Annotated in this window: 51 protein-coding genes and 3 tRNA genes (2 of these 54 only partly in view); 35 read left to right on the top strand and 19 right to left on the bottom strand. The window is 61.1% G+C overall.

Annotated features, from left to right (window positions below; translation table 11 throughout):
• Window positions 1-305, bottom strand: partial view of a Holliday junction resolvase RuvX gene (ruvX, locus tag ASTEX_RS15820; RefSeq protein WP_013480642.1) — the 5' portion only. The gene continues 199 nt to the left of window position 1, outside the view; only the first 305 of its 504 coding nucleotides appear in the window; its start codon is at window positions 303-305; its stop codon lies off the left edge, out of view.
• 202 nt (window positions 306-507) lie between these two features.
• Here ruvX and ASTEX_RS15815 point away from each other — a divergent pair, with 202 nt between their 5' ends.
• The 6 genes from ASTEX_RS15815 to ASTEX_RS15790 all read left to right on the top strand — a co-directional run bounded on the left by ASTEX_RS15815 (window position 508) and on the right by ASTEX_RS15790 (window position 4,253).
• Window positions 508-864, top strand: coding sequence for a UrcA family protein (locus tag ASTEX_RS15815; RefSeq protein ID WP_013480641.1), 357 nt, complete (start codon window positions 508-510; stop codon window positions 862-864).
• A gap of 234 nt (window positions 865-1,098) precedes the next feature.
• Window positions 1,099-1,461 (top strand): UrcA family protein, encoded by a 363-nt coding sequence (locus tag ASTEX_RS15810; protein ID WP_013480640.1) that lies wholly within the window; start codon window positions 1,099-1,101, stop codon window positions 1,459-1,461.
• A 37-nt stretch (window positions 1,462-1,498) separates the two neighbouring features.
• Entirely contained in the window at window positions 1,499-1,861 is a 363-nt protein-coding gene (locus ASTEX_RS15805) for a UrcA family protein (RefSeq protein WP_013480639.1), read from the top strand.
• Window positions 1,862-1,994: 133 nt separating this feature from the next.
• Entirely contained in the window at window positions 1,995-2,282 is a 288-nt protein-coding gene (gene gatC / locus ASTEX_RS15800) for an Asp-tRNA(Asn)/Glu-tRNA(Gln) amidotransferase subunit GatC (RefSeq protein WP_013480637.1), read from the top strand.
• 17 nt (window positions 2,283-2,299) lie between these two features.
• The gene (gene gatA / locus ASTEX_RS15795; RefSeq protein ID WP_013480636.1) at window positions 2,300-3,784 is read left to right on the top strand and encodes an Asp-tRNA(Asn)/Glu-tRNA(Gln) amidotransferase subunit GatA; all 1,485 of its coding nucleotides are present in this window, start codon (window positions 2,300-2,302) and stop codon (window positions 3,782-3,784) included.
• A gap of 139 nt (window positions 3,785-3,923) precedes the next feature.
• Window positions 3,924-4,253, top strand: a complete 330-nt coding sequence (locus ASTEX_RS15790) for a hypothetical protein (RefSeq protein ID WP_245532555.1) — start codon at window positions 3,924-3,926, stop codon at window positions 4,251-4,253.
• Between the two features lie 110 nt (window positions 4,254-4,363).
• Here the strand turns inward: ASTEX_RS15790 and ASTEX_RS15785 are convergent, their stop codons facing one another.
• Together ASTEX_RS15785 and ASTEX_RS20375 are read right to left on the bottom strand one after the other, a co-directional pair.
• Window positions 4,364-7,414: a TonB-dependent receptor gene (locus tag ASTEX_RS15785; protein ID WP_013480634.1), complete on the bottom strand. Its 3,051-nt coding sequence runs from the start codon at window positions 7,412-7,414 to the stop codon at window positions 4,364-4,366.
• Window positions 7,415-7,469: 55 nt separating this feature from the next.
• A complete protein-coding gene (locus ASTEX_RS20375; RefSeq protein WP_144004752.1) occupies window positions 7,470-7,766 on the bottom strand; it encodes a hypothetical protein in 297 nt (98 codons plus the stop codon).
• Between ASTEX_RS20375 and ASTEX_RS15780 the strand changes: the two genes are divergently transcribed.
• From ASTEX_RS15780 to ASTEX_RS15770, 3 genes are all read left to right on the top strand, one after another.
• Complete coding sequence (locus ASTEX_RS15780) at window positions 7,765-9,753, top strand: OPT family oligopeptide transporter (RefSeq protein WP_013480633.1); 1,989 nt, start codon at window positions 7,765-7,767, stop codon at window positions 9,751-9,753. The two genes, ASTEX_RS20375 and ASTEX_RS15780, sit on opposite strands and share 2 nt — an antisense overlap.
• Before the next feature lie 45 nt (window positions 9,754-9,798).
• Window positions 9,799-10,386 (top strand): TetR/AcrR family transcriptional regulator, encoded by a 588-nt coding sequence (locus ASTEX_RS15775; protein WP_013480632.1) that lies wholly within the window; start codon window positions 9,799-9,801, stop codon window positions 10,384-10,386.
• A 309-nt stretch (window positions 10,387-10,695) separates the two neighbouring features.
• Complete coding sequence (locus ASTEX_RS15770) at window positions 10,696-11,115, top strand: RidA family protein (protein ID WP_013480631.1); 420 nt, start codon at window positions 10,696-10,698, stop codon at window positions 11,113-11,115.
• 67 nt (window positions 11,116-11,182) lie between these two features.
• Here ASTEX_RS15770 and ASTEX_RS15765 read toward each other — a convergent pair whose 3' ends face one another.
• Window positions 11,183-13,411, bottom strand: coding sequence for a TonB-dependent receptor (locus ASTEX_RS15765; RefSeq protein WP_013480630.1), 2,229 nt, complete (start codon window positions 13,409-13,411; stop codon window positions 11,183-11,185).
• 268 nt (window positions 13,412-13,679) lie between these two features.
• On the opposite strand from ASTEX_RS15765, the gene ASTEX_RS19700 reads away from it, so the two are divergent.
• The 5 genes from ASTEX_RS19700 to gatB all read left to right on the top strand — a co-directional run bounded on the left by ASTEX_RS19700 (window position 13,680) and on the right by gatB (window position 19,343).
• Window positions 13,680-14,120, top strand: a complete 441-nt coding sequence (locus ASTEX_RS19700; protein ID WP_013480629.1) for a glycine zipper 2TM domain-containing protein — start codon at window positions 13,680-13,682, stop codon at window positions 14,118-14,120.
• A 203-nt stretch (window positions 14,121-14,323) separates the two neighbouring features.
• Window positions 14,324-14,776, top strand: a complete 453-nt coding sequence (locus tag ASTEX_RS19695; RefSeq protein ID WP_013480628.1) for a glycine zipper 2TM domain-containing protein — start codon at window positions 14,324-14,326, stop codon at window positions 14,774-14,776.
• Between the two features lie 401 nt (window positions 14,777-15,177).
• Window positions 15,178-15,843, top strand: coding sequence for a response regulator (locus ASTEX_RS15750; protein WP_041659405.1), 666 nt, complete (start codon window positions 15,178-15,180; stop codon window positions 15,841-15,843).
• Window positions 15,844-15,892: 49 nt separating this feature from the next.
• Complete coding sequence (locus ASTEX_RS15745) at window positions 15,893-17,848, top strand: sensor histidine kinase (protein WP_013480626.1); 1,956 nt, start codon at window positions 15,893-15,895, stop codon at window positions 17,846-17,848.
• A 25-nt stretch (window positions 17,849-17,873) separates the two neighbouring features.
• A complete protein-coding gene (gene gatB, locus ASTEX_RS15740) occupies window positions 17,874-19,343 on the top strand; it encodes an Asp-tRNA(Asn)/Glu-tRNA(Gln) amidotransferase subunit GatB (RefSeq protein ID WP_013480625.1) in 1,470 nt (489 codons plus the stop codon).
• A gap of 97 nt (window positions 19,344-19,440) precedes the next feature.
• On the opposite strand, the gene ASTEX_RS15735 is transcribed toward gatB, so the two are convergent.
• Window positions 19,441-19,908 carry a prolipoprotein diacylglyceryl transferase gene (locus tag ASTEX_RS15735; protein WP_013480624.1) on the bottom strand — a complete coding sequence of 156 codons (468 nt, stop codon included), beginning with the start codon at window positions 19,906-19,908 and terminating at the stop codon, window positions 19,441-19,443.
• 352 nt (window positions 19,909-20,260) lie between these two features.
• Here ASTEX_RS15735 and ASTEX_RS15730 point away from each other — a divergent pair, with 352 nt between their 5' ends.
• Together ASTEX_RS15730 and ASTEX_RS15725 are read left to right on the top strand one after the other, a co-directional pair.
• Window positions 20,261-21,190 carry an ABC transporter ATP-binding protein gene (locus tag ASTEX_RS15730; protein WP_013480623.1) on the top strand — a complete coding sequence of 310 codons (930 nt, stop codon included), beginning with the start codon at window positions 20,261-20,263 and terminating at the stop codon, window positions 21,188-21,190.
• Window positions 21,187-22,575 (top strand): ABC transporter permease, encoded by a 1,389-nt coding sequence (locus ASTEX_RS15725; protein WP_013480622.1) that lies wholly within the window; start codon window positions 21,187-21,189, stop codon window positions 22,573-22,575. The genes ASTEX_RS15730 and ASTEX_RS15725 overlap by 4 nt, the downstream gene beginning before the upstream one ends.
• A gap of 62 nt (window positions 22,576-22,637) precedes the next feature.
• Here the strand turns inward: ASTEX_RS15725 and ASTEX_RS19480 are convergent, their stop codons facing one another.
• Window positions 22,638-23,087 carry a hypothetical protein gene (locus ASTEX_RS19480; protein WP_013480621.1) on the bottom strand — a complete coding sequence of 150 codons (450 nt, stop codon included), beginning with the start codon at window positions 23,085-23,087 and terminating at the stop codon, window positions 22,638-22,640.
• Between the two features lie 173 nt (window positions 23,088-23,260).
• Window positions 23,261-24,331, bottom strand: a complete 1,071-nt coding sequence (locus tag ASTEX_RS19475; protein WP_013480620.1) for an RcnB family protein — start codon at window positions 24,329-24,331, stop codon at window positions 23,261-23,263.
• 440 nt (window positions 24,332-24,771) lie between these two features.
• Between ASTEX_RS19475 and ASTEX_RS15710 the strand changes: the two genes are divergently transcribed.
• Entirely contained in the window at window positions 24,772-25,044 is a 273-nt protein-coding gene (locus tag ASTEX_RS15710; protein ID WP_013480619.1) for a hypothetical protein, read from the top strand.
• Here the strand turns inward: ASTEX_RS15710 and ASTEX_RS15705 are convergent.
• Complete coding sequence (locus ASTEX_RS15705; protein WP_013480618.1) at window positions 25,041-25,754, bottom strand: polysaccharide biosynthesis/export family protein; 714 nt, start codon at window positions 25,752-25,754, stop codon at window positions 25,041-25,043. The genes ASTEX_RS15710 and ASTEX_RS15705 overlap by 4 nt on opposite strands.
• 168 nt (window positions 25,755-25,922) lie before the next feature.
• Here ASTEX_RS15705 and ASTEX_RS15700 point away from each other — a divergent pair, with 168 nt between their 5' ends.
• The 3 genes from ASTEX_RS15700 (at window position 25,923) to ASTEX_RS15690 (ending at window position 29,576) form a co-directional block, all read left to right on the top strand.
• A complete protein-coding gene (locus ASTEX_RS15700) occupies window positions 25,923-27,431 on the top strand; it encodes a GumC family protein (protein ID WP_013480617.1) in 1,509 nt (502 codons plus the stop codon).
• Window positions 27,432-27,558: 127 nt separating this feature from the next.
• Complete coding sequence (locus ASTEX_RS15695; RefSeq protein WP_013480616.1) at window positions 27,559-28,275, top strand: P-loop NTPase family protein; 717 nt, start codon at window positions 27,559-27,561, stop codon at window positions 28,273-28,275.
• Complete coding sequence (locus ASTEX_RS15690; protein WP_013480615.1) at window positions 28,275-29,576, top strand: O-antigen ligase family protein; 1,302 nt, start codon at window positions 28,275-28,277, stop codon at window positions 29,574-29,576. Before ASTEX_RS15695 ends, ASTEX_RS15690 begins: the two co-directional genes overlap by 1 nt.
• Before the next feature lie 209 nt (window positions 29,577-29,785).
• On the opposite strand, the gene ASTEX_RS15685 is transcribed toward ASTEX_RS15690, so the two are convergent.
• Genes ASTEX_RS15685 through ASTEX_RS15670 form a run of 4 tightly spaced genes read right to left on the bottom strand, consistent with a single transcriptional unit; the run spans window position 29,786 to window position 34,474 of the window.
• Window positions 29,786-30,553: a polysaccharide deacetylase family protein gene (locus tag ASTEX_RS15685; protein ID WP_013480614.1), complete on the bottom strand. Its 768-nt coding sequence runs from the start codon at window positions 30,551-30,553 to the stop codon at window positions 29,786-29,788.
• Window positions 30,553-31,470 carry a glycosyltransferase family 2 protein gene (locus tag ASTEX_RS15680; RefSeq protein WP_013480613.1) on the bottom strand — a complete coding sequence of 306 codons (918 nt, stop codon included), beginning with the start codon at window positions 31,468-31,470 and terminating at the stop codon, window positions 30,553-30,555. The genes ASTEX_RS15685 and ASTEX_RS15680 overlap by 1 nt, the downstream gene beginning before the upstream one ends.
• Window positions 31,467-32,930, bottom strand: coding sequence for a lipopolysaccharide biosynthesis protein (locus ASTEX_RS15675; RefSeq protein ID WP_013480612.1), 1,464 nt, complete (start codon window positions 32,928-32,930; stop codon window positions 31,467-31,469). The genes ASTEX_RS15680 and ASTEX_RS15675 overlap by 4 nt, the downstream gene beginning before the upstream one ends.
• A gap of 5 nt (window positions 32,931-32,935) precedes the next feature.
• A complete protein-coding gene (locus tag ASTEX_RS15670; RefSeq protein WP_144004789.1) occupies window positions 32,936-34,474 on the bottom strand; it encodes an exopolysaccharide biosynthesis polyprenyl glycosylphosphotransferase in 1,539 nt (512 codons plus the stop codon).
• A 248-nt stretch (window positions 34,475-34,722) separates the two neighbouring features.
• On the opposite strand from ASTEX_RS15670, the gene ASTEX_RS15665 reads away from it, so the two are divergent.
• From ASTEX_RS15665 to ASTEX_RS15655, 3 genes are all read left to right on the top strand, one after another.
• A tRNA-Ser gene (locus ASTEX_RS15665) sits at window positions 34,723-34,814 on the top strand.
• A 555-nt stretch (window positions 34,815-35,369) separates the two neighbouring features.
• A complete protein-coding gene (locus tag ASTEX_RS15660) occupies window positions 35,370-36,362 on the top strand; it encodes an LLM class flavin-dependent oxidoreductase (protein WP_013480610.1) in 993 nt (330 codons plus the stop codon).
• Window positions 36,363-36,532: 170 nt separating this feature from the next.
• On the top strand, window positions 36,533-36,886 hold the full coding sequence (locus ASTEX_RS15655) for a VOC family protein (protein WP_013480609.1): 354 nt from the start codon (window positions 36,533-36,535) through the stop codon (window positions 36,884-36,886).
• Between the two features lie 142 nt (window positions 36,887-37,028).
• Here ASTEX_RS15655 and ASTEX_RS15650 read toward each other — a convergent pair whose 3' ends face one another.
• The 4 genes from ASTEX_RS15650 to ASTEX_RS15635 all read right to left on the bottom strand — a co-directional run bounded on the left by ASTEX_RS15650 (window position 37,029) and on the right by ASTEX_RS15635 (window position 40,942).
• On the bottom strand, window positions 37,029-37,217 hold the full coding sequence (locus ASTEX_RS15650) for a Thivi_2564 family membrane protein (protein ID WP_013480608.1): 189 nt from the start codon (window positions 37,215-37,217) through the stop codon (window positions 37,029-37,031).
• 186 nt (window positions 37,218-37,403) lie between these two features.
• The gene (locus ASTEX_RS15645; protein WP_013480607.1) at window positions 37,404-39,527 is read right to left on the bottom strand and encodes an EAL domain-containing protein; all 2,124 of its coding nucleotides are present in this window, start codon (window positions 39,525-39,527) and stop codon (window positions 37,404-37,406) included.
• A 197-nt stretch (window positions 39,528-39,724) separates the two neighbouring features.
• Window positions 39,725-40,351, bottom strand: coding sequence for a histidine phosphatase family protein (locus ASTEX_RS15640; protein ID WP_013480606.1), 627 nt, complete (start codon window positions 40,349-40,351; stop codon window positions 39,725-39,727).
• 159 nt (window positions 40,352-40,510) lie between these two features.
• Entirely contained in the window at window positions 40,511-40,942 is a 432-nt protein-coding gene (locus ASTEX_RS15635) for an HIT family protein (RefSeq protein WP_013480605.1), read from the bottom strand.
• A gap of 82 nt (window positions 40,943-41,024) precedes the next feature.
• Here ASTEX_RS15635 and crcB point away from each other — a divergent pair, with 82 nt between their 5' ends.
• From crcB to ASTEX_RS15615, 4 genes are all read left to right on the top strand, one after another.
• A complete protein-coding gene (gene crcB, locus ASTEX_RS15630) occupies window positions 41,025-41,405 on the top strand; it encodes a fluoride efflux transporter CrcB (RefSeq protein ID WP_013480604.1) in 381 nt (126 codons plus the stop codon).
• The gene (locus ASTEX_RS15625) at window positions 41,402-42,409 is read left to right on the top strand and encodes an RluA family pseudouridine synthase (RefSeq protein WP_013480603.1); all 1,008 of its coding nucleotides are present in this window, start codon (window positions 41,402-41,404) and stop codon (window positions 42,407-42,409) included. The genes crcB and ASTEX_RS15625 overlap by 4 nt, the downstream gene beginning before the upstream one ends.
• Window position 42,410: 1 nt before the next feature.
• Entirely contained in the window at window positions 42,411-43,079 is a 669-nt protein-coding gene (locus ASTEX_RS15620; protein ID WP_013480602.1) for an HAD-IA family hydrolase, read from the top strand.
• Between the two features lie 119 nt (window positions 43,080-43,198).
• Entirely contained in the window at window positions 43,199-43,942 is a 744-nt protein-coding gene (locus ASTEX_RS15615; RefSeq protein ID WP_013480601.1) for an ATP12 family chaperone protein, read from the top strand.
• A gap of 359 nt (window positions 43,943-44,301) precedes the next feature.
• On the opposite strand, the gene ASTEX_RS15610 is transcribed toward ASTEX_RS15615, so the two are convergent.
• Both ASTEX_RS15610 and ASTEX_RS15605 read right to left on the bottom strand, forming a co-directional pair.
• Window positions 44,302-45,450 carry a GNAT family N-acetyltransferase gene (locus ASTEX_RS15610; protein ID WP_013480600.1) on the bottom strand — a complete coding sequence of 383 codons (1,149 nt, stop codon included), beginning with the start codon at window positions 45,448-45,450 and terminating at the stop codon, window positions 44,302-44,304.
• Window positions 45,451-45,573: 123 nt separating this feature from the next.
• On the bottom strand, window positions 45,574-46,041 hold the full coding sequence (locus ASTEX_RS15605; protein WP_013480599.1) for a RidA family protein: 468 nt from the start codon (window positions 46,039-46,041) through the stop codon (window positions 45,574-45,576).
• A 302-nt stretch (window positions 46,042-46,343) separates the two neighbouring features.
• Between ASTEX_RS15605 and ASTEX_RS15600 the strand changes: the two genes are divergently transcribed.
• The 4 genes from ASTEX_RS15600 to ASTEX_RS15585 all read left to right on the top strand — a co-directional run bounded on the left by ASTEX_RS15600 (window position 46,344) and on the right by ASTEX_RS15585 (window position 49,868).
• On the top strand, window positions 46,344-46,712 hold the full coding sequence (locus ASTEX_RS15600) for a response regulator (protein WP_013480598.1): 369 nt from the start codon (window positions 46,344-46,346) through the stop codon (window positions 46,710-46,712).
• A 6-nt stretch (window positions 46,713-46,718) separates the two neighbouring features.
• Window positions 46,719-48,083, top strand: a complete 1,365-nt coding sequence (locus ASTEX_RS15595; protein WP_013480597.1) for a PleD family two-component system response regulator — start codon at window positions 46,719-46,721, stop codon at window positions 48,081-48,083.
• A gap of 105 nt (window positions 48,084-48,188) precedes the next feature.
• Window positions 48,189-48,263: transfer RNA gene (locus tag ASTEX_RS15590), tRNA-Asn, on the top strand.
• 291 nt (window positions 48,264-48,554) lie between these two features.
• Window positions 48,555-49,868: a methyl-accepting chemotaxis protein gene (locus ASTEX_RS15585; RefSeq protein WP_013480596.1), complete on the top strand. Its 1,314-nt coding sequence runs from the start codon at window positions 48,555-48,557 to the stop codon at window positions 49,866-49,868.
• 19 nt (window positions 49,869-49,887) lie between these two features.
• Here ASTEX_RS15585 and ASTEX_RS15580 read toward each other — a convergent pair.
• Window positions 49,888-49,961, bottom strand: a tRNA-Cys gene (locus ASTEX_RS15580).
• A gap of 262 nt (window positions 49,962-50,223) precedes the next feature.
• Here ASTEX_RS15580 and ASTEX_RS15575 point away from each other — a divergent pair.
• The 4 genes from ASTEX_RS15575 to ASTEX_RS15560 form a co-directional block, all read left to right on the top strand.
• Entirely contained in the window at window positions 50,224-50,853 is a 630-nt protein-coding gene (locus tag ASTEX_RS15575; RefSeq protein WP_013480595.1) for a protein-L-isoaspartate O-methyltransferase family protein, read from the top strand.
• Between the two features lie 228 nt (window positions 50,854-51,081).
• Window positions 51,082-52,524 (top strand): TolC family outer membrane protein, encoded by a 1,443-nt coding sequence (locus ASTEX_RS15570; RefSeq protein ID WP_013480594.1) that lies wholly within the window; start codon window positions 51,082-51,084, stop codon window positions 52,522-52,524.
• A gap of 242 nt (window positions 52,525-52,766) precedes the next feature.
• Window positions 52,767-53,318: a DUF2497 domain-containing protein gene (locus ASTEX_RS15565; RefSeq protein WP_013480593.1), complete on the top strand. Its 552-nt coding sequence runs from the start codon at window positions 52,767-52,769 to the stop codon at window positions 53,316-53,318.
• Between the two features lie 89 nt (window positions 53,319-53,407).
• Window positions 53,408-55,486, top strand: partial view of a valine--tRNA ligase gene (locus ASTEX_RS15560; protein ID WP_013480592.1) — the 5' portion only. 738 nt of this gene lie beyond the right edge of the window; only the first 2,079 of its 2,817 coding nucleotides appear in the window; its start codon is at window positions 53,408-53,410; its stop codon lies off the right edge, out of view.

Here is a 55,486-nt window from a genome sequence, read left to right as displayed (position 1 = left end):
GCGGGCAGGCGCAGCAGGTTGCGGGCAAAGGCGCGCACCGACTGACAGCGCGGGCCTTCGGTGCCGTCCATATTGACCGGCAGGCCGATGACGAGGCCCGACGCTTCGCGCTGCTTCATCAGCAGCAACAGGCGTTCGGCCTCCTGCGTGAACTTGCTCTTTTTGATCAGCTCCAGCGGCGAGCCGATGCTCAAGGAAATGTCGCTGACGGCGACGCCGATGGTCTTTTCCCCCAGATCGAGCCCGATCAGGGCGCGGCGCGGCGGAAGGGCGGCTTTCAGTTCGGTGATGTCGAGTATGGCCATGCGATGCGGTGTGGCGCGCGGGCGTAAGCGAGTCAACCGCAATTACAGCGGCGTTGCGCCGAATGTGGCGCGCTTGTGAATTACGTTTATGTAATTAATGAATTGAATTTAATCTATTGCGTTTATTTAATAATAAAATTCTAGATTTTTACTTCTGGTTGCGGGATTTGAGTGTCTATCCAAAGCAACGGGAGATAACAAAATGCCGAGAACAATACTGATGTGTGTCGCGGGTGTCATGCTGCTGACGGGCGGGAGCGCCGTCGCCGCAGAGGAACTGCCGCAAAAGACGATCCGCTTCGCGGATGCCAACCTCAATGATCCCGCGCAAGCGAAACAGGTGCTGAGGCAGATCCGCACGGCGGCCAAAGAGGTCTGTGCCGAGGGGCTGGTCTCTCTTAACGGCTGGGTCATCACGGATCGTCAGTGCGAACGCACGGCCGTTCGGGAGACGGTCCACAAGGTTGGGCATCCGGGCCTGAGTCGTGTCGCAGTTGACGCGGGTGACGTCCGCGGGGACGGTTCGTCGCCTATTCTCGGTCAATGGGCTGAAAAGTAGTTTTCTGTACAAAATGTAATAATTGATGTGCGCGTCGGCCTTTGCAGGTCGGAACTGTTTCATTTCAAAATATACCATTCAATAAGCTGTCACAAAATAAACTAACAAAAGTTCATGAAATGAAATTAATAGATGGCAAAGATTTAATAATAAAATCATGGATTCTGTTTTCCGTCTGATTTATTGAATGCATCATAAGTTAAGCGTCATCAAACATTCAATAAGGAGCGGGTTATGAAGGTAGTGGTTTTTGTTCTTGGTGCGGCGCTGTTGTCCGGCGCGTCCATGGCTCAGGCGGAAACGGTGGAGACGCGGCGTGTGGCCACGCGCGATCTCGACCTTTCGACGCCGAAAGGCGTGGAGCGGCTCTATAGCCGTATTCAAAGCGTCGCCGAAGACGTGTGTCAGTCATCCGAGGGGCCGCTGACGACGGCCGAAGCCGAGCGCGTGTGTCAGGTGAAAGCTGTCGATGAGGCGGTGAGTCGCTTCAATTCACCCCTACTGAACCGCCTGCATGCGGCGCACGCCCCGGCGCAGGCCCAGGCTGAGATGCGTCTGGCCGAACAGTCGGCAAAGACCACGCTGCGTGGCAAGTAATCGTTATTCTTATTTCAATCAATACTGGAGACTAGCTATGCTTAAGAAGCTCACCGCCCTGATGACTCTGGCCCTGTCGCTCAGCCTTGTCACCCCTGTATCCGCCGAACAGCGTGACATTGAAACCCGTGCAGTGGTGCAACTGCCCGTGGTACTCAGCGATGCCAAAGCCGTTGAAAAGGCCTATGCGCGCCTGAAGGTTGCGGCCAAACGCGCCTGCGATTCTGATCTGGCTCACGACAGCGCTTCCAAAGCCTCAGACCGGGCCTGTGCCGCGGCGGCTCTGGATCAGGCCGTGCGTGACTCCAACCTGCCGGCCCTTGTGGCGTATCACGAAAGCAGGACGGTCCATGTCGCGTTTTATGCCGACAATTCGGACCGCAGCGCCGCTCAGCGATAATCTGTCGCAAGGCCAGAAACAAACGGCGCACCGACTGTCCCCGGTGCGCCGTTTTGCTATTTAAATAGGCGTGCCCCTTGCCATTTGGGCGCGCCCTCGCTAACCGGGACTCCATAGATATAGGAGTCTCCGCATGGCCATTGATGTGGCAACTGTGCGCAAGGTGGCGAGCCTGTCGCGCCTGCGCGAAAGCGACGAAAGTCTGGAAAGTCTGGCCGGTCAGTTGAACGGTATTCTGGGGTGGATCGAGCAGCTCAATGAGGTCGATGTCAGCGACGTGCAGCCCATGACCTCCTGCGTGGAAATGACGCAGCCCCTGCGTGACGACGTGGTGACCGACGGCGGCAAGGTGGCCGATGTCGTGTCGAACGCCCCCAAAAGCCTGGATGGCTTCTTTATCGTGCCAAAAGTCGTAGAATAGAGGGTGGTGGAATAGTTATGAGTGATCTCACCAAACTGACGCTAAAAAGCGCGCTTGATGGCCTGAAGGCGAAGCAATTCTCCTCAACCGAACTGACCGAAGCCTTTATCGGGGCCATCGAAAAGGCCAATACGGCGCTGAACGCCTATGTGCTAACCACCTTTGACAAGGCGCGCGAAATGGCCGGTGAGTCCGACCGTCGCCTCAAGGCCGGTGAGTCTCGCCCGCTCGAAGGCGCGCCTCTGGGCATCAAGGACCTGTTCTGCACCAAAGGCGTGCGCACCACCGCCTGTTCGGGCATACTCGATACCTTCGTGCCCCCTTACGAATCGACCGTTACCCAGAACCTGTGGGACGATGGCGCGGTCATGCTGGGCAAGCTGAACATGGACGAATTCGCCATGGGCTCGTCCAACGAAACCTCGCACTGGGGCCCGGTGACCAATCCGTGGAAGTCGAACGCCTCCAACGCGCCCCTGACCCCCGGCGGGTCGTCGGGCGGTTCGGCCTCGGCGGTGGCGGCGGACCTGTGTCTGGCCGCTACGGCTTCGGACACCGGCGGTTCGATCCGTCAGCCTGCCGCTTTCACCGGCACGGTTGGGATCAAGCCGACCTATGGCCGCGCCTCGCGCTACGGCATGGTGGCCTTTGCCTCGTCGCTCGATCAGGCCGGTCCGATCACCAAGACGGTTGAAGACGCAGCGATCATGCTGCAATCCATGTGCTCGCACGACGCCAAAGACTCCACCAGCCTGCCCAATGCCCTGCCGGATTTTTCGAGCTTTGTGGGTCGGTCGATCAAGGGCCTGCGCGTCGGTATCCCTGATGAATACCGCCTCGACGGCATTCCGGGCGAGATCGACGCCCTGTGGGAGCAGGGCATCCAGTGGCTGAAGGACGCTGGTGCGGAGATTGTGCGCATCTCCCTGCCCAACACCAAATACGCCCTGCCGTGCTACTATATTGTGGCCCCGGCGGAAGCCTCGTCCAACCTTGCCCGCTATGACGGGATGCGCTTCGGCCACCGCACCGAGGCGGCCAGCAGCCTGACCGACACCTATGAGCTGTCGCGCTCTGAAGGCTTCGGGGCCGAGGTAAAGCGCCGCATCATGATCGGCACCTACGTGCTGTCGGCAGGCTTCTACGATGCCTATTACGTCAAGGCTTTGAAGGTGCGCCGCCGCATTGCCGAAGACTTCGTCAACGCCTGGAATAGCTGTGACGTCATCCTGACCCCGGCCACGCCGTCGGCCGCCTTCCAACTGGGTGATACGGAAAAAGCCGCTGACCCGGTGCAGATGTACCTCAACGACGTCTTCACCGTGACCACCAACCTCGCTGGTCTGCCCGGCATGGCGGTCCCGGCGGGGCTGGATTCAAAGGGTCTGCCGCTGGGCCTTCAGGTGATCGGCAAGGCGCTGGACGAAGGCACGACCCTGGCCGTGGGTGCGGTGCTCGAAAAGGCTGCGGGCTTTACGCATAAGCCGTCCCAGTGGTGGTAAAAGGCCTCTTCTGAATGCAAGAAACCTCCGGGCGCGCTCCCGGAGGTCTTTTTTGTGCGTGTGAGGGTTCGTCTTTTTGGCGCAAGGCCTTGGGCTGCGGGAACCATGAGCGTATGGTGACGCGTTAACCTTTAGAGAGATGCGTATGCTGGTGACGGGTCAGGACATGATCGGGTGGGGACTTCTGGTGCTGCCGCTCATTGTGATCGCCTGGGCGGTGCTGTGGCTGGCCGAACAGACGGCTGAGCGCAATCGGCATGAACGCTATCTGCGCTTTCAGGCGGTCCTGCGCCATCTGGGGCGCGACGACACGTCGTGGGCCGAGAAGATGGCCGCCGCCCATGAGTTGCGCCAGTATAAAGAGTACCGTCATATCATCGGAAAAATCTTCGACGACGGTAAGGTGCGCGAAGAGGGGCAGGCCGCCGCCCTTGAGGCCGAGCTTAAGGACGTGTCCAAAAGCGGTTGATGTTCAAAAAGAAACCCGCGCCTTGCGAGCGCGGGTATTGTTTTGCGTGCCCAGAGAGTTCCGCCTATGAAACGGGGGCCGGTGCCGTCGAAACCGCACCGGCATACGCTCTAATACTTATACGTCAGACCGAAGGTGACCGTCCGCCCGATGCGGGTTTCAAACAGCGTGTCCTGACGGTTGGAGTCGATATAGAGGCGGTTTTGCTCGTCGGTCAGGTTTTGCGCTTCCAGCGACAGCTTCAAGCGATCCGTGACCTGGTAGGAGGCCGAAGCATCCACATACAAGGTATCGTCATTGCCTTGCAGATCGCTGCCCGCAGACGCCGGAATCGCCCGGATATACTTGCCGCGATAAGAGGCCGTGCTGCGCACGCTGAACTTGTCATTTTCCCAGTAAAGAGTGCCGGAAGCCGATTCACGCGATAGGTTGGTTAGGTCATTGGTCGTTGACGTCAGCGGAACACCCGTAGGCGAGCTGCTCAGGACGTAGTTTATCTCCGACGTAATGTGCGTGTAGTTGGCCAGCACGCCGAAATGGCTCCAGAAGCCCGGCAAGAAGTCGAGGTCGGCCTGAAGGTTCAGTTCGACGCCCTTCAATGGGCCACCCGGCGTATTGACGAAGCGCGCCACATTGAATAGGTCCGTCGCCGACGCACCGGACGCATTGCCCACTAGCAGTTCCAGCGGCAGGCCCAGTTCGTTGTAGGGAACGGTCTGATTAATGCGTTGAATGAAGGTCTTGATGTCCTTATGGAAATAGCCTACCGACACCAAGGAGCCGGGGCGGAAGTACCACTCCAGCGCCGCGTCGAAGGTCGTAGCGCGGATCGGTTCGAGGTACGGGTTGTTGATCGTCCCCGTGCGGGTGGTGAAGGTCACGCCGCTGGAGGGAGTGAGGTTCCCCAGTTCCGGACGGGTCATCACCTTGGCCGCCGAGAAACGCGCCAGTAGCTCCGGCTTCAGTTCAAACACGATGTTCGCCGATGGGAGAATATCGTGATATTCGCGCTCGACCTGGTTGCGGACGCCGCGCGTTGGGTATTGTGAGCCCGCGGGGGCTGTGGCGGCGATGTGGCCCACGGCGAACTGCTTTGTATAGACCGAACGCACGCCGACATCGCCGCGCACCGGAACGGGCAGCCAACTGTCCGAATTGAACTCGGCCATGATGTAGCTGCTGCGGACCGTTTCCTTGATCTGCGACTGTGGGGCGCCGCATTCGATGCCACAATATTGCAGGGAGTCGAACTTGAAGGCCTCACGCCATTTGGCCGGGTCGATGGCCACCCAGCTTGCCGGAGCGCCATTGCCCCACAGATCGTTTACTCCGGTGATCTGCTTGGTCAGGCTGGCTAGGGTGACGCCGGCGGGTAGGGCGGTGACGGCGACCTGAGTGGGGATCAGGTTGAGGGAGCGCGAATTGAAGTCGTTTTCGCGGTACTGCAGCCCGAATTTGACGGTGATCGAGTCGGTCGCATCGTATTTGCCATCTAGGTTGATGGTGGTGATGTCGGTTGTGTTCCACTGTGGCTTGCCCTGCACCGAGAAGCCGCCGGTGACCGTGCCGTCCGCCTGGCCGGGGGCGTAGGTAAAGTTCGCCGGATTGGAAACGTCTATGCCGAAATTGATCGCCGGAGTCGTCCCGCCGCCGCGGAAGTCGATGGAGAAGTTATCGACGTCGATAGCGTCAATGAAGGTTTGCAGGCGCATTGGCCCGTCCCAGGTCGAGGTCGATTTGCCGACAAAGCCCGTGACTTCGAAGCGTTCGTTGATGCGGTGACGCGCGTTCAGGTTCACCTGCGTGAATTCCGAGGTGAACACATCGACCAGACCTTCGGAGCGCACGTCCATGCCGTCAAATAGCCCGTACAGCAACGAGCCGTTCGATTTGAACTGCACGTCCTTTACCGAAACCATCGGCTGGCCATTGTTGCCGATGTTACGCGCCAGTGACAGTCCGGCGATGTAGTTGTCACGGCGTTCCACATCGAATTTGGAATAGAGCACGTCCAGCGACACGTCCGTATTGGCATCGGGACGCCACTGGAAGGTCAAGCTGCCGCCCAGGCGCTCGGTGTCCTGTTCCGAATTCACGTAACGCGGAATGCGCGGCAAAAACGCGCCGGAACCGGGTATGCCGGCGGCATCGGCGCGGCGCAGATTATAGATGGTGTTATAGGCGGCGATGGTGCCGGTGCGCGGATTATTGGTGGAGCAGTTGGCGGCTGTTGCCCCCTTGGCAGCGCTTTCTGCCGGATCGGGGCTTATCGTGCGTCCACCGCTGGGATCGGTCCAGCCGATGGGCGTACAGAAGGGTTGAACTTCGCGCTGCGTAACGCCATTGACAACAATTGGATTACCAGCGGCGTCACGTTTAATGGCATTATAGCCATTTGTGTTTGCCGAAAGGATGTCCACGGCGGAGTAGCCGACTTCGCGCGTATGCTTTTCCTGATAGGTAAGGGTGCCGAGGATGCCGAAGGTGCCATCAGCGAACTTTTTGGAAGCCAGCAGCGTGAGGCGCGGATCGGTCTTTTTAGCCAGTTCGTTATAGGTGCCCTTGGCCGAGAAGCTGAGCACCTCCGATTTGCTGTAGTCGAACGGCTTGGGTGCGCGCAGGTCAACCGTCGCCCCCAGTGAGCCTTCTTCGACGTCCGCTGAGGCGGTCTTTCGCGCCGCCAGAGACGAAAAGATTTCTGACGGGAAGATGTTGAAGTCGAAGCTGCGGCCGTTATTGCCCGCGCCATAGATGTCGGCAGAGCCTGACTGCGCCGCGCCTTCCATACCGTTCAGACGCACGCGGGTATATTGCGGCCCAAGGCCCCGCACCGAAATATTGCGGCCTTCACCACCATCGCCGCGCGACAGGGTAACGCCAGGGATGCGCTGCATCGACTCGGCGAGGTTGGAGTCTGGAAACTTGCCCACATCTTCGGCCAGGATCGAATCAATCGTTGCGGCGCTGTTCTTCTTGACGTTCAGAGCGCTTTTCAGCGAGCTGCGGAAGCCGGTGACAGTAACGGTTTCGATCTCGTCCGGGGCGGCTGCGGGCGTGGCCTCCTGCGCGAAGGCCGGGGCAGCGATAAGCAGGGCTGCGCCCATCAGAGCCGACGTGCACAACAGATGCGCCTTCCGTGGCGACGGAATGGTGACGTTCATAGGTTTCCTCTTTTTAACGCCCGGCTGCGAGGCGCAGCGGGCCATCCTGTAAGTGTTATTCCGGCCTGAGCCGATATTTTGAGCTTTGGGCATCGAAGATGCGCAAAGTTGCCGCTTTTGTCCGGCGCATCCCCAGATTACGGCGTTTTCGGACGCTCGCAACCTCTAAAAATATGATCAATGAAAAATTTTGATCACATTTCGGACATAAGGGCCCGAAATTATGATTGAACATGATTGATTTGGTTTCTTCGTCCGCGTGGCGGGTGGTCGGACGCACAAAAAAGCGGTTGTCAGATGCAATCCGTTGCGCAAGATACGGTTTTTGCGTTCGGCTGCCCGGAGTGATCATGTCGCCCAAACCCCAAACCGAAATCACCCTGCGCGGGGTGATACTTGGTATCCTCATCACGCTGGTCTTTACGGCGGCGCAGGTCTATCTGGGGCTTCAGGTCGGCCTGACCTTTGCCACCTCGATTCCGGCAGCGGTCATTTCGATGGCGCTGCTGAGCGCCTTCAAATCGGCGACCATTCAGGAAAACAACATCGTTCAGACGATTGCCTCGGCGGCGGGGACGCTGGCCTCGGTGATCTTTGTGTTACCCGGTCTGATCATCATTGGCTGGTGGCGCGAGGTGCCCTTCTTCATCACCTTTGCCGCCTGTGCCATCGGCGGCATTCTGGGGGTCATGTACACCATTCCGCTGCGCCGGGCCCTGGTCTCCAACTCACCCTTGCCCTATCCGGAAGGCGTGGCCGCGGCCGAAGTGCTGAAGGTCGGCACCAATACCCGCGAAGGCGCGCGTGAAGGGCAGGCGGGCCTGATCGCCGTGGTGCTGGGCAGCGTGGCCTCGGCCGCCTATTCGGCGCTGGCGGCGGCCAAGATGCTGGCCGGAGAACTGGCGGCCTTTTTCAAGGTCAAGGTCGGCGGAAAGGTCGCGGCGACGGGCATTGCCGGTGAAAGCTCTCTGGCCCTGATCGGGGCCGGTCACCTGATGGGGATTACGGTCGGTATCGCCATGCTGACCGGGCTGGTCATCGCCTGGGGCATTGCCGTACCGATCCTGACGTCGATGACGCCCATGCCGGAGGCCAGCGCCGCGGACCATGCCGGAGCCATCTGGTCCACGCAGGTGCGCTATCTGGGGGCCGGTGCCATCGGGGCGGCGGCAATCTGGACGATCGGTAAGCTGCTAGGGCCGGTGTGGTCGGGCCTGATGTCGGCGCTTGAGGCCAATCGCAAGCGCAAGTCGGGAGGCGAAGCCCTGCCGCGCGAAGAACAGGATTTGCCGATCGCGCTGGTGGGACTGATCTCGGTCCTGCTGCTGGTGCCGGCCGGTTTCATGATGGCGAGCTTCCTTAACGGGACGGCCATCGCCAGCCTCAGCCTGCCTCTGGTGGCGCTGGGTGTGCTTTATCTGGCCATTGCCGGTCTGCTGGCCGCCGCCGTGTGCGGCTATATGGCGGGCCTGATCGGGTCGTCCAACTCGCCCGTGTCGGGTGTTGGAATCCTCAGCGTGCTGGGGGCGGCCCTGCTGATCGGTGCCGTCGGTCATACGATCAGCGGCCCGGATGTGGGTCAGGCCCTGACGGCCTTTGCCCTGTTTGCGACCACCTTCGTGCTGGCTGTTGCCGTCGTCGGTAACGACAACCTTCAGGACCTTAAGACCGGGCAACTGGTTGGGGCAACGCCGTGGAAGCAGCAGGTGGCGCTGGTCATCGGCGTCATCGCCGGGGCGGTAGTCATTCCGCTGGTGCTTAATCTGCTCAATGAGGCCTTTGGGTTTGCGGGTGACCCCAACTATCGCGGCATCACCGGCGAGCCGCTGGGGGCACCGCAGGCAACCCTGATCTCGACGCTCGCCAAGGGGGCCATCGGCGGCAGCCTGCCGTGGGGCCTGCTTGGGACCGGTGCCGCGATCGGCGCCGGGCTTGTGGCGTTTGATCTCCTGCTGCGCAAGGTGACGAACGACAAGTACAGCCTGCCGCCGCTGGGCGTGGGGTTGGCCATCTATCTGCCGTCGGCGGTGACCGCGCCGGTGGTCGTCGGGGCCTTTGGCGGCTGGCTGTTTGAGCGGCTGGTGCAGGGTAAGCCGTGGGCTGAACCGGCTTCGCGGCTGGGCGTGCTGATCGCCTCAGGCTTTATCGTCGGTGAAAGCCTGTTCAAGGTGGTGCTGGCCGGGGTGATCACCTTCACCGGCTCTAAGGCCCCGCTGGCCATTCTGCCCATCCCCTATGGCGAACACACCGCCATGATCATCGCTCTGATCCTCGCCGTCTCAGGCGTCGCCGGGCTTTACCGCTGGTGTGCCGGGGCGGCGAAAAAAGTACAGGGCTAACCATGCCTCGGTTGTCACCCTGTCTATCTGGCGTTACGTAGGGGCATGACTCCGAGCCCGGACCTCCTCAATCGCGTGCAGACCGCTTTCCTCAGCCGGGGCTTCCAAAAACTGACCATGGAAGCCCTGGCTGAGGGCTGCGGGTTTACGCGTCGCACGCTGTACAACTATTTCGAGAACAAGGACGACGCCTTTCGTGCCATGTTCCGCCAGCATAATCTGGAGCTGATAGACAGGTGCTTTGCGGCGGCCCGGCATACTCGTGAGACGGGCGGCGACGTGCTGGACGTGTTTACCGCGATGATCGACATCCGTTACGGGGACACCTGGCGTCTGATCCAGCCGTCTCCGCACGCGCTGGAGATCAAGGCGACGGTATTTCGCATCTGCACAGACATCATGATCGAGCTGGCCACGGCGTTTCAGGCCGATTTGGCGGACTTTATCGACACGCTGGCGGCGGATGGGGCGTTGCGCCTCAAAGGCGATTATAGCGCCGCGGAGCTGGCGCAGATGCTGGCGGATGCGGCGCGGGGCGTCAATGCGGTCTATCCATTGCTCCCGCTTGAACATCTCACTTTGCAGTACCGGCGCATTACCCGCGCCATCCTGTATGGCTATCTTGAAGTCTGAACGCGGTTGTCTGAAAATTTCACAAAAAGGTTGAAAGTGTGAAATTTTTGCTTGCGACTTAACCGTGATCACGTTATGAAACCGCCGATACGGGGCGGGGATACCTCTGCATCAGTATCTATGTTTTGATAATTTCCATTACGTTTTTTATTCCCCACCAACGCCCTGTCAGGTCCCGACAGGGCGTTTTTTTTGTCGCTCGATCGGGGATCAAAAAAAGGTGCAGGGCTTGTCAGGGCGAGCGCAGATCATCAAAATCGCTTCATCAGCCCCGGCGGGCGTCTGCCGGGCATCACCGGAGTCGAAGCCATGAGTTTGCCTGAAATCCCCGTGAAGCCGGTCCATGCGGATGGTATCACCTACTATATGCACCCGCACCCCCGCTCGCCTTTTTCCGAAGCGGTTCAGGTCGGCTGCGTCCTTTATCTATCGGCAATGATCGGCCTCGATGCGCAGGGACGGCTGGTGGACGGCTTTGAGCCGCAGGTCCGTCAGATCATGTCGAATTCGCAGGCTATCCTGCGCCGCTACGGGTTGGGGCTGGAACACGTGTTTAAAACGACCGTAATGATGAAGGACATGGCCAACTGGAGCGCTTTTAACCGCCTGTACAAGCCCTATTTTCACCCGACGCGCCTGCCGGTGCGGACCGCCTTCGGTGTCAGCGATCTGGCCTATGGGGCTGAGGTCGAACTGGAGTTTCAGGCCTACGTGCCGCACGGCGGTTAAGCTGCGGCGAGGGCCATAAAAAAAGGCCGGTGCGAACACCGGCCTTTTCTCATTTATGTAGACAGGCTTAGAACGCCTTCTTCAACGAGAGGCCATAGGTGCGAGGTTCCGAAACCATGACGGTCAGGTTGTTGAAGTCGATACCGCTTTCGGCCACGATATTGTCTTCGAGGTTGCGCACATAGGCGGCAATTTCCAGACCGCCCTTGGTGACGTAACCGCCACGCAAGCCCGTCTGGGTGAACGACTTGCCGGTGAACTCGGTCGCTTCATAGAGGAAGAAGTTGATTTCCGAGCGGTAGGCCACGTCGCCATAGACGAAGAAGCGGCTGCCGTCGCCCATCGGCCAGACGTACTGAGCCGTCAGGTTGGCCACCCATTCCGGGGCCTGGGGCAGGGGGTTGCCGTCGATATAGGCAAAGCGTGTGCCGCCCGACACATAGGTGCGGTCCAAAGGCGTACACAGGCCCGACCCACAGGTGGCCACGGCAGTCACCGGGTCCTGAATTTCCGTGCCGTTATAGCTGGCGCTGGCCGTCAGCAGCAGATTGTCGGTCGGCTTGAACGACAGGTCGGCTTCGATGCCGCGACCGATCGCCTCTTTGGCATTGATCAGTTTGGCCGAGTTGACCGCGCCGCCCACGGCCGTGATCTGAAGATCCTTGGTCTTGAAATAATAGAGCGCGATGTCGTAGCGCAACACCTTGTCAAAGGCATAGCCCTTGAAGCCGGTTTCGTAGGAGGTCGTGGTCTGCTCGCCGGCCGTGGTCGGCACGCCGCCGAAGTTGACGCGGTCCTGAATCGCCGGGGCCAGATAGCCGGTGGCGAAGCGGGCGTACCAGTTGAGCGTCGGCGAGATCACGTAGGTGGCGCTGAGGTCGCCGGAGACGTTGTCGCCATCGACCTTTGTGGTGACGGGCAGAGCCTTGCCGGGGAAGACGGCACGGCCCCAGACGATGTCCTTCTTTTCGTCCGAGGTGTAGCGCAGGCCGGCGCGCAGGGTCAGGGCCTCGGTGGCCTTATACTCCGCCGAACCGAAGACGGCGAAACTGGTGCCGTGGTTCTTATGACGCACGTCGCCATTGTTGAGGTAGTCCAGCTCGTTATACTTCAGGACCTGGTCGAAGTAGTAGAGGCCAAACTGACCGCGCCAATGGCCGAACTGCTCGGTTTCAAAGCGCAGTTCCTGCGAAAATTCTTCCGGCTCGGTCGTGCCGCCAGTGGCGACGGGGAAGAAGGTGCCGTAGAGGGTGGGGGCGACGATGGTCGAGACGCCGCCGTCGATGTCACCGGAGCTTTCGGTCTTCGCGCGCTCATAGGCGGTGATCGAGTGCAGTGTGCCCATACCGTCGAAGGTGTAGCTCAGTTGCAGGTTGGTGCCAAAGGCGTCGAGCGACTGGCTGATGAACGGGCTGTCGAGGCGGATCTTTTCGACATCGAAGCCAGTGTTGAAATCGTTGGTGCCCGGCTTGATGGCGCTGGCGCGGAACAGACGTGGCGTGCCGTCCAGCGTGCGGCCATGCACGTTGAGCAGGGCCTCGAAGTTACCGCTGGTGTAGCGCAGCTGACCGCGCAGCGCGATGTCTTCATAGCCTTCCAGCTTCTTGCCATTGGCGAGGTTGGTCACCCAGTCGTCGCGGCGCTGAACAATGCCCGACAGGCGGCCGGAGAAGCCGTTACCCAGCCCACCGGTGACGGCCCCTTCGGCATTGACGGTGCCCAGATTGCCGGCGGCAACGCTGTAATAGCCGCCAAACACCTCCGACGGCTTGGCCGAGCTGAGCTTGACGACGCCGGACGGCGTGTTGCGCCCGAACAGCGTGCCTTGCGGGCCGCGCAGCACTTCGACGGCGGCGAGGTCGAAGATCGGGAAGGATTTCAGCATCGGGTTTTCCAGCGCCACGTCGTCATAGACGACGGAAACCGGCTGCGAGGCGTTGGGATCGAAGTCCGTATTGCCCAGACCGCGGATGTAGAAGCGCGGGAAGGTACGGCCGAACGACGATTCGACGTTCAGCGACGGCGTGCGCGAAGCCAGCACGCGGATGTCGAGGCCTGACGAATTAATGACATCGAGCTTGGTGCCCGCCAGCGACGACACGGCGACCGGCACGTCTCTGGCCTTTTCCAGACGGCGCGACGCGGTGACGACGACTTCGGTTGTCGCGCTGTCCTCGGCCTTGGGCGAGGTGTCTTCGGCGTGGGCCGTGCCGACCAGCGCGGTCAGGGCAAGCAAAGAGACGCCGCCCAGACGGGCGGAAAAACGGCGCGCGGTGCGCGATCGGATTGGGTGCATGACGGTCCTCGGAGCAATAACTTGCCCCTTCCGCAGCGTTTATATCCCTGTGCCCCGTGTTCCCCCGGAGTTGAACCGAACGCTAGCATAGCATGTCGCTTTTGCAACGGACCTGTGTCGGGTTTGTAACATTGATTTCCAACTATGGCTTTTTGGCCATGCCCTAAGGTCAAGCTGGCTTTATCGGCTTTCTTATGGGGCGGTGGCGACCGCGCATCGAAACCTTAGAGTCGGCGCGCCACTCTCACGGCGGAAAGTGAGGTGCACTATGAACGGATCGCTTAAATACACGTTTGGCGCGTTACTGGGTGCCGCCACCCTAAGTCTCGCCTTGCCTGCCGCCGCGCAGAGCTATGACGGCTGGTGCTATCAGGAAGGCAGTTCAGCCCGCACGAAGGGTACGGTGATCGGCGCCGCCGCGGGGGGCGTGCTCGGCAACGTAGTCGCCGGAAAGGGTAACAAGACCGAAGGCACGATTCTCGGCGCCGTGGTCGGTGGCGTCATTGGCAATCAGGTCGCCAAGAAAAACAAGGAAAAGGAAACGGCTTCGGCCAACTGCCTGAATAGCCGATATTACGTCTATGACCGCGGCTATTATGAGCCGCCATCGCCGCCCGACGGCTATCGCATCGCCTATTTCACTCAGCGTCCCTATTACAGCGCGTACTGGGTAAAGCGCGACGGCGAAGATTATCGCTATCGCCGCTGAGGTAACGTCAGTTTGATCGAGAAACCCGGCCGCAGTGCCTGGTTTTTTGTATGCCGTTGGCATCTGACGTAATTGCGTCACAGCTCTGTTCAATATTTCCGGAAGTTTTTTGAACGCACCTGAACACCACTGTTCAGTCCCGGTTCAGGCGGACGGTGTCAGTTTGTGTCCAACACCTGATTTAATATATGAGGAGTATCGCTATGACCCAACTGTCCACGAAGATGATCGCCGGTGGTTTTGCTGCCGCCCTGTCTCTGGGGGCCCTGGCCGCCACCCCGGCCGCCGCGCAACGCTATGACGGTTTCTGCTATCACAAGCAGCAAAACACCAAGACCAAGGGCACCGTGATTGGTGCCGTGGCGGGTGCCGCCCTCGGCAACGTCGTAGCCGGTAAGGGCAACAAGACCGAAGGCACCGTTCTGGGGGCCGTGGTCGGCGGGGCGATCGGTAATCAGATCGGTGAAGAAGTGAAGGAAAACAAGGTCGAACAGTGCCTCAACAACCAGTATTACGTGTTTGACCGTCGTGAATACGCCCCGCCGCCCGCCCCGAAGGGATATACGGTCGCCTACTACACGCAGCGCCCGTACTACGGCACCTACTACACGCACCGAAATGGTCGCGTTGTGGAATGGACGCCCCGCCGTCGCTAATGCAAGCGCGAAATGCCCCGCCAGAGCGGGTTCTTATCAAATCTGATCAGAACCTGCTTTGATCCGAAACGTAATACGCCCGGCCTTCGCCGGGCGTTGTCTTAGGCACAACTGCGAGCATGGCTTAATAAAAAAGCAGGGCCGGTGGGGTCACCGGCCCACTGAAGAATAGGGGCAAATTGAAACGAGAATAAACTCAAACGCCATCCAAAAAGATTGCGCGGTGACCCATCTTCCGGAAGAGCCACAAGCGATAGAAAAACACGGACAATACCGCCTGACTATACCGTCGATATGGGAGGGGCTCCCATAAACCGGTGAGCCCGATTGTGAGGGGGGGGGGGAGCATGTTACACCCGATATCAAAGTATTTTAAAAACCCACAGGCACAGTTCGTTTACATGTCCGAGTCCCGTCTGGTCCTTATTGAGGATGATCCCTTTGTTCGCCGCCATATCGCCACTCTTATCGAGGCGGCGCCGGACATGCGACTGACCGGAGAAGCGGGGAGCGTGGCGGAGGGGCTGAGCCTGCTGGATACCGGTCCGGATCTGATCGTTCTCGATTTGGGGCTCAGCGACGGCAGCGGGCTTGAAATCATCAAGTCAGCGCGCCAGCAGGGTTTGGCAACCCGCATCCTTATTCTGACGGTGTTCGGGGATGAAACCTCGGTTATTTCGGCGCTGACGGCTGGGGCCGACGGCTATGTACTTAAGGACAGCGCCGAGAGCGAACTGATCGGCAGCATTCGCCACACCCTGAACGGCGGCTCGCCCATTTCGGCCCCGGTGGCGGCCTATCTGCTTCGCCATATCCGCAAGGACGCCTCGCTGGCCGTCGTTGCCGAGCCGGAACTGGCCGAAGATGCACCAGGTATCACGCCGCGCGAGATTGAGCTTCTCTCACTGCTGGCCAAGGGGCTGAGCTATAAGGAAGCGGCCAGTGTGCTGGATATTTCGCACCACACGGTCGGCACGCACGTGAAGGCCATCTACCGCAAGCTGGCGGTTAATTCGCGCTCGGAAGCGGTGTTTGAAGCGGTGCGCAGCGGCCTGATCCGCATGTAGTTGCGCGCGGCGGCTTGTGATCTCTGCAAACCTGCGGTTATGGTGAGGCATGTTTCGCCTTACTATTGCTGCGCCCTGGACCCATCTATGTCGTGCCCTGTGCTGGGCGCTGGTGGCGCAGATCGTGTTCTGGGGCCTGTTGTTTACCTTTGCCCGCAAACCTTTGCCCTCGGAGACGACCGAACCCTATCGCGTGCGCGAAGTTTACATGCGGGCTGTGGACGGCCTGACGCCGCAGGCCTTTCCACTAAACCAGATGACGCTTCTGCCGGACGGCATGACCCCCATGCCGGACGACTTCGCCAATGTTTGCGTGCGCGGCGCGACCTTTCCCGCCTATCAGATTTCCTTTCTACTAAGGCCGCAGCCGGACCGCGGCTTTGAGGCCCTGTTCCTGCCGGTGATCCGGGACAATTACGCCGTCTATCTCAATGGCCATCTGCTGACAATGCCGCGTGGGCAACTTGGTTTTCCGTCCAGTCACGACGGTTCGCGGCCGCAACTACTGAGCCTGACGCCCGACATGCTGCGCTCAGGCGAAAATCGGGTCGATATTCTTGCGGTGGCAAATGGCTGTCAGCCGCATATGAAGGGCGTGCTGTTTGGCCCGGAGACGGATTTGCGTCAGCTTCAGGATCATCGCCTGATGACCACCTTCGGTATGCCGCTGATTACGGTGATCGCGGCCACTCTGCTGAGCATGATCGCCGCCGCACTGTTGCCGATCAGCGGCTATAACCGCCTGTTCCTTAGCGTTGCCTTGTTTATGGCGGCACTAGCGGTGCGGGGGGCCAGTTTCATGTGGTACGGCAGCGTTTTGCCCGATGCGCTGCATGACACGCTGTTGTCGATCATTTCAGGGCTGACCATGGGGGCGACAGCCTATTTCCTAAAAAACTGGACCTCGGCTCCGGATCGACATACGCCGATCATTATTGGCGTTACGCTGGCGGATGTGGCGCTGCTGCTGATCGGGTGGGCCGCAAAGCAGAGCGGGTTGCCGACGGTGACCGAGACTGTGCTCATCCTCGTTTGTTCCGCCTATTTCCTGCGTCGCATGTGGGCGCTGGCGAAGTCTCAGCCGCAACTGTTGTTGCGTTCCTTCCCCTTTCTGTCGATCGGGCTGGTGACGACGCTTTATGATCTCTACCACGGCCTGTTCGGTCTAGCGCGGCCGCTGACGGCGGGGCTCTACTTCCCCTTCGTGATCATTGCTGGGATCGCTATCGACCTGGTGACGCGCGGCTTTGAGCTCTATGGCACTGCCGAAGAACAGCGCGATGATCTGGCGCGGCAGGTGCGCGACCGTGAGGCCGAAATCCGAGACTCCTATGCCCGCCTTCAGGAGCAGGAGCAGCTCAATGCCGTCAATGCCGAGCGTCAGCGCCTGATCCGCGACATGCACGATGGGGTGGGCGGGCATCTGGTCAGTCTGCTGATGCAGCTCAAGTTGGGGCCCGTGCCGGCAGAGACGATGCGCATCAATATTCAGGCCGCCGTCGATGACCTGCGCTTGATCATCGACTCGATGGATTCGATGGGGGATTCCCTTGAGGTTGGGCTGGCCATCTTCCGGGAACGGATGCGCCCGCGTCTTCAGGTGGTGGGGGTGGAACTCAACTGGCGCAATGCGCTGGAAGCGGAGCCGCGAGGCTATCGGCCCAACGAAATTCTTAATATTTACCGTATTTTGCAGGAGGGGGTTACCAATGCGCTCAAACACGCGCAACCGAAGACCATCGACCTCAACCTGCGTGCCGACCCGGATCAGCCGGGCTGGCTTATCCTGACGCTCAGCGATGACGGGGTGGGCTTTGCCACCGATGAGCGCGCCTCTGCCGGGCGGGGCTTAAGCCACCTGCGCCGCCGCGCCCAGATGATTGGCGGACGCATCGATATCGTCTCGGCACCGGGCAGCGGCACGACGATCCGCCTCTATGTGCCGCCGCCTGCGTCGGAGCGTGCGCTGTCGGATGCAATTTCTTCACCGTCCTCTTCCCTGTGAAAGCTGGCCCCGCTATAGGGTGAATATGACCGACTCTGCCTCCAGATATATCCAGGGCCGCACCGGCCCGTGGGAACTCGTTATCGGCCTTGAGATTCACGCTCAGGTCGCCTCGACCTCCAAACTGTTTTCGGGTGCCGCCGTAGGCTTCGGCGCGGGCCCCAATGAACAGGTGAGCCTTGTGGACGCGGGCTTCCCCGGCATGTTGCCGGTGCTGAACCGCTTTTGCGTCGAGCAGGCGGTGAAGACAGGTCTGGGCCTGAAGGCGCAGATCAACCCGCATTCGCGCTTTGACCGCAAAAACTACTTCTATCCTGACCTGCCGCAGGGCTATCAGATTTCGCAGCTCTTTTACCCCATCGTGGGGGAGGGCGAGGTGCTGATCGACCTGTCTGATGGCACGCAGAAGACGGTGCGGATCGAGCGCCTGCATCTGGAACAGGATGCGGGCAAGTCGATCCACGACCTCGATCCAAACAACACCTATGTCGATCTGAACCGGGCGGGCACTGCGCTGATGGAGATTGTCTCCAAGCCGGATATCCGCTCGGCCGAAGAGGCTGTGGCCTATTTCAAGAAGATCCGCACCATCCTCGTCTATCTCGGCACGTCCGACGGCGACATGGAAAAGGGCAATATGCGCGCCGACGTCAACGTTTCGGTGTGTAAGCCCGGCGCGGAGTTTGGCACGCGCTGCGAAATCAAGAACGTCAACTCGTTCCGCTTCATGCAGCAGGCCATTGAATACGAAGCCCGTCGTCAGATCGAAATTATCGAGGACGGCGGCACCATCACGCAGGAAACCCGCCTGTTCGATTCGGTGAAGGTCGAAACGCGCTCGCTTCGGTCCAAGGAAGAGGCGCACGACTATCGCTACTTCCCCGACCCCGACCTGCTGCCGCTGGAGCTGGAGCTGGCCTGGATCGAGGACATCAAAAAGTCTCTGCCGGAACTGCCGGACGACAAGCGTCAGCGTCTGATGACACAATATGGCCTCAGCCAGTACGACGCCACCGTGCTGGTCACCGAGCAGGCGCGCGCCGACTATTACGAGGCCGCAGCGAAAGACCGTGACGCCAAGCTGGTCGCCAACTGGGTGACGAACGAGCTGTTGGCGCGTCTGACCAAGGACGGGCTGGAGATCGAACAGAGCCCGCTGCCGCCGGCGCAAATTGCCGGGCTGGTCGAGCTGATCGAAACCAATGTCATTTCCTCGAAGATCGCCAAGACGGTGTTCGAGCACATGTGGGAAGGCAAGGGCACCATCACCCCGGCCGAGATCGTCGAAAAACACGGTCTCAAGCAGGTGACGGATACCGGTGCGATTGAGAAGGCCATTGACGAGATCATCGCCGCCAACCTCGAGAAGGCCGAGGCGGCGAAAGAGAAGCCGCAGGCCATCGGCTGGTTTGTCGGTCAGGTCATGAAGGCCACCGGAGGCAAGGCCAATCCGGCGGCGGTCAACGATCTGCTGAAAACCAAACTGGGTCTTTAAATACACAAGAAAAAGCCCCGCCGGTTTGAACTGACCCCCCAAAAGCTGGTGTCCAACGTTTGGGGGGTCAGTTCAAACCGGCGGGGCTTTTTCGTTATTAATTAGTCGTCGGCTGGTCCTTGGTGACCGGCTCATGGGTTTTCGGCTGGGGCGGCACCGGGGCATTGGGATCGCCTGCCTGCGGTTGGTTGGTTATGGGCGCCGGGTTGGCCGGGTCCTGCATCGGATCGGTGGCCGGTTGCGTCGGCTGAGCCGGATCGCCCATGGTCGGCGTGGCGCTCGTGTCCAGAGCCGGAGCACTGGTCGTGGTGCTGGCCTCGGTCGAGACGTCAGCCGCCTGAGCGGCGCGCAGCGATTGGGCGTTCAGTTCCGCGGTAGCGGCGTTCTGCGACTTGCGGTCCTGCTTGGCCGTCGGGGCCTGCTTTTCCGGCTTGGCGGCCATCGCTTGTTGTGTCGCGTCGGTTTGCGGCATGGCGTTGGGCTGGGCGGACATGTCCTGAGCGAAAGCCGTCGGGGCGACGAGCAGGAAGGCGGCGGTAGCGGCGGTGGTGAGAAGGCGGGTCATGATGGTCCTCAGGAGATGGGGGTGAAACTCTGGTGTTGAACCTGATCCTGACTCTCTCACCCCCGCGCCGGTTTCTCAATTTTACCGCCCTTGCAAACCGCAGCCCCGCCTTTAGCCCCGGCTTATCTTCTTTATGCGCGGCATAAAAAGACGCTTAATTTTCCTCATTTTGCGCCCGAAACGCCTCAGAGCCGCATCGGGCACTTACACAACCGGTCACACCACTGAGGCCCTCCTGACGTGTCCGCAATGTGTCTTATGCGTTTCCAATGGCCTCAGCCTCTTATCCCCAGCGTGCCCTTGCGCCACCGACCTGTGCGTGAGAATGTGCCTTAAACAAAAGGGGGACCGTATGGCGTCCGACTATGCCCTCAGTCTTGAGGGGGTAAGCAAATATTACGGCGACTTCGCCGCGGTGCAGGATCTGAGCTTTCGCGTGCCGCGCGGCTCGATCTGTGGCTTCCTGGGGCCGAACGGCGCGGGCAAGACGTCGAGCGTGCGCATGATGCTGGGTCTGTCGCAGCCGAGCGCCGGGACCATAAGCGTGCTGGGCGGTGAGGGCGCCAAGGTGCTCGACCGCATCGGCTTCCTGCCCGAAGAACGCGGCTTGTATCGCAAGATGTCACCCGTGGACATGATCGTCTTTCTGGGCGGGCTGAAAGGCATGAAGGCCTCGGCGTCGCGCAAGAAGGCGATTGAGCTTCTGACGGCGCAGGGCCTCGGCGAATTTATGTATAAGCCGATCAAGTCCCTTTCGAAGGGCATGTCGCAGAAGGTGCAGCTGATCGGCTGTCTGGTCCACGAACCGGAACTGGTCATCCTCGATGAGCCGTTTTCAGGGCTTGATCCGGTCAATCAGCAGGGGCTGGAGGACATGATCCGCGACCTGGCCAAGCGGGGCGCGACCGTGCTCTTTTCCACCCACGTTATGGCCCATGCCGAGCGCCTGTGCGAAAACGTCGTCATGCTGACCAAGGGGCGCAAGGTGTTCGAAGGCACGCTGCGTCAGGCACGCGAACGTGCGCCGCGCTATTTGGAACTGGAAGGGGCACTGACCCGTGAGCAAGTCACCGGTCTGCCCGGCGTGTCCGAAGTGATCGACGCCGGCGCAGGCGAAGAGGGTGCCTGCCGCTGGCGTCTGCGCTTCCTGCCCGGTGTCACGCCCAATGAGGCGCTGAAGACGGTGCTGGTCGGCGGGTTGGATGTGCGCCGCTTCGAAGCGCATGAGCCGACCCTGCACGACGCCTTTATTGTCCTGACCAATGGCGGAGAACCGACATGAAGACGCTGCTGATCGCGCGCCGCGAATATCTCGCCTTCGTCAAGACGGTCGGCTTCTGGCTGTCTCTGCTGGTCCTGCCCGTGCTGATGGCCGGATCGGTGTTTATTCCCATACTGATGAGCCGCAGCGGTGGCGAAGAGGCCAGCCGCGTCGCCATCCTCGACCTCAGCGGCGAAAACCTGACCCCGGCCTTGCAGGCCCTGCTGGATAGGCCGGACCCTGCCGTCGCCGCTCTGCACGAGGCGGCCCCCAGCGTTTCGGCGCGTCAGGCCCTGCGCCAGATGGCCAGTCGCCGTGACTATCAGGCCGTCCCGTTGCCGGAAGGACTGACGCCGGACATGACACTGGCGGCCGCCGAGGCGCGCCTGTCGCAACTGATGCAGGCGGAAAACCGCAGCGTCGATCAGGTGATCGTCGCCTATGTCGCAAAGACGCCTGAACCGCATCTGGCCTTCCACCTGTGGTCGTCGCAGACCAAGGGCAAATCACTGGAAACCTATCTGCGCTGGGACCTGCACGCCCTGCAATCGGCCTATCTGGCCAAACAAAAGGGCGTGGACCCGCAGGTCGCCACCGCCTTGCGTGAGACGCGGGCCGAGATCAGCAGCCTAACCCCGGCCATTGCCGCCGCCGGTGCCGATGACAAGGCGTCCTTTACCGAGTCGCTGAAAGAAAACGGCCCGCACTTTGTCGGCATCGTCCTCAGCTACCTCACCTGGATGTCGATTTTCTCGTCTTCGGTCATCCTGCTGTCGGGGGTGATCGAAGAAAAATCCTCACGCGTGCTGGAGGTGCTTTTGACCTCAGCCCCGGCCAGCAGCCTGCTGGTTGGTAAGGTGCTGGGCGTGTTCATGGTGCTGCTGACGGTGGCCGGGCTATGGAGCGCGGTGGCCGCCGGCATTATGGGCTACGGGCTGGCCTTTATGCCGCCGGAGATGATGAACAATGTGCACGTGTTGGCGGGCGCGGTGTTCAAGGTCGAAGCCATCGTGCCCATGCTGCTGTTTTTTGTCGGTGGCTATCTGATGTACGGCATCACCTTTATCGCTATCGGTTCCTTCTGTGAGACGCAGAAAGAAGCGCAGGCGATCATGGGGCCGATCGTGGTGGTGCTTATGATCCCGATGATGAGCCTTCAGGCGGCGCTGATGTCGCCCGACCTGCCGCTGATCCGCTACCTGTCCTGGGTGCCGCTGTTCACGCCCTTCCTGATGCCGCTGCGCGTTTTGGGTGGCGCGCCGTGGTGGGAGATTCTGGCGACACTGGCCGGCATGGGAGCTATGGCGTGGCTGATGATCCGGCTGGGGGCCCGCGCCTTCAAGCAGGGCGCACTGGGCGGCGGCAAGTTTAGCTGGAAGGCGCTGATTGGGATGGCCAGGGCCTGATGTAAAAAAAAACGCCTCCGGAGCATCCGGAGGCGTTTTTTTTTATGGGCCTGTGCGTGAGGTTACTTCTCGACCTTGGCGTCGCTTTGGGCGCCGACCTGAGCCGAGGCACCGTCGCTGCTGACACTGGCATTGCCGGAGACGCTGGCATTGGCTTCGGTCGAAGGCGCGGCCTGCGCGGCGCTGTTCACCGCGGACTGTGTGGTTGTCTGTGGCTTATGCTTGGCCTTATGGGCGGCATTATAGGCCGAGTTGGCGGTGGTTTCGACGCCGGAGCGGGCGCGGGTAGCTGCGTCCTGAGCGGTGCCGGTGGCGCTGTCGATCGTGGAGGATGCATCGACGCCGATCTGGCCCTGCGCCCCCAGGCTGCCGCCGACGCTGGATTGCGTGCTGTCCACCTGACCGGTCAGGCCGCCGGTGACGCTGCCCTGACCACCCAGAAGCTGGGCCGAGGCGGGCAGGGCGGCCGCAGCGGCCATCAGGGATACGGAAAGAAGAAGTGCGCGTTTCATGGGGCTGTCCTCACAAGGGTTGTCCACCCCGTCAGGAAACGTCGGTTTTCGGGCTGAAATGTGCCGGAAAGATAAGCTCAGGAACGGAAGGCAGAAGCGTCTATGTAAGGCGGGCATAAAAAACCCCTCCGGCAGGACCGGAGGGGGCTGGCCTATTGAGTCTGAGCGCCGGATCAGAACACGTCGTAAAAGACGTCGATGATACGACCGGTGCGCAGATCGACCAGAACAATGTCGCTGCCCACGAAATAGTATTCGCAGCCATAGGGCTTGCGCGGTAGGAAATAGAAGTCCGGGTCATAGACGCGATAGCTGTAGAAGTAGCGCGGCAGGTAGTCGCCATAGTCGTAGCGATAGCCGTAATACTCGCTCGGCACGCGGTAATAGCCGTAACGCGGGGCGAAATAGAAGCCTATGCGCACCCCCGTATAGGAACGGAAATCGCGATGCGTGCGCCAGTTATAGGCGTGGCGCGACGACCAGCCGTTGCGGTCAGAGTCATGACCGTCCCAGCCGCCACTATAGCGGCTGTCATTATTGCGGCCCCGGTTGTCCCAGCCGCCACGGTCACGATCATTGCGGTCATTACGGCCCCAATCGCGCTCATTACGATCATTGCGACCCGAATTTCCGCCGCGATTGTCCCAGCCGCCCCGGTTGTCGTTACCGCGGTTGCCGGTCCAGCCGCCGGGCGTGGTGTCGCGCCCGCCGTTCCAGCGCCCGTCATTACCGGGCCGGGTTTCCGGACGTGTTTCAGGTCGCGTCTCAGGTCGCGTCTCCGGACGGCTGTCAATACGGTCGGGGGGACCTTGCCAGCCGCCGGTGTTGCCCCCCGCATTGCCGCCGGGGGTACGATCCGGGCGTCCGGCCGTATTGTCCTGACCCGGCTGACGGTTCCAGCCGCTGCCCGTAGTGGTGTTGCGCGGAGTGTCACCGCGGTTCCAGCCACCGCCAGTGTCACCGCGTGACTCACCGCCGCCGCGCGGGCCGCGCTCGCCACCCCGGTCACTGCCGCGGTCGCCTCCACGATCACCCCCTCGGTCACCGCGTTCTGCACGCGGTTCGCTCACCTGCGGACGCGGCTGCGGCGCCGGCGGGGCCTCGCTGCGCTGATCCAGATTGCGTTGCGCCGGTTGATAGGTGCCGGCAAAGGCCGGGGCCGACGACAGGGGAAGAGACAGGGCGATGACCGCGCTCAGGGCTGTGGCGCTCAGTCTCAGGGATTTGGAAGACCGGTAAGTCATGGTTTCCTCGATGACGGCGATTTTTTTGCCGCCCTACGCATGGACGGAGACGCTTTTCTCCGATTGCTTTCACTATGCGCCGGTCTGGCTGAACTGAAACTGAACGAAACCGCGCAGGTATCGGTCAGGTCGCCCCGCTGACAGCGCCAAGCTGAGTCAGCCGCTTCATTGATTCTAAATTCAGGTGTTAACGCGCGATCCGGAATGGAAATTTGCAATTATTTGAAAATTTATCAAATGTTATCAAATTGAACTCAAATATTTTTGAATAAGTAACAATAATTACTTAAATTATTAATGCAATAATTAATGTTAATTCAAATTTTACATAAAAAATTCACAGTAAATATCAGCGTTAACTTTAATTTCACTTGGCGGTGGAAAACTCGGCTTATCGACCACTTGATTTCGGGGGCCGCGCAAAAGGCGCGGAGACGAAAATGACGAACGAAACCCTGCCTCTGCCGACACCGGATATGAACGGTGATGACCTGTTCAAGCTCGGCATGATGTATTCCACCGGTCAGAACGGTGCGCCCGTGGACCTGATTTCGGCGCACATGATGTTCAACCTCGCTTCGATGCGCGGTTCGATGGAAGCGACGCTTTACCGCCGTGAGCTGTCGAAGGAAATGGAACGCGAAGACGTCGCCGAAGCCCAGAAGGCGGCCCGCCGCTGGCTGGATCAGGGCCACACCCGCTACGCGGCCTAATTCTGGCTATAGAGCAGCCAGTTCATGATCCCTGCCGGGACAATATTGTTGATGTTCTGTTCGACCCACACGCCGGCCTTGGCGATACGGGTCTTGGGTACAAAAATGATGTCGTGACGGCGAAGGGCGACGGCCATTGAGGCCTTGCCATTCAGTGGGCTTTTGAGGTCGATCAGCCTTTGCATGATCGTCCCGTCCAGACCGCGACGCAGGATCAGCACCTGCTGCGATTTGGCGGCATTGGTAAAGCCGCCCGCCGCCAGCGCGGCCGACAGGGCGTCAAAATCGCCCGGCATTTCAACCCAGCCGGGACTGCGCACCTCGCCACCGACCAGTACGCGCGTATTGCCCGTGTCGCCGGGGAAGACCGTCACTTCGGGGTGGCGCAGATAGGGCCGGTACAGCTCGGTGATTTCCGTTTGTAAGTCCGGCACACTTTTATATGCGGCCATGACCTGCCCGACGAGGGGCAGGGTGATACGGCCATCCTGACCGACCTGCGTCGTCCGACTGAGTTCCGGCGCGCCCGGCACCTGAATCTCCAGCTTGTCCGTCGGATAGAACAGATAGGGCGGGTCTTCGTCCGTCCATTGCGAAAAACGTATGGGGGTCGCTTCGGGGGCACGCGCCGCCTGTGCCGCAGTGGCCGCCATCAGGGCACAGAGGCCCATTCCGGTCAGTCCCAACATCAAGGCGCGTTTGCTGAGCATGGGGGCGTCCACAAAATTCAGTCCGTCTTAACCTTCGTTTAAAATGGGTAACGGTTGGTTAATGCCTCGGATAGAAACTTCTCACAGACAGATCGGAGGCGTAGCGTCCGAATCGTGGTTTTTACTGGCATACAAAGAACCAGGTGATGTGAAAGGGTTTGGGGCTGAATGCGCGCGCAGGGCGTTTACAGCGAAGAAATGGAGACCACAGGCAGCGAGCGCCGGGGTGCCCGCGCGCCCGAGCGGCGACGCTACGCCTATGATGTGGATGACATGCTGCGCCTGCTGCTGCGCGAATGGTGGCTGATGCTGCTGGTCTTCGCCATCATCTTTGGCGTCGGCGCCGGTTTTGCCATGACCCTGAAAAAGAGCTACACGGCCGATGCGTCGCTGCTCATGCAACTGGGTCAGGACTACGTTTATGTGCCTGCCGCCGGGGATGCGGCGCGCGGGGCCATCGCCACCATCGACGAGGTGGTGCAGTCGGAAGTCGAAATCCTCAACTCCGCCGAACTGAAGCACCGTGTCATCGAAAAGCTTGGCTACCACGCTATTGATCCGAGCTTCCCCAAGACCTTTGCGCCGCGCAACGAAATCGAGCGCGCGCAGGCTGATACGCGGGTAATGAGGACGCTGAGCGGCCTCAAAACTGAGACCGCGCCCCAAAGCAACATCGTGCGCCTCAGCTTCACGCACAAGGATCCACTGGCCGCTGCACTGATCCTCAATACCATTATTGATCTCTATCAGGCCTATCGCCATGAAGTGTTCATGGACGTCACCGCGCCCTTGCTGGAAAACCAGAAGGCGGCCTTTGACCGGCGTCTGCGTCAGGCGGATCAGACCTATGAGGACTTCCTGCTGCGCAACGGGGTGGGCGATTTTCAGGCGGCCAAGTCGACCTACACCAAGCTCTATGACACGGTGATGTCGGAAATATATGTGGCGGATGCGGGTCTGGCCACGGCGCGGGCGCGTCTGTCGGCCATCACGGCGCGGCTGGGGCAACAGGCCCCGGAAATGAGCACTGAACGACAACTGGACCTCAGTGTGCCGTCGAAGATTCTGGCTTTGAAGCAGCAGCGGGCCGAGCTTCTGACGCGCTATACGCCCGCCGCTCCGGCGGTGCGTGACCTTGATGAGCAGATCCGGGCGCTGGAGACGATGCAGGCGTCCGGCCGCGCCATCGGTGAGAAGGAACACCGTATCGGCGTCAACCCGGTATATCAGCAGCTTCTGACCGAGAAGCTGACACTGGAGGCGGAAATCGCCGCGACCTCCGGCCGCCGCACACAGCTTCAGGCGCAGGCCGATCAGGTGACGCAGAAGCTCCAGTCGCTGGTCGGCATGGAAGCCGAATACAACAGCCTGGCTACCGAACGGAACGCCTTGCAGACCAATATTGCCAGCTTCACCCAGCGGATTCAGGAAACCCAGGCCGCGCGCGAAATCTCCGAAAAGGCGCAGGACACAGTGCGTGTCGTCAACCGCGCCCGGCCGCCGGACAAGGCCAAGAGCCTGCAAAAACCCGTCTTCATTCTTGCGTTCCTGTTCGGGGGCTTCACGGCCCTGTGCGCTGGGCTAGCGCGTGTCTTCTTACGCAAGGGATTCCTGAGCGCCGACATGGCCTCAAAGACACTGGGCCTGCCGGTGCTGGCGCAAGCCAAAGCCAAGTAAAACCCGCACTAAACAGGGTTTTGTCAGAAAAGGGCTGCGTGCAACCCATAGGTTTCTGATCCAAAACGGCTTATGGTACCAGTAGTCGCTTTAAGGCGCGATTCGCACACACGGCATATTGAGTTCTATGGTCGATCTGACGCGGGAAATGGCCGATCTAATGGCGGCGCTCAGGGGCGGTTCGCAGGCCGCCGAGAGCGGTCGTGGGCGCGCTCTCCTGTTCGTGTCGGCCTGTGGTAGGGAAGGCGTCTCGACCATGGCGCGCGAATATGCGCGCTGTGAAGCGGCCTTTGCTAAACGCCCTGTGTGGCTGGTCGATTCCGACCTGCGCCAGCAGACCCAGCTTGAGGCCGTTCTGGAGGAACCCACGCGTTTTGGTCCGCCGGGCCCGGTGTCGTCGGCTTCTCCTGATGGCTCGGTCTTCTTTGCACTGTCGCCTAAGGCACTGGACCCGCAGGGACAGCCTGTCCCCGATAGCCATTACCTGATCGCACGACCCTTTCTGGACAAGCGGATGTGGGTGACGCGAATCCGCGACCACCTGCTGCTGCCGGGGCAAAAGGCGCGATTGTTTGAGCAATCCTCCTACTGGCAGGCGCTGCGCACCCACGCTCAGGCCATTGTGGTCGATGCCCCGGCCTTTGACCGTTCGGATGCCGTGCTGAAACTGGCACCGCTGATGGACGGTGTGGTGCTGGTGGTCAGCGAAGGCGAGGGCGAAATCGATGCGCGGGTGGCGCTGAAAACCGAGATCGAGCAGGTAGGGGGGCGTTTGTTGGGGATGGTCTATAACAAAAGCCGCTCAGCCGCCCCGCCGGCGAGGCGCAAGGTCGCGCGCGCCTGATGGTCGGTGATATCCTTCCTGGCATCCAGGAGGACTGGGACGGGCAGTGGCTGTCTTTCGGTCTGGCGGTGTTTATCCTATTCATGTTTTCGCAAGGCTGGGTGTCGCCCGTCTTCGGCTATTCGACCGAACAATCGCCGATGGCTGGGGCTATAATCCGCAACATTTACTACCCGGTTTACCTTTGCGCGCTGGCGCTTCTGATTCTGACGTGGAAGTCGGTGCTGGTGGGCTTAATTCACACGCCTTTACTGATCACGCTGATACTGCTGTGCGGGGCTTCTTACCTGTGGTCGGTTGACCCGTCCGCCACGCTGCGTCGCTTTGTGGCCTTTGCCATGACCTGTCTGGCTGGCTATGTCATCGCCGCGCGCTTTTCGTGGCGCAAGCTGATTGAGGTGATCGCGGTCACCTATCTGATCCTGATTGCCGGGTCGTTTGTAATGGCCATTGTGTTTCCGGACAAGGGACGGATGACCGAGCTGTTCGTCGGGGCGTGGCGCGGGGTTTTTGCCGAAAAGAACAATCTGGGGGCTGTAATGGATGTCGGCTTTCTGGCCTGTCTCGCGGCCGGGATCCAGGTCGCCAAACGCCGCTGGCTGTGGTTTGCCGCCGCGGGTGGGGCAGCGTTTCTGGTTCTGATGTCCACGTCTAAGACCTCGCTGCTGGCACTCATACTGGGGGCCGGTATGATGGCGTTTGTCTGGCTGTCGCGGCGCGGGCCGCTTTTGGGGGTGTTCCTGACCTGGGTTGCGGTGTGCGTGCTGCTGGCGGTGGGCAGCTTTGTCACTCTGATGCCGGAGCAGTTGTTTCACCTCCTGGGCAAGGACGCGACCCTGACCGGGCGTACCAATATCTGGGCCGGGATCGACTTTGTGATGCACAAACAGCCGGTCACCGGTTACGGCTATGGCGTCGTGTGGTCCACCGAAGGGGAGTGGACGCCGCTGCGCTGGATCACCGAGGTGGCGGGTTTTCGCGCCTATCACGCCCATTCGTGCTGGTACGAGGTGTGGCTGGCCTTGGGCTATGTCGGCCTGACCGTGTGGGCGCTGGTGTTTATCGAGACGTGGCTGAAGGCCTTTTATCGCACCTATCGGGGCGATGGCGGCTATTTCGCCCTGCCGTTTATCACCGTCTATTCGCTGATGAGCCTGACCGAGAGCATCGCGATCGGCTGGAACGACATCCGCTGGTGCCTGATCGTGCTGATCGTCGTCAAGCTGGCCTTACCGGGCGATGGGCCGGTGATTGCGGCCCCCGTTGCGCCTGTGCGGCCAAGACGCGGGCTGTACGATTAAGATCTCCACACCGCACAAACCGGGTGTTTATGTGGGGTGGGCGTTTGAAAAGAAACCACAGATTTCACAGATTTCACAGATTTTGTGCTTCGCGCCCTTGAGTATGCGCCTGCGAGGGTGGGTGAACTGACCCTATAATCTGTGCAATCTGTGAAATCTGTGGTTTCCAAAACTGAGCACCAACCCAAAGGATGCTTCCGTGGAACGCCTTAGCCGCCCGCGCGGCGCGCCCCTTCGGCATAGGTGACGACCTCGAACCCCAGAGTCTGGGCGGCGGTGGCCAGCGTCTCCAGAGTCTCCGGCGTGCAGCCCCAGGGCGAGGGATTTTCACGCACATCGTGGGTGTAGAGTACCAACCAGCTTTGCGGGGTTTTGAGCGCCTGTGCCATCCACTCCAGCGCCAGCCGTTGGCCGGCGTCGCCTTCGATGCCGATGGCGGGGGCCTGATTGAGGTCGCTGCCGGAGCGGATCAGACCGTGGTGCAGGGCACGCGAGGAGCGATAGCGGTCGCCCAGCACCGCCTTGGCCTGTGGTGATACATCGCCATAAGGGTAGGCAAAAGTGGTTGAAGTGGGCATGCCAAGTGATTGAATAAGCTTTTGATTTTTGTCCACGCTTAAAGCAATGTCTGCCCCCTTCGCCTGACCACAGTCGATGTGCATCAGGGTGTGGCAAGCGATCTCATGGCCGCGCGCATTCAGGGCGGCGATCTGAGCGGCGGTGGTGTAGGGGCCGAAATGGCTGTCCTGCCCCATCAGTCCGGCGGAGATGAAATAGGTGGCGCGATAGCCGTGGCGTTCCAGTATGCCCGCCCCTGCAATGGCCGCCGACTGAGGGGCATCATCAAACGAAAAGGTCAGCAGCGGTTTCGTCAGCCCTTTCAACTGCGCCGGTTTGCGGAACAGCAGCTTTGAGGCGCGGCGGCGCAGCTTGCCATACAGCGAACGATCGGCAGCATAGGCTTCGGCATAGTTCATCAGACGACCTCAGAATAAAGGGCCGCGCGGTACAGGCGCAGGCCAAAGGCGCGGGCCTTCAGCGGCAGGGCTTCGTTGCGGATCACGCCGCGCAAGGTGGCGCGTAGGGCCCCGCGCAGGGGCAATTTGCGGATCAGGCGCGCCGCGCGGTAGCTGGCATAGGTGGCGACGACCTGCGGGTGTTTGTCAACGACGCGGGCGAAGTTGCCGACCGATTGCTCATACTTGCGCATCAGCGTGTCCGCCGTGTCGAGGCCCAGATGGGTGGCGGGGTTGTCGATATGCTGCACGCCAAACTGTTGCGCCACGCGCATAGCCCATTCGACGTCTTCCCAGCCCCAGCCGGTGAAGCTGCTGTCGAAATCCTGCGTCGCAAAGACGTCGCGGCGGATAAGAAGGTTCGAGGTAAAGACGTATTTCTCGGACATCAGGGCGCGGGTGGCGGCATTGAGGCAGTCGCTTTTGGCTGCCATCATGCGGTGGATGGCAAAGCGTTTGTCCATCGGGGCCTGAAGCAGCGAAAAGCCGCCAAACACTACGGCAGGATTGTCGTCCATCACCTCAAGCCAGCGCGTCAGGAAGTCCGGCGCATCAGGCAGCATGTCGGAATCGAGGCACAGGAAATAGTCGCCGCGCGCGGCTTGCGTCAGGCGGTTGCGCCCACGCGCCCGGCCTTCATTGTGCGTCAGGCTGAGGAAGGTGGCGGGCAGGGCGACTTCATCAATCGTTGACATCACCTCCTGCGTCAGCTCGGCCTGCCCGGACCCGTCATCGAGCAGCACGATTTCCACCCCCGGTGTCGGCGTCAGGGCGCGCAGCAGGGTGGCCGGGCTTTCCTTATAGAAGGGGATCAGCACCGACAGGCGCGGCGGCGGTGCGGCTTCACGGGCGGCATTGGTGACGACGGTGGCGGTCATGCGGCCGACCCTAACCCAAAGCGTTTAAGGAAGCGTTGGCTGTGCGCGCGCACATCGTTGAGGTTCAGGGCCAGAGCCAGCACGGCATAGACCACGACGCCGGTTACGCCTTTCAACACCAGTTCCCCAATGCCGCCAAAGGCCGGGATCAGCCGCACGCACAGGACCATCACCACGGTGGCGGCAGCGGTCAGCATCAGGTCCCGCCACGGCACGGGCAGGGCGATGGCGCGGCGTCCCAGAGCCCACGAGCCCACCAGCCCTATACCAAAGCTCAGCGCCGTCGCCAGACCGGCTCCCCACAGGCCATAGAGCGGGATCAGCCACAGGTTCAGCCCGACATTGGCGATGGCGGGAATGGCCATGGCCACGGTCAAAAGCTTCGTCTTCTTCGACAGGGTAAAGGCCTGAAGGAAATAATAGGTGTTAAAGCCCGACAGCAGGGCACCGACGCTGATCAGGGCGGTGACGCTGAGGGCCTGTGCGCGCAGACCTTCGCCAATCAACAGTTGAGCCAGTGGCGCTTCGACGGCGATGAGCCCGCCGACCGCCGGAAACAGCACCAGCGCCATGACGCGGAACTGATCGCGGGCGTGGGCTTTCAGGACGTCGGGACCGCCGCTTTCCAGCGCGTGGACCAGCGCCGGGCCACCGGCCGCGCCAAACCACAAAAACAGCACGTCGAGGATGCGCGAGGCAAGGCTATAGCCCGCATGATAGGCCCCGGCCTCGGCTTCGGACAGGAACCCGGCGATCAGAAAGCGGTCCACCGTATAGAGCGCCAGGGTGAGGATCAGGCTGGCCGAGACGGGCAGGCCGTAATGGGCATACTGCCGGGCGCGGGCGGCATCGAAACGCCCCTTGCGCGCGCGGCCCCAGTCTTCGCGGGCCACAAACGGCAGGCAGGCGGCCGCTACGATCCCGGCGGCCAGCAGCGGCGCGCCGCCCCCTAAGCCGGCCCATGCCAACAAGGCCCCCAGACCAAACCCGCCGACGGTCTGGATGATGTCTAGCGTCGAAGCCGTGCCGACACGCCCTTCGGAGCGGCGCTGTTCCTGCACCATCTTGATCAGGCTGCGGAAGACGACGACGCCCAACCCGCAGCCGATGGCCAGCTTAAGCGCCTGCGTGTGTGCATCCGGCGCGGGCCACAGCCACAGACCGGCGGCGCAGACGACCGCAAACACCACGGTTACCGCGGCAAACAGGCGGTAGAGCGTGCCATACAGCGCCGGGGCTTCGGGGTTCTCACGCGATTCCGACGGATAAAAGCGCGCCATGGCCGCTTCGATCCACGTAAAGCACAGGGTCTGGGCCAGACTCGATACGCCAAAGGCCAGCGCATAGCGGCCATAGTCATCGGGCGACAGCAGGCGCGTAAAGGTGATCAGGGTGGCGAACCCGATCAGCCCCTGCAACACATTGGCGGGAAGGTATCCCCACAGGCCTTTCCAGAACATCGGCCTTACCGGACGGCGTGGCGGTCGCCAAGGATGCAGGGCACCGTCATGGCCATGATGTACAGGTCGAACCAGAAGGACTGGCGTTCGATATAGTCGATATCCAGTTGCACGCGGCGGCGCACGTCTTCGGCGTTTTCCAGCGCGCCGCGCGAACCCTTGATGGCGGCCCAGCCGGTCATGCCGGGCTTTATGCGGTGCCGCCAGGCGTATTCCGCCACCAGCTTGGCCGAATTGGCGTCCCCGGTCTTCATGCCGATGGCGTGCGGACGCGGCCCGACCAGAGACATGTCGCCCCGCAAAACGTTGAACAGTTGCGGCAGCTCATCGAGGCTGGTCTTGCGGATAAAGCGCCCGACGCGGGTAACGCGGTCGTCGTCGCGCGACACCTGACGTGCGGCGGTCGGGTCAGCGGCTTCGGTACGCATGGAGCGGAACTTCCACACATTGATGACTTCGTTGTTCATGCCGTGGCGGCGCTGACGGAAGAAGATGGGGCCGGGGCTGTCCAGCTTGATCAGCACAGCGACCACTACCATCACCGGGGCGAAGATCAGCAAGGCGAGGGTGCCGATCACGACGTCCTGAAGCCGTTTGTGCAGGGTGCGGTGCGTGTCCGAAGGCCCGACGCCATTGGCGCTCAGGCTTTGTTCCGACAGGCGGTCCAGAGCGGTCTTGCGTCCGGCCTCGCTATCAACATCGACCAGCAGCGACACGGCATTAGGCAAGAGGCTGAGGCGACGGATCAGGCCTTCGACGCGGGCGCGTGCTGACGGATCGACGGCGACGACCACCCGATCAACATAGGGCGTAATCTTGTGCGACAAAAGCGCCTCGGTATCGCCCAGTACCGGCACGCCGCAGACGTCTCCGGGGGCGCGCGACAGACGGTCGTCGAAAATGCCCAGAATATTGACATCGCGCCGTTCCAGCGCCGCCTCGATCAGGATTTTGGCGTCGCGCGTGGCGCCGACAATGACGATATTGGGTGTCAGTAAGCCTTTGCGCCGCCAACGGGCCACCAGCCCAAATGAGGCGCCGTGCAGCGACCCCAGACCCAGCCACACCCCAACGGCCCACAGGCCAAAGACAGGGATCAGCAGATCGGCGCGGCCACTGAGGCCCGCCGTCCCAAATCCGGCGATCAGGCTGAGCGTCACGGCGGCCAGCACGCGCAACAGGTGCCCGCTCAGGCGCTCCTGACGACGATAAACATAAAGATCGAAGCTCTTGAGGCTCCAGCACAGGCTGACGGCGGCGACCAGCAGCGGCAGGATGTCGGCAGCCAGTGCCTCTTGCCAGCCCTGCGATGACAGGCCTTGCGCCACAAACAGGCTGACGCCCGCGATCAGCAGCAGGTCGCTGAAACGGAAGAGATAGGCATAGGCCTCATTGGCGCGGCGTTCACGCAGCGGCACCAGACGCTCAGGGCGAAACGGCCCGCGACGATGATCCGCCGCGGCTTCGGCTGTGCGGCCCTGGCTCAAACCCTGAACGCGCAAGGCCGTCTCGCCCGTGACCCGGTCAGGGGTGGTGGGGGGCATAAGCGTTTCGGCGGGGGCGCCTGTGCGTGCGTCTGTCATGACCGTTTGGGGTGTCCTTTGGGGATCATCTGAGGCGGTTTCGCCGACACCCTGCCACAGGGCGTTTAGATAACCGTTAACGCAAGCCCTTTTTCCATAAGGCAAATCGTGATTTTAGCCTGATACGACGATGTTCACACTTTTCCGGAGGGGGGCTTGGATTGCCCGTTGCCATTTGGGACAAGTCAGGCTAAGTGAACCCTTAGTGCGGAGACGTGGCCGAGAGGCTGAAGGCACTCGTTTGCTAAATGAGCGTACCCCTAAAAGGGTACCATGGGTTCGAATCCCATCGTCTCCGCCATCAAACAAAAAGACCGGCCCCTTTGGGCCGGTCTTTTTGTTTGATCGACGAGATGGGGACTTGAACCCATCCATAATGGGGTTCGAAAACCGGAGCGAAGCGTAGGTTTCGGCGGAGCGCAGCGCAGCCAATCCCATCGTCATCTCTCCCCAAACGCCAATTCACCCGGCGTCAATGACGTCGGGTGAACGGGTTGGTTTTATTTGAGAGGGCTATGCCTGAGCGAACCCTGATAACTGACGTTTATGTCAATTATGTCCCCAGAATTCACTGGCGATGACCGAGAAGACGACGGCTGCGCCGTAAAGGCCGATGCCGGCCACGATGAGAGTTATCATTACGCTGTTCCACTTGCCTGTACTTTCTTATTATTTTGACAGTGCTGTCATAAGTTGCGCGGGCCGTCCAGAGGGCTCGCCTCAGAGGCTAGTCATTTTTTTGTTACATGGTGCAGGCGTTTTATGTCGGCCGCGACATACGACTCACCATCACGGCCTCTGGTAATCGTAACCGGATCGCCTACATAAGCCCTCAGCAAACTCTATGAGGCTTTATATGGTCCCCTTTTCCATTCTGGATTTGTCGCAGGTCGGGGAGGGGAGCCGCGTCGCCGACGCCTTTGCCAATACGGCGCGCATGGCGCGTCAGGCTGAGGCGCTGGGTTATCATCGCTACTGGCTGGCGGAGCATCACGGGATGCCGGGCGTGGCGTCTTCGGCGACGGCGGTAGCGATTGCGCATGTCGGGCACCATACCTCGACCATTCGCATCGGTTCGGGCGGCATTATGCTGCCCAATCATGCGCCGCTGGTGATCGCTGAACAGTTCGGCACGCTGGAGGCGCTGTTTCCGGGGCGGGTCGATCTGGGGCTGGGGCGTGCGCCGGGTACGGATATGCGGACGGCGCGGGCGCTGCGGCGGCATATGGACAGCGGCGTGGACAGTTTCCCCTATGATGTGGCGGAGCTGCGCCGGCTGATGGACGATCCGGATGGCTCAGAGCCGATACTGGCCGTGCCGGGCTATGGCGCCAAGGTGCCGATATGGGTCCTGGGGTCGAGCACCTATGGCGCGCAACTGGCGGCGCAGATGGGCCTGCCCTATGCCTTTGCCTCGCACTTTGCGCCGGATTTGCTGCATCAGGCGCTGCGTCTCTATCGCCAGCAGTACCGGCCCTCGGTCGATCATCCGCACCCGAAGGCCATGGTCGGCATTATGGGCGTGGCTGCCGATACAGATGAGGAGGCACAGTATCTGTTCACCTCTATGCGACAGGCCTTTGCGGCGCTGCGGCGCAATGAGCGCAAGCCCTTCCCGGCTCCGGTGCGCGGGCTCCAGCTCAGCCCCGAAGAGACACAGATGGTCGAACACATGCTGCAATATGCGGTGGTCGGCTCGCCTCAGACCATAGAGCGTAAGCTGGAAAACTTTCTGGCGGCGACTGAGGCGGATGAACTGATCATCTCCATGCCCATCCATGATGTCGAGGCGCGCCTGCGCTCGGTCGAGATTTTCAGCCAGTTGCCACTGATGCAGCGGGTGGCTTAGCTTGTCTGCCGCGGGCTAGCCTGTTACGGCTTAAGGGTTGGAGCAGAATGATGTCTAAAATCATTCTGCTCAAGCCGCCATTGAGGCGGCGGCCAAGGTGGCGCAGCCACCGCCCGGCGAGGGGCTAAACAAAATCTGGATCATCATAACGATCCAGAGCGGAGGCGGCTATGGGTGTGACGGGAATCGGCGGTTTCTTCTTCCGGGCCAAGGATCCGAAGGCCCTGGCGGCGTGGTATGCCGAGCATCTGGGCGTCGGAGCCGGGCCCTATGGCCATTGGGACACTCAGGCCGGGCCGAGCGTCTTTTCGCCCTTTGCGGCGGATACCGACTATTTCGCGGCAGATCGTCAGTGGATGCTCAATCTGCGCGCCGAAGGGCTGGATGATTTGTGTGCGGCTCTGCGGGCGGCGGGGATTGAGGTGATCACTCAGGCGGACTGGGATATGCCGGGGGTGGGGCGTTTTGCGCGTATCCACGATCCGGAGGGCAATGCGATCGAGTTGTGGGAACCGGCGGGTTAGGGGGCCGGGGCTTACCCCTCCGTCTCGTTGCTGACGCGCCGATCCACCTCCCCATGGAATGGGGAGGAGAATAGAGCGCAGCCGGAACCTTCTGCTCCCGTTACGGGTGCAGGGTCCGCGACCCTGCTTTTAGGCATGAGGCTTAACCCACGCGGATATTGCTGAGCGAGCCCAGCAGGCCAAACACCTGAAGCAGCCAGATGACCACGCCGATGACCACGACGGCATTGAGGATGTTTTTGATCTTGGGGTCCATCGGGATGTAGGTGTTAACCAGCCACAGGAGCACACCGACGACGATCAGGACAGCAACCAGAGACAGAAGGGACATGCGGGTTTCCTTTTCAGCGCGAGGGTTAGTTCCCTCAGTATGGAAACATCATGTCTGCGTGCGGCTCAGGTTTGAATGTCCGCTTCTCGGCGGAAAATAAAGACGTTATATCAAGGGTCATTGAAAATGACTTTTGGTATGCCCTCGTGATGGTCTCATGTCACAGATACATGTGAAGCCGTAATCTCAGGCGACCTTCACGGCGGCATAGGCTTCGATGGCGGCGGCGGGGCGGCCGATCAGATAGCCTTGCGCCTCGCGGCAGTTCATGGCTTTCAGCGCTTCCATCTGGGCTTCGGTTTCGACCCCTTCGGCGGTGATGTGCACGCCCAGCGCCTCGGCCATGTCGGAGATGGCGCGGATGATCGACAGGGCGTTCTGATCGTGCGGCAGGTCGCGTACGAAGGACTGATCGATCTTGATCTTGTCGAAGGGGAAGGCGCGCAGATAGCTCAGAGAAGAATAGCCGGTGCCGAAATCGTCCATGGCGATACGCACGCCCATGTCGCGCACCGTATTGAGGATTTTGAGATTGTGCTTTTCGTCGGCCAGCAGCACGCTTTCGGTGATTTCCAGCTCCAGACGGCGCGGGTCGAGGCCACTGGCTTTCAGGGCGTCCTTGACCAGCCGCGGCAGGGAGCCGTCACGGAATTGCAGCGGTGAGATGTTGACGGCGATGCGCCACGGCGTGGGCCATTGCGCCGCCTGACGGCAGGCTTCGCGCAGCACCCAGTCGCCGATAGGGCCGATCAGGCCGCTGTCTTCGGCCACCGGGATGAACTCGCCCGGCGAGACCATGCCGCGGTGCGGGTGATGCCAGCGCAGGAGCGCCTCAAACGACACCACTTCGCCGCTATCGAGATTGAGCAGGGGCTGAAAATGTAGCTGGAATTGCTGCTCGCTCAGGGCCGTGCGTAGTTCGTGCTCCATTTCGAGGCGCTGCTGCACCACGGCGTCCATTTCGGCGTGATAGAAGCACCAGCCGTTGCGGCCTTCGGACTTGACGCGATAGAGGGCCAGATCGGCGCGCGACAGCAGGTTATTGGCGTCGGCGGCGTCTTCGGGGGCGAGCGCAATACCGACACTGACCCCGGCTTCGAGGCGGATGCCGTTGATATCGAACGGCGATTTCATGACCTCAATGACGCGCTCTGCCAGACAGCGGGCGTCTTCGGGGCGCTCGATATTCTGGATGATGGCAAATTCGTCGCCGCCCATGCGCGCGATGAAGTCGCCCTTGCGCACGCATAGCCGCAGGCGCTCACCCACCTGCCGCAGCAGGGCGTCACCCGCCAAATGGCCAAAGGAATCGTTGACCGTCTTGAAGCGGTCGAGGTCCAGACAGTGCAGGGCGAGGTGGTGGCCGTGACGCTGTACGCGGCTGAGGGCCTGCTCGATCTCGTGGGTATAGAGGGTGCGGTTGCCCAGCCCGGTCAGCGGATCATAGTGCGCCAGTTGTGCGATGCGCGCCTCGGCGGCCTTCTGTTCGGTCAGGTCGATGCCCAGCGTCAGTATGCTGTCGGGTGCACCGTCCGGGCCGCGCAGGACGGTCTTTTTGAGCTGCACCGTGCGCTGGCGCACGCCATTATAGATGGCCTCCTCTTCGATCATCACCGCTTCGCCGCTGGCCAGAACGCGACGATCGGAGCGCGTGAAGGTGTCGGCCTGCTCGGCCGGGAAGATGTCGTGGCTGGTCTTGCCCACCACGTCGCTACGCTTGACGCCCAGCATGTCCTCGCCAGCGGGATTGATCAGCTTAACGCGCGAATGGGCGTCCTTGACCAGCACCATGGCCGGAATATTGTCGATAATGGTGTTGAGGAAGGACTGATGCCGCTCCGACTCAGCGCTGAGGCGGATCAGGTCGCTGACCATTTCGCGCTGTTGCAGCAGACTGTCCTGAAGGTCGTCATTCATCGCCTTCAGGATCGACAAGGTGGTGCCGACCCCGGCATAGGCCCCGTCGCGCGTGACGATAAAGCCGCGCAGCAGCTCCGAGGCGCGTTCGGCCAGCGTCGCCTGCATGAAGTCGCGCAGCGGGGTTTCCGCTTCGACGGTCAGCGGGCAGGTGTCCATCATCGTGGTCACCGACTTGTTGCCGAACAGGGCGCGACCGTACTCAGACGCCATTTTAAGGTTGAAACTGTGGCGTTCGATGAGGCCCAAGACGCGACCACACGTATCGACTACGGCCAGCACCAGCAGGTCCGAATTGTCGCGGAAGCTATCGTAGATTTGCGAATTGGTCGTCTGCGGAAAGACGGGGTCTACGGTGTCCGTGATGTCCGAAACGTGTGCTGCTTTCTGCATAACCGAGGTCCAGCTTGTCATAAAAACTTCACAAAACCCAACGCTTGCGCCTTCTGTGCGCGTTTTGTCAGATAATAGACAAGGTGTCTGAATTTCGGTTTAACAGGTGAAAAAATATACTTGGTATATACTTATGTCCGTTCACAGATGAAACGCGACTATTGTGACGGCGTTTCGAACATTGTTACGAATTTGGTTCAGATGCGGCCCATGGTCGTCGGGCCTTTGAAGAAGGCCCCGTGCAGCGGCTGATTGTCCGGGTCGAGGCCGGTCATGGCCCATCCTTCCCCCTGACGCGCATAGCGCACCGGGCAGGCATTGGGGCTGGAATACATCTCCCCCAGATAGACGCGGGCGATGGCGCGGAAGGGGATGCCGTGACAGACGAAGAGGGGGATGGCCTCGCCTGAGGTGTGATCTTCGACCGAGGCGCGTACGCGCTCGATGACGGCGGGCAGGCGCTCGGCATTGTGCGGATAGTGCTTGCCGTCGATATCGAGATCGGGGTTCATGTGCGCCAGCATCTCACGCCGGTGGTCTTCGACCTCATCAATCGTCAGGCCTTCAAAAATGCCGAAATGCCGCTCAGTAAGGCGTCCGTCGGTGATGACCGGCAAATCCAGCGCCCGCCCGACGATATTGGCGGTCTCATAGGCGCGGATCAGCGGGCTGGCGAAAATACGCGTGATGCCCTGATCGGCCAGAAAGCGGGCGGCGACGCGCGCCTGCTCACGCCCGGTGTCATTGAGCGGGATGTCGGTCGAACCCTGAAGCCGCATCTGGGCGTTCCAGTCCGTTTGACCATGGCGAAGAACGAAGAACATCAGCGTGCGTATCCGTTTTCCTGGGTTTTGTCCCGTTGCTGCGCTGCCGGGACGGGCCAGTCCGTCTGACCATGGCGAAGAACGAAGAACATCAGCGTGCGTATCCGTAAGTTTGGCCCCTCTCACCGTGAACGGGGACAGGGTTGGGGTGAGGGGCGATTACAGCTTCGCCTTGATACGCGCCGCCATGTCCTGAAGATCTTTCAGATCGGCCATCTGACCCGACGCATGGTGCTTGATCGCGCCATTGGCGTAGCAGGGGATGATGTGGAAATGCAGGTGGAACACCGTCTGTCCGCCCACCTCGCCATTGAACTGCGCGATACGCACGCCTTCCGGTTCCAGTGCGTCGCGCACGGCGCGGCCGATGCGCTGCGTGTGGTGGATCAGGTTTTGCAGATGCTCTGACGAAATGTCGAACAGGTTGCGCGCCGCCACCTTGGGGATGACCAGCGTATGGCCTCGGGTTTGCGGGAAGGCGTCCATGAAGCTCAGGACCCGCGCGTCCTCATAGACCTTGGCGCAGGGGATGTCTCCGGCCAGAATCTTCGCGAAGATGTTCTTGGGATCGTAGTCCCCGTACAGGCTCATGGCATGGTCCCTTGCTGGTATTTGTCCGGTCTCATCCTTAAAACACTATGATTTGAGGGCCAAGAGGGGTATGAGGCCTGAAATGTCTAATTTGTTACTGGTCATGATCGGTGGAGCCTTAGGCTCTGCGGCGCGCTATGGACTGGCCCGTCTGTGGCCGGCGGCGGCCATGCCGTTTGGCTGGCCCATCGGTACGTTTGCGGCCAACCTGCTGGGTGGGCTCATGATGGGGCTTCTGGCCGGTTGGTTGCTGGCCAAGGGGGGCGATGAGCGCCTGAGGCTTCTGCTGGGCGTCGGCGTTCTGGGCGGGTTTACGACCTTTTCCACCTATTCGCTGGAAGTGGTACATATGCTGGAGCGGCGAGACTACGGGCTGGCGGGGCTTTATGCCGTGTCTTCTGCTGCGCTGGCGATTTTGGCCGTCATGATCGGTCTGTTTGTGTTTCGGAAAGTGGCCGGATGAGTAGGGAAGTGAAGATCCTGTATGTCGCCGAGGGCGAAGACGGGGTGCGTATCGACAAGTTTTTCAAGCGGCGCTGGCCGCACCTCAACCATATTCAGCTCAACAAGCTGCTGCGGTCGGGGCAGGTGCGCGTCGATGGCGCACGCGCCAAGGCCGACACCCGGCTGAGCACCGGTCAGAGCGTGCGCGTGCCGCCGCTGCCCGACGCGCCGTCCGAGGAACAGCAGAAGCGTGAACGCGCCGAGCTGAGCCCGCAGGAGGTGCGCTACGCCAAGTCGCTGGTCCTCTATGAGGACGAGGATGTTATCGCCATCAACAAGCCGTCGGGTCTGGCGGTGCAGGGCGGCACCAAGACGAAAAACCATATCGACCGGCTGTTGTCGGCCTGGGGCGAGGGGCTGGAGCGGCCGCGTCTGGTCCACCGTCTCGACCGTGACACGTCGGGTGTGCTGCTGCTGGGCAAGTCGCCCTCGGCGGCAGCGCGTCTGGCCGGGGCCTTTGCCAAGCGCAAGGCCTATAAGACCTACTGGGCGCTGGTCGCCGGAACGCCGGACCCCAAGGAGGGCGTGATCGACGTGCCTCTGGTCAAGAAGGGCATCAATGACCGCGAAATGGTTATGCCGGCGGACCCGAAGGAGCCGGGTGCCGAAGCGGCCGAAACCGAATACGTGACTATTTCGCGCGCCGCGCACCGTCTGGCGTGGATGGCGCTGCGCCCCCATACGGGCCGCACGCACCAGCTGCGCGCCCACATGCAGGCCATCGGTCACTGCATCCTAGGCGATCCCAAGTACAAGGATGAAAAATCCATAGCCCTGTCAGAGGGTTTGGGGCTGCAATTGCACCACCGGCGCATCGAAATCCCGCACCCGACGCACGGCACGCTGATCGTCGAAGCGCCGCTCGATCCGGTCATTCAGGCCGGGTTCGACCGTTACGGCTTCGATGAGCACGAGGCCAGCCCCGAACCCTTCCGCAAAGCCACCCGCGCCTCCAGAAGGTAAGATGAGACTCGCTGTATTCGATGTCGATGGCACCCTGATCGACAGCCGCGCTTCGATTCATCGTGCGGCGGTCGAGGCGGCCAAGGTGCTGAACCTCACCCCGCCCACCTATGATGAGGTGCGCGCCATAGTCGGCATGTCGCTGTTCGAAGCCTTGCAGGCCATGCGCCCGGACCTCGACCCCGAAACCGTGGCCGCCTATACGCGTGAGTTTCAGAACGCTTTTCTGACTTTTCATGCTGATCCGGACTTTACTGAGGCCCTGTATCTGGGGGCGCAGGAGACGCTGGAGCGGCTGAAAAACGATAACTGGCTGATCGGTATGGCGACGGGCAATTCGCGGCGCGGCGTGACGCGCATCGTCGAAAAGCACGGTTGGGGCGACCTGTTTGACGTCACCTTCTGCGCCGATGACGGCCCGTCCAAGCCGCATCCGCACATGCTTCAATGCAATCTGACGGCGCTGGGCGTCGGTACGCATCAGGCGGTGATGATTGGCGACGCGACGCACGATATGCGCATGGCGCGTTCGGCACAGGTGCAGGCCATTGGCGTGTCGTGGGGCTTCCACACGGTCGATGAGCTTGAGGCCGCCGGCGCGCACCACATTGTCCACGATTTCAGCGAACTGGGCGCGGTTCTTGACCGGTTTGTGCCGGAGTTGATTTAATCTAGTTCTACTCCCCCGACTTTTCGGGGGAGGTGGATTTGACGCCGCTCAGGCGTCAAAGACGGAGGGGGGCTTTGCGCGCGTTGAACCAGCCGGGGAGGTATACAGGAGAGCTATGCATGACCTACAAGGCCGAAGCGCCATCAAAGCGCAGTGATCAGATCGGCGCAAAGCCGAAACGCTTCTGGAAGACCGTCGAGATCAAGGCCGACGGACCGGGCTATGGCGTGACGCTGGATGGCCGTGCGGTGAAAACGCCGAAGGGGGCCACGCTGGTGCTGCCCAATTTCGCGCTGGCGGCGCTGGTTGGGCGTGAATGGGAAGCGGTCGAAGAGACGGTCGATTTCACCGCCATGCCCCTGACGCGGCTGGGGTTTGCGGCGCTCGACCACATGGACAGCGGCCTTGAGGCGGCATTGGCCGAAGCGGCGCGCTTTGCCGAAACCGATCTCGTCTGCTACCCGTCCGACTATCCGCAAGCCCTGATTGCCCGCGAACAGGCGGCCTGGGGGCCGGTCATCGACTGGCTGAGACGCGAGCTGTCGCTTGAATTTGTGCCGCAGACCTCGATCATGGCGCGCGGTCAGCCGGTGGCGACGATCGAAGGCGTTAAAACGCTTCTGACCACGGCCTCGGTCTATGTGCGGGCCGGTCTGATGGCGGCCATTCCGTTGCTGGGTTCGGTGGCTCTGGCTCTGGCGCTATACAAGGGCCGTTTGAGCGCTGAAGAGGCCTTTGCCGCCTCGCGCGTCGGCGAAACCTTCCAGAAAGAAACCTGGGGCGAGGACGCCGAGGCGCTCAAACGTGAGGCCGCCATGCGTCACGACCTGACTCATCTGGAGGCGTGGTTTAGAGGGGTGTAGGCGTTTACGGCTCGTTTTTCGCGCCTCACACGAAGCGTTACAAATCTTAATTTCAAATGTGACGACAAGGGTCTTGTTCGCAGGTGCAAAAAGTGCTATTGACAGCGCTGTCATAACTTTTTTGTGTGTGAGGACTGACAATGGAAAAGCTGATCGAACGCTTTATGAATGCGCTTCTGGCCCTGGGTTTCGCCCCCGGCTCGGCGTCGAACTAAAGAGAGTACCCTTATGAAATTCCTGGTAAATTTTGCGTCGCAACTGGTTGTCGCTTGGGCCCGTGCCCACCGCCTGCCGATCGCCTGATCGTCTGCGACACGCCTATCTAAAAAACACCGCCGGTCTCCCCATCGGCGGTTTTTTCATGTCTGATCGCGTGCCTTAAAAGGCGACAGTTCCGCCGCGTACTCGGTCATCTGGGCTGCGACGGCCGCGCGTTCCTGCGCCAGATAGCGGGCCACAGGCTCACGCAGGGCGCGGTCGCGGATATGGTGGGCGGAATAGACGGGGTGGGGCAGGTAGCCGCGCGAAATCTTGTGCTCGCCCTGCGTGCCGGCCTCGACGCGGCTTAGCCCGTGCGCGATGGCGTAGTCGATGGCCTGATAATAGCAGACTTCGAAATGCAGGAAGGGCACATCGACCCGGGCCCCCCACTGACGGCCATAGAGGGTGTCACCGCCGCGGTAATTGATGGCCCCGGCCACCGGCTGAGCGCCGTCATAGGCGAACACCAGTACGATTTGGTCGCGCATCCGCTCGGTAATCACCGAAAAGAAGTCACGCGTCAGATAGGGTGAGCCCCATTTGCGGTCGTAGGTATCCTCGATAAAGGCGTGCAGATGATCGAGATGCGCCTCCGTGATGTCACGGCCGCTATGGATTTTCAGGCTCAGGGCGGCCTGCACATCGCGGCGTTCGCGGCGGATAACCTTGCGCCGGTTGGCCGACAGGGCGGCGAGGAAATCGTCAAAGCTCTGATAGCCATCATTGGTCCACCAGAATTGCTGATCCTGCCGCAAAAGCAGGCCTTCTTCGCCCATCAGCGCCCATTCGTCCGGCGTGGGGAAGTTGAGGTGGAACGACGACAGGCCGTTGGTATCACAAAGCTGCACCGCCGTGCGGATCAAAGCCGCGCGCACCTCGGGTTCGGGCGACAACAGCCGCGTCCCCGTCACCGGCGTGAAGGGCGAAGCGGACAGCAGTTTGGGGTAATAGCGCCCGCCCGCGCGTTCATAGGCCTGCGCCCAGCTATGGTCGAAGACGTATTCTCCCATCGAATGGTATTTGAGATAGAGCGGCATCACGCCGCGGATCGTGCCCGCCTCATCGCTCAGGCTGAGGTGATGCGGCACCCAGCCACTGTCTTCGCCGACGCAGCCCGTTTGTTCGAGGGATTCGAGAAAGGCGTGGCTGTTGAAGGGGTTGCCGTCGCCCTTTAACCCGTCCCAGACGGCGGGGTCGATCTCACTGATCGAGCGGTGCAGGTCAGCGGTCAGGGCGGGCACGGGCATGACCCCAATCTAGGGCGTCTGGAGGCGTATGCAAGAAAGTTAAACCACGAACGGCACGAACATCACGAACAAGATGATTTAACACAGAGTTCGTGGGGTTCGTGCCGTTCGTGGTTGAATCGGTTAACGACGATCCGCCACTTCGATCACGGCATCGACTTCGACGGCAAAGCCCAGCGGAATCTTGTACACGCCGACGGCCGAGCGGGCGTGCTTGCCGGCTTCGCCCAGTACCTCGACCATCAGGTTCGAGCAGCCATTGACCACCTGCGGCACGTCATAAAAGTCCGGACCGGCCTGCACGAAGGCCCCCAGCTTGACCACACGCACCACATTATCGAGGTCACCCACGGCGGCCTTCATCTGGGCCAGCAGGTTGATGCCGCAAACGCGCGCCGCTTCGGTGGCGTCTTCCAGCGAGACATCCACGCCGACCGTGCCCTTGTAACGGCCAGTGTTATCGTTGGAAATCTGACCCGAAATGTGGATCAGGTTGCCGCTGCGCACGAATGGCACATAGTTGGCGACGGGGGCGGCCGGGACGGGCAGGGTGATCCCCAGTTCCTGGAGGCGGGCTTCGATCTTCGACATGGATTCGGTCTCCTGCAAATAATACCAACGGTCGAAGATGCTGACCGCATCCGGCCGTTGAAGACACGAGACTGTCTCATACGTGTCAGTGAGATGAGACATTCTCGAATGGCATACCAAGAGTCATTTTCAATGACCCTTGGTATAAGGCCCCGCTTATAGGCATTCCGGCGCGAGGCGTCGATACGGCCATTTACACTTTGTTTCCATCCCCTTCACCTCGGCTTAAGACAGTTCGGGTAGGGTGTGGCCCAGTGACACGCGGTGCCGCGAATCGCGACCCCCACACGGAATACAGGCTTATGAGCGCGAAAAAGGTTCTCATTGTTGAGGACAACGAACTGAATATGAAGCTGTTTCATGATCTGCTCGATGCGCAGGGCTATGAGACGCTGCAAACCGGTGAGGGGCTGTCGGCCCTGTCGCTGGCGCGCAAGCACCGTCCGGACCTGATTCTGATGGATATTCAGTTGCCGGAAATTTCCGGCCTTGAAGTCACCAAGTGGCTCAAGGAAGACGATGAGCTGTCGCACATTCCGGTTGTGGCCGTGACCGCCTTTGCCATGAAGGGCGATGAGGAGCGTATCCGCGAAGGCGGCTGCGAGGCCTATATCTCAAAGCCCATCTCCGTTTCGCACTTCCTCGATACCGTTCGCCGCTATCTGGGGTAGGGCGCAATGACAGCCAAGGTTCTGGTCGTTGATGATATTCCGGCCAATGTCCGCCTGCTACAGGCCAAGTTGGAGGCCGACTATTACGACGTGGTGACCGCCCATTCGGGGCAGGAAGCCATCGAGACGGCCATTATTGAACAGCCAGATATCATCCTGCTGGATGTCATGATGCCGGGCGTCGATGGCTATGAGGTGACGCGCCAGCTCAAAGAACTGGCCGAAACGCGGCACATCCCCATTATTCTGGTCACGGCGCTGGACGGGCGTGACGACCGCCTGTCCGGGCTTGAGGCCGGGGCGGATGACTTTCTGACCAAGCCGCTGGATGACGTGATCCTGTTTGCGCGGCTGAAGGCGCTGGTGCGGCTCAAGCACCTGTCCGACGAACTGCGTCAGCGCGAACAGTCGTCGCGCCGCATGGGCCTGATCGACGCTAACCAGTTGCACCGTCAGATGACGGCGCCAGGCAATGTGCTGATTCTCGATGATCAGGTGCGTCAGGCCGAACGCCTGATGGTGGCGCTGGGTGAACAGCATCGCTGCGCCTACGAAACCGATCCGAAGGCGGCGCTGAAAATCGCTCTGGGCCGTGTGGACCTGCTGGTGCTGAACCTGGCGGCGCGTGACTTCGATCCGCTGCGCTTTGTGGCGCATCTGCGCTCGTCCGAACTGACGCGGCAGTTACCGGTGCTGGGCCTGTTCAATCCCGATGAACGCCCGACCCTGCTCAAGGGGCTGGAACTGGGCGTCAGCGACGTGTTGCCGCGACCGGTGGATATTCAGGAGCTGTTGGCGCGGGCGCGGGGGCAGATCCGCCGCAAGCGCTATGCCGACTTCCTGCGCGCCAGTCTCGACCGCTCGCTGGAGCTGGCCGTGACCGATCCGCTGACGGGACTGAACAATCGCCGCTTTATGGATTTGCAACTGACGCAACTGATGCGCCGGCATCTGAAAACCGATGACCCGGTGTCGCTGCTGCTGCTCGATATCGACCACTTCAAGCGCGTCAATGACGGCTTTGGCCACGATGCCGGTGACGAGGTGCTCAAAGAGTTTGCCCGCCGCGTCAGCCAGAACGTGCGGGCCATCGACATGCCCTGCCGTCTGGGGGGCGAAGAGTTCGTGGTGCTGATGCCCGACACGCCCGCCGACGCGGCGCAGACCATTGCCGAGCGCGTGCGTCAGGCCGTAGCCGAAGCGCCTTTCAGCCTGCCTGACGGCCGCACCCTGGATGTCACCGTGTCGGTCGGAGTGTCGTCCCTGCTGGGGCTTGGCGACACGCTGGAAGCTTTTATCAAGCGCGCCGATGAAGCCGTCTATGAGGCCAAGCAGTCGGGCCGCAACCGCGTGATCCTGCGCGCCGCCTGATGTGCCGTGATCGCTATTTGCGCAATCTCGTGGATAAATTTCAGCTTTAGGCTTGCCATCGTCCCCCAAGCCTTGCTATAGGCCGCCTCCTCGCTGGTGAAACATTCCTCGGTAGCTCAGCGGTAGAGCAATCGACTGTTAATCGATTGGTCGCAGGTTCGAATCCTGCCCGGGGAGCCAGCTACAAAGACAAGGCCCTGCCGCTCCGCGCGCAGGGCCTTCTTTATTGTATCGCGCCCTGTTCAACCCAAAGAAAAACCCGGCCAGAAGACCGGGTTGAAAAGTTTGGTGATGGTGGGTGTCTTCAAAAAAGCAAAGACAGGCTGAGTTGACCCGATTTGCCTTAATGAAGGGTTAATATAAAGACTCGCGTTACGCCGATTTCGGCGGTTTTTGCGTCCGTTGCAACGGCTTGTTAACCGCTATCCGCTTGCATGGCGACATCTCTCTTTTTCGTTGAAAGATGCCGCCGTGACCCTGCCGCCCATCAAGGCCCGTATCCGGGGCCTCTTCGCCCTGTTCCTTCTTCTGCTGGCTTCGCTGACCGCTGTGGCACTGGGGCACGAGGGGGCGGTGATCAGCGGCCTTCAGGCGACGCTGGCCACGGCCCCGCAAAGCGAGGCGCAGTTGCGCCCGTTGCTGGCGGCGGCGGAAACCTTCCGGGCCGGTATCTGGGTTGTGGCGATTGGAGTCGGTCTGGCCGGGCTGGTGGCCATTGTCTATTTTGACCGTGAGGTGTTCAGCGCGCTGGAGCGCATGAGCCGCCTGATGTCGCGCTTTGCCGAGCGCGACTTTGAAGCCGAGGTCGAGGGAGCGCAGCGTTCGGACGAAATCGGTGCCATGGCGCGGGCCTTACAAATCTTCCGGGGCAATGGCCGCGCCCTGATCGCGCTGGAGGCGGAAAACGCCCGCCGTGCCGAGGTGCTGGCGCAGGAGCGTCAAAAGGCGCTTCAGGAGATGGGAGAGCGCCTGCATGCGCAGGTCTCGGCCCTGATCGTCGGGTTGAGCCGCTCATCCGAAGCCATGACCGACTCCGCCGAAACCATGAGCGAACAGGCCAAGGGGGCCGTTTCGCGCATTGAAAACGTCACCGCCACGGCCGAGGCCACCTCGCGGCAGGCGCATCACGTTGCGGAAACCGTGCAGGGCCTGTCAAGCAGCGCCTCAGACATTGCTCAGGCCGCTGTCGCCTCGTCCGAAGTGTCGGCGCAGGCCGTGGGCCAAAGCGAGGCGACCTCCGAGATCATGGGCCGCCTGAACCGCAGTGCTGAGGAAATCAGCGCCGTCGTGGACATTATTTCCGGGATCGCGCGTCAGACCAATCTGCTGGCGCTCAATGCTACCATCGAAGCGGCGCGCGCCGGTGAGGCGGGGGCAGGCTTTGCCGTCGTGGCCTCGGAGGTCAAGACGCTGGCGCAACAGACCGAAAAGGCCACCCGCGACATCACGGACAAGGTGACGCACATCCAGTCGGACACCACGCAGGCCGTAGAGGCCATCGGCCACATCGTCGGCGTCATTCAGGAACTGCGCGCCTCGGCCGACGGCATTGCCGAAGCGGTCAGTGCCCAGCAATCGGCTACGCGAGATATTGCCAGCACGGTGGATGCCCTGGCCTCGGGGGCGCAGAGCGTCGGCCGCGACATCGACGCGGTGCGCCACGTCGCCGCCGCTACCGATCAGGCGGCGGGCACCGTCTCGCTCGAATCCCGCTCGGTGCAGGCCGTGGCCGGTGATTTGAAAGGGCAGATCGAAGCCTTCATTCAGTCCCTGCGCGCGGCGTAGTTCAATTTTTGGGGAGATTTGGAGGCCTGACCCGGAGTCGAACCGGGCTACACGGATTTGCAATCCGCTGCGTAACCGCTCCGCCATCAGGCCTCACTAAAATAGCGGTAGGCTCAGCTATCAGATCGGCCCTGCGGCTGCAATGGGATTGTCACGGTTTATATACAGAATTTTTGAATTTGGGATCGCAAGGGTTGCGCAGGGCTTGCGGTCAGCGTGCCCCGACCGTGAACGCTGTCACTTTTCCTGAAAAATGCAAAACGGGGGTGTGCGGTGCATTGAAGCGCGCCTTGCAAACGCCTATAAGCGCAGGATAAGGACACGACTCCTGTAGTGTATTTGCTTCGAGGCTCAGATGGATTACTTCGCCGCCCGTCAGAACATGGTTGAATCTCAGGTGCGGGTGAACGACGTCACCGATCCCGCGCTGCAAAAGGCCATGCGTCATATTGAGCGCGAGCGTCTGGTCGCGCCGGGGCAGGGCTTTGCCGCCTATGGTGATGTTGAGCCGCAGATCGCGCCGGGCCGCGCCCTGATGCTGCCGCGCGACCTCGCCAAGCTGTTGCACGGGCTTAAGCCCGTCGCCGGTCAAAAGGTGCTGGCCATCGGCGCGCCCTATGCCGCCGCTGTGCTCAAGCACGCCGGTCTCGATGTCACGGTTCAGGAAGCCGATGCCCGCGTTCAGACCGTGGTCGAACCCTATCTGAAGGCGCTGGGCATCTCTCTGGTGGTGCAGGACCTCAAGACCCCCGTCGCCGGTGAATACGACATCATCGTCAGCGAAGGTGCGGTTGAGGAAGTCCCTGCCGAATGGTTCGCCGCGCTGAAACTGCATGGCCGCCTGGGTGTGGTGGTGCGCAGCGGCGCTTTGGGCGAGGCTCGTGTCTATACCCGCCTTCAGGCTGGTGTGTCCGAAGCCTTTGTGTTTAATGCGGCGACCGCCGTGCTGCCCGGCTTCACCAAGGCCCCGGCCTTCGTGTTTTAAGTCGAAACGGCGATCTGATCACCGATCCAAAGGGGCTGCGGCATTACACCGCGGCCCTTTTTTGGGTCTGCACCGCAAAGAAATGCGTAGGTGAAAAAACCGTAACTCGCCAAAGCCTCTGGCTTCTGGCAGTGTGTTCGCCAGTTCAAAGGCAGCAACGCATCGCAATGCGGGGTCGAAAGGCCGCCGGGCGGGGGGTGGCGCTGCCCTTACCAAGGGAATCATTTGATGCTAAAGCTTTCGTCCAAGCCTGCCGGTGGCCGTAAGGGACTGCGTGCGTACCTGCTGGCCGGTTTGACGGTGTCGGCTCTGACGCTGGGGGCGGGTTCGGCCTTCGCGGAATCGCTGACCGACGCCATTACCCTGGCCTATGCCAATAACCCGACCCTGCAACGGGCCCGCGCTCAGCAGCGTTCCACGGATGAGACCTATGTGCAGGCGCGTTCCGGTCTGGGGCCCACGCTCAGCGCCGGGGCCAGCGTGGACTATAGCGACGTGCCGACGGGCGTGGCCGGTCGCTCCTCGACGGGCCTGAACCTGTCGGCCAATCAGACCCTGTTCGCCTCGGGCGGCCTGTCGTCGGGCGTCAAGGCGGCTGAGGCCGATGTCAATGCCGGTCGCGAAGACCTGCGCGCCGTTGAGGCTCAGGTCCTGAGCGACGTCATCAGCGTCTATACCGCTGTGCGCCGCGATCAGGAGGCCCTGCGCATTGGCGAAGAAAATTATAATGTGCTTAAGCGCCAGCTGGATGAGACCAAGGCCCGCTTCGAAGCCGGTGAACTGACGCGTACCGATGTGGCGCAGTCCGAAGCCCGTCTGGCCGCTTCGTCAGCGTCGCTGGCGCAAGCCCGCGCCCAACTCGACAGTAGCCGCGCGCAATACGTGGCCATTGTCGGTCAGACCCCCACCGCGCTCGATCCTGTGCCAGGTTTGCCCAACCTGCCCGTCACGTTTGACGCCGCGTTGGATCGCGCCGAAGCCAACAACCCGTCCTTAAGCGCCGCCAAGTGGGCCGAAGCCGCCGCCCGCGCCCGCGTGTCGCTGGCCAAGTCGGGTCTGGGCCCGCGTGTCACCCTGGGGGCCGGTTACGCAACCAGCGCGCCGACCAGTGATTTCAAGGATCTGGACAAGCGCGACGCGGCCACGGCCACCCTGCGCTTCACCATGCCGCTGTTTAGCGCAGGCTATAATTCGTCGCGCCTGCGTCAGGCCACCGAAGGCTATACGGCGCAGAAGATCAGCGTCGAGCTGGCCCGCCGCAATGTGGTGCAGAACGTTTCGACCGCCTGGGCCAATATGGCCGCCGCCCGCACGGCGACTCAGGCCAATCAGGAGCAGGTGCGCGCCGCCACCGTGGCGGCCGAAGGCGTCAAGTACGAGCAACAGGTGGGCTTACGCACCAATATCGAAGTGCTGAATGCCGAGCAGGAACTGCGTCAGGCGCAACTGGCGCTGATCAATGCCCAGCGTGCCGAATACGTCGCTGCCTCTCAGGTGTTGGCGGTCATGGGCGACCTCGAAGCCCGCACCCTGATGCCGCAGGCTGAAATCTACGATCCGGCTAAAAACTTTGACGCGGTCAAGAACAAGGGCGCGACGCCTCTGGAGCCGGTGGCGCGTGTGCTGGACGGGCTTGCCGATTCGTCGGGTGAGATCGTAAAAACGCGCTAAGAACCGTACAGGTTCAGAGCCAATGCGGGCGGGAGGGTTCAGACCTTTCCGCCCTTTGTTTTGCCGTTGGGCTTCAAATTTTGTTAACCCTGTTGGCCGCACACTTATCCTGATGATTCCGACAGGCGGGGAACGAGCCTGTCAGGCGAAAATAGGGCGCATAAAGATCGCTTAACAGTTGCCAAAAACCCCTGAGCCGTGTCTTTATGGCACAGACTATCCTTTTCGAGTGATTCACCGACATGTCCGAAACCGCCCACGAACCCACGATGGAGGAAATCCTCGCCTCGATCCGCCGGATCATTTCCGAGGACGATGCGCCGGAAGAAAAGGCGAAGCCTGCGCCTGAGCCCGAAGTCGTCGCGGCTGAGCCTGAACCCGAGGTCGCCTTTGACGAACCGGAAGATGAGCCGGAAGTCGAAGAGGAAGACGTGCTGGAGCTGACGACACCGGTGGCGACGCCTAAGCCGGCTGTGTCGATCGGCGATATTGACGCCTTTGATCCGGAACCGGTCGCTGTGGCCCCCAAGCCCGCGCCGAAGCCCGCTCCGCGCGTCGATTACGACGCCACGTCGCACCTCGTGTCCGAGCGTACGGTGCAGAGCGCCGTGTCTGCCTTTGGTCAGTTGACCAGCGCCAGCCTGCTGCCGCGCGAAGGCCGTACCATCGAAGACCTGCTGAGCGAAATCCTGCGTCCGATGCTGCAAGACTGGCTGGACGGCAACCTGTCGGCCATCGTCGAAACGGCGGTGCGTGAGGAAGTCGAGCGTCTGGCCCGCCAGGCGCGCCGTTAAGCGCAAAACGCTTTTTTACCTGTTACCGGAGCGGTGTCCTATGCTAAGGACGCCGCTCTTTCTGTTTCAAGCTTACACGCGAAAAGACCATGCTGGAAAAGACCTTCGACCCCAAAACCGTTGAACCGCGCCTCTATGAGATGTGGGAAACGTCCGGTGCGTTCAAGCCGAGCGATGACGAAGGCGCCGTACCCTTTTCCATCGTCATCCCGCCGCCCAATGTGACGGGCAGCCTGCATATCGGCCACGCCCTGAACAACACCCTTCAGGACGTGCTGATGCGCTTTGAGCGGATGCGCGGCAAAGCGGCCCTGTGGCTGCCCGGCACGGACCACGCGGGCATCGCCACGCAGATGGTGGTCGAGCGTCAACTGGCCGCCGCCGGTAATGTCGGCCGCCGCGATATGGGCCGCGAAGCCTTTGTCGAAAAGGTGTGGCAGTGGAAGGCCGAAAGCAGCGGCACCATTCAGGGGCAATTGCGCCGTCTGGGGGCGTCGTGCGACTGGTCACGCGAACGCTTTACGCTGGACGAGGGCCTCTCGGCCGCCGTGCGCAAGGTCTTTGTTCAGCTTTATAAGGAAGGCCTGATCTACCGCGACAAGCGGCTGGTCAACTGGGACCCGCATTTCCAGACCGCCATCTCCGATCTTGAGGTCGAGCAGAAGGAGGTCGATGGCCACTACTGGCACTTTGCGTACCCACTGGCTGACGGCGTGACCTTTGACTATCCGGTCAAGGACGAAGAGGGTCATGAAACGCTGGAAACGCGCGACTATATCGTCGTGGCGACGACGCGCCCGGAGACGATGCTGGGCGATACCGCCGTGGCCGTGCATCCGGACGATGAACGCTATCAGGCCCTGATCGGCAAAGAGGTCATCCTGCCGATCACAGGCCGTCGCATCCCCATCGTGGGCGACGACTATGCCGACCCGACCAAGGGCTCCGGCGCGGTGAAGATCACTCCGGCGCACGATTTCAACGATTTTCAAGTCGGCAAGCGCCATAACCTGCCGCTGATCAATATTCTGACGCCGTTCGCCACCCTTAACGACGAGGTGCCCGAAGCCTATCGCGGTCTGGATCGTTTCGCGGCGCGCAAGGCCATCATCGCCCGCGCCGAACAAGACGGCTGGCTGAAAGCTATCGAAAAGACCAAGCACATGGTGCCGCACGGCGACCGGTCGGGCGTGGTCATCGAACCCTTCCTGACCGATCAGTGGTATGTCAATGCCGGTGAGCTGGCCAAGGAGGCGCTGGCCGCCGTCGAAGATGGCCGCACGGTGTTCGAGCCGAAGAACTGGGAAAAGACGTATTTTGAGTGGCTGCGCAATATCGAACCGTGGTGCATCTCACGTCAGCTCTGGTGGGGCCACCGTATTCCGGCGTGGTTTGGTCCAGACAAAAATGCAAATTTTGATGATATGTCCACTTGGTATAGTCAAATATTTGTTGCTGAAACCGAAGAAGAATTACTTGAGCAAGCTAAAGGATATTACGGTTCAGAAATTGAAGTGAGCCTTGCTAAGCAGCCTGACAAGGCGGGCTTGGCTTGGAAAGATGGCACCAATAACATACTTGAGCGTGTTGAGCTGCGCCAAGACGAAGACGTTCTCGACACCTGGTTCTCGTCGGCTTTGTGGCCGTTTTCGACCATGGGCTGGCCGGAACAGACGCGCGATCTGGAGCGCTTCTACCCGACGCACACGCTGGTCACCGGGTTCGACATCATCTTCTTCTGGGTCGCCCGCATGATGATGATGGGCCTGCACTTTACCGGTAAGGCCCCGTTCCAGCGCGTCTTTATCAACGCCCTTGTTCGTGACGAGAAGGGCCAGAAGATGTCGAAGTCGAAGGGCAATGTGATGGACCCGCTGGTCCTGATCGACGAATTCGGTGCCGACGCCCTGCGCTTCACCCTGAGCGCCATGTCGGGGCAAGGCCGCGACATCAAGCTGGCTAAGCAACGCATTGAAGGTTATCGCAATTTCGGCACCAAGCTGTGGAACGCCCACCGCTTTGCCCAGATGAACGAATGCGCGGCGGTGGCCGGTTTCGACCCGTCGTCGGTCAAGCTGACGCTCAGCCGCTGGATACGCGGCGAGACGCACAAGACGGTGAAGATCGTCACCGAAGCGCTGGAAGCCTGCGCCTTCGATGACGCGGCC

This window comes from Asticcacaulis excentricus CB 48, assembly GCF_000175215.2.
Taxonomy (GTDB): domain Bacteria; phylum Pseudomonadota; class Alphaproteobacteria; order Caulobacterales; family Caulobacteraceae; genus Asticcacaulis; species Asticcacaulis excentricus.
The sequence above is the reverse complement of the archived record's forward strand: the minus strand, read 5'-3'. Positions and strand labels throughout refer to the sequence as shown.

Excerpts from the sequence above, each read along its gene's own strand:
- ASTEX_RS15815 (WP_013480641.1), top strand. The coding sequence starts at position 508 with ATGCCGAGAACAATACTGATGTGTGTCGCGGGTGTCATGCTGCTGACG.
- ASTEX_RS15810 (WP_013480640.1), top strand. The coding sequence starts at position 1,099 with ATGAAGGTAGTGGTTTTTGTTCTTGGTGCGGCGCTGTTGTCCGGCGCG.
- ASTEX_RS15805 (WP_013480639.1), top strand. The coding sequence starts at position 1,499 with ATGCTTAAGAAGCTCACCGCCCTGATGACTCTGGCCCTGTCGCTCAGC.
- gatC (WP_013480637.1), top strand. The coding sequence starts at position 1,995 with ATGGCCATTGATGTGGCAACTGTGCGCAAGGTGGCGAGCCTGTCGCGC.
- gatA (WP_013480636.1), top strand. The coding sequence starts at position 2,300 with ATGAGTGATCTCACCAAACTGACGCTAAAAAGCGCGCTTGATGGCCTG.
- ASTEX_RS15790 (WP_245532555.1), top strand. The coding sequence starts at position 3,924 with ATGCGTATGCTGGTGACGGGTCAGGACATGATCGGGTGGGGACTTCTG.
- ASTEX_RS15785 (WP_013480634.1), bottom strand. The coding sequence starts at position 7,414 with ATGAACGTCACCATTCCGTCGCCACGGAAGGCGCATCTGTTGTGCACG.
- ASTEX_RS15780 (WP_013480633.1), top strand. The coding sequence starts at position 7,765 with ATGTCGCCCAAACCCCAAACCGAAATCACCCTGCGCGGGGTGATACTT.
- ASTEX_RS20375 (WP_144004752.1), bottom strand. The coding sequence starts at position 7,766 with ATGATCACTCCGGGCAGCCGAACGCAAAAACCGTATCTTGCGCAACGG.
- ASTEX_RS15775 (WP_013480632.1), top strand. The coding sequence starts at position 9,799 with ATGACTCCGAGCCCGGACCTCCTCAATCGCGTGCAGACCGCTTTCCTC.
- ASTEX_RS15770 (WP_013480631.1), top strand. The coding sequence starts at position 10,696 with ATGAGTTTGCCTGAAATCCCCGTGAAGCCGGTCCATGCGGATGGTATC.
- ASTEX_RS15765 (WP_013480630.1), bottom strand. The coding sequence starts at position 13,411 with ATGCACCCAATCCGATCGCGCACCGCGCGCCGTTTTTCCGCCCGTCTG.
- ASTEX_RS19700 (WP_013480629.1), top strand. The coding sequence starts at position 13,680 with ATGAACGGATCGCTTAAATACACGTTTGGCGCGTTACTGGGTGCCGCC.
- ASTEX_RS19695 (WP_013480628.1), top strand. The coding sequence starts at position 14,324 with ATGACCCAACTGTCCACGAAGATGATCGCCGGTGGTTTTGCTGCCGCC.
- ASTEX_RS15750 (WP_041659405.1), top strand. The coding sequence starts at position 15,178 with ATGTCCGAGTCCCGTCTGGTCCTTATTGAGGATGATCCCTTTGTTCGC.
- ASTEX_RS15745 (WP_013480626.1), top strand. The coding sequence starts at position 15,893 with ATGTTTCGCCTTACTATTGCTGCGCCCTGGACCCATCTATGTCGTGCC.
- gatB (WP_013480625.1), top strand. The coding sequence starts at position 17,874 with ATGACCGACTCTGCCTCCAGATATATCCAGGGCCGCACCGGCCCGTGG.
- ASTEX_RS15735 (WP_013480624.1), bottom strand. The coding sequence starts at position 19,908 with ATGACCCGCCTTCTCACCACCGCCGCTACCGCCGCCTTCCTGCTCGTC.
- ASTEX_RS15730 (WP_013480623.1), top strand. The coding sequence starts at position 20,261 with ATGGCGTCCGACTATGCCCTCAGTCTTGAGGGGGTAAGCAAATATTAC.
- ASTEX_RS15725 (WP_013480622.1), top strand. The coding sequence starts at position 21,187 with ATGAAGACGCTGCTGATCGCGCGCCGCGAATATCTCGCCTTCGTCAAG.
- ASTEX_RS19480 (WP_013480621.1), bottom strand. The coding sequence starts at position 23,087 with ATGAAACGCGCACTTCTTCTTTCCGTATCCCTGATGGCCGCTGCGGCC.
- ASTEX_RS19475 (WP_013480620.1), bottom strand. The coding sequence starts at position 24,331 with ATGACTTACCGGTCTTCCAAATCCCTGAGACTGAGCGCCACAGCCCTG.
- ASTEX_RS15710 (WP_013480619.1), top strand. The coding sequence starts at position 24,772 with ATGACGAACGAAACCCTGCCTCTGCCGACACCGGATATGAACGGTGAT.
- ASTEX_RS15705 (WP_013480618.1), bottom strand. The coding sequence starts at position 25,754 with ATGCTCAGCAAACGCGCCTTGATGTTGGGACTGACCGGAATGGGCCTC.
- ASTEX_RS15700 (WP_013480617.1), top strand. The coding sequence starts at position 25,923 with ATGCGCGCGCAGGGCGTTTACAGCGAAGAAATGGAGACCACAGGCAGC.
- ASTEX_RS15695 (WP_013480616.1), top strand. The coding sequence starts at position 27,559 with ATGGTCGATCTGACGCGGGAAATGGCCGATCTAATGGCGGCGCTCAGG.
- ASTEX_RS15690 (WP_013480615.1), top strand. The coding sequence starts at position 28,275 with ATGGTCGGTGATATCCTTCCTGGCATCCAGGAGGACTGGGACGGGCAG.
- ASTEX_RS15685 (WP_013480614.1), bottom strand. The coding sequence starts at position 30,553 with ATGAACTATGCCGAAGCCTATGCTGCCGATCGTTCGCTGTATGGCAAG.
- ASTEX_RS15680 (WP_013480613.1), bottom strand. The coding sequence starts at position 31,470 with ATGACCGCCACCGTCGTCACCAATGCCGCCCGTGAAGCCGCACCGCCG.
- ASTEX_RS15675 (WP_013480612.1), bottom strand. The coding sequence starts at position 32,930 with ATGTTCTGGAAAGGCCTGTGGGGATACCTTCCCGCCAATGTGTTGCAG.
- ASTEX_RS15670 (WP_144004789.1), bottom strand. The coding sequence starts at position 34,474 with ATGCCCCCCACCACCCCTGACCGGGTCACGGGCGAGACGGCCTTGCGC.
- ASTEX_RS15660 (WP_013480610.1), top strand. The coding sequence starts at position 35,370 with ATGGTCCCCTTTTCCATTCTGGATTTGTCGCAGGTCGGGGAGGGGAGC.
- ASTEX_RS15655 (WP_013480609.1), top strand. The coding sequence starts at position 36,533 with ATGGGTGTGACGGGAATCGGCGGTTTCTTCTTCCGGGCCAAGGATCCG.
- ASTEX_RS15650 (WP_013480608.1), bottom strand. The coding sequence starts at position 37,217 with ATGTCCCTTCTGTCTCTGGTTGCTGTCCTGATCGTCGTCGGTGTGCTC.
- ASTEX_RS15645 (WP_013480607.1), bottom strand. The coding sequence starts at position 39,527 with ATGCAGAAAGCAGCACACGTTTCGGACATCACGGACACCGTAGACCCC.
- ASTEX_RS15640 (WP_013480606.1), bottom strand. The coding sequence starts at position 40,351 with ATGTTCTTCGTTCTTCGCCATGGTCAAACGGACTGGAACGCCCAGATG.
- ASTEX_RS15635 (WP_013480605.1), bottom strand. The coding sequence starts at position 40,942 with ATGAGCCTGTACGGGGACTACGATCCCAAGAACATCTTCGCGAAGATT.
- crcB (WP_013480604.1), top strand. The coding sequence starts at position 41,025 with ATGTCTAATTTGTTACTGGTCATGATCGGTGGAGCCTTAGGCTCTGCG.
- ASTEX_RS15625 (WP_013480603.1), top strand. The coding sequence starts at position 41,402 with ATGAGTAGGGAAGTGAAGATCCTGTATGTCGCCGAGGGCGAAGACGGG.
- ASTEX_RS15620 (WP_013480602.1), top strand. The coding sequence starts at position 42,411 with ATGAGACTCGCTGTATTCGATGTCGATGGCACCCTGATCGACAGCCGC.
- ASTEX_RS15615 (WP_013480601.1), top strand. The coding sequence starts at position 43,199 with ATGACCTACAAGGCCGAAGCGCCATCAAAGCGCAGTGATCAGATCGGC.
- ASTEX_RS15610 (WP_013480600.1), bottom strand. The coding sequence starts at position 45,450 with ATGCCCGTGCCCGCCCTGACCGCTGACCTGCACCGCTCGATCAGTGAG.
- ASTEX_RS15605 (WP_013480599.1), bottom strand. The coding sequence starts at position 46,041 with ATGTCGAAGATCGAAGCCCGCCTCCAGGAACTGGGGATCACCCTGCCC.
- ASTEX_RS15600 (WP_013480598.1), top strand. The coding sequence starts at position 46,344 with ATGAGCGCGAAAAAGGTTCTCATTGTTGAGGACAACGAACTGAATATG.
- ASTEX_RS15595 (WP_013480597.1), top strand. The coding sequence starts at position 46,719 with ATGACAGCCAAGGTTCTGGTCGTTGATGATATTCCGGCCAATGTCCGC.
- ASTEX_RS15575 (WP_013480595.1), top strand. The coding sequence starts at position 50,224 with ATGGATTACTTCGCCGCCCGTCAGAACATGGTTGAATCTCAGGTGCGG.
- ASTEX_RS15570 (WP_013480594.1), top strand. The coding sequence starts at position 51,082 with ATGCTAAAGCTTTCGTCCAAGCCTGCCGGTGGCCGTAAGGGACTGCGT.
- ASTEX_RS15565 (WP_013480593.1), top strand. The coding sequence starts at position 52,767 with ATGTCCGAAACCGCCCACGAACCCACGATGGAGGAAATCCTCGCCTCG.